At 68.1% G+C, this 53,732-nt stretch carries 61 protein-coding genes and 2 tRNA genes (2 of these 63 only partly in view); 35 read left to right on the top strand and 28 right to left on the bottom strand.

Annotated elements, in window-relative coordinates; all coding sequences use genetic code 11:
• Positions 1-186: the start of a 50S ribosomal protein L16 gene (locus U3A55_RS12750; RefSeq protein WP_330991879.1), read on the bottom strand. 351 nt of this gene lie to the left of the window's left edge; only the first 186 of its 537 coding nucleotides appear in the window; it begins with the start codon at positions 184-186; the stop codon falls past the left edge of the window.
• A 119-nt stretch (positions 187-305) separates the two neighbouring features.
• Between U3A55_RS12750 and U3A55_RS12745 the strand changes: the two genes are divergently transcribed.
• The 4 genes from U3A55_RS12745 (at position 306) to U3A55_RS12730 (ending at position 5,538) form a co-directional block, all read left to right on the top strand.
• Positions 306-1,538: a carboxylate--amine ligase gene (locus U3A55_RS12745; protein ID WP_330991878.1), complete on the top strand. Its 1,233-nt coding sequence runs from the start codon at positions 306-308 to the stop codon at positions 1,536-1,538.
• 491 nt (positions 1,539-2,029) lie between these two features.
• Positions 2,030-3,382 (top strand): LLM class flavin-dependent oxidoreductase, encoded by a 1,353-nt coding sequence (locus tag U3A55_RS12740; RefSeq protein ID WP_330991877.1) that lies wholly within the window; start codon positions 2,030-2,032, stop codon positions 3,380-3,382.
• 36 nt (positions 3,383-3,418) lie between these two features.
• Positions 3,419-4,996 (top strand): helicase HerA domain-containing protein, encoded by a 1,578-nt coding sequence (locus U3A55_RS12735; protein ID WP_330991876.1) that lies wholly within the window; start codon positions 3,419-3,421, stop codon positions 4,994-4,996.
• Positions 4,996-5,538, top strand: coding sequence for a phosphoribosyltransferase family protein (locus U3A55_RS12730; RefSeq protein ID WP_330991875.1), 543 nt, complete (start codon positions 4,996-4,998; stop codon positions 5,536-5,538). The genes U3A55_RS12735 and U3A55_RS12730 overlap by 1 nt, the downstream gene beginning before the upstream one ends.
• Positions 5,539-5,593: 55 nt before the next feature.
• Here the strand turns inward: U3A55_RS12730 and U3A55_RS12725 are convergent, their stop codons facing one another.
• The 3 genes from U3A55_RS12725 to U3A55_RS12715 form a co-directional block, all read right to left on the bottom strand.
• Positions 5,594-5,791, bottom strand: a complete 198-nt coding sequence (locus U3A55_RS12725; protein ID WP_330991874.1) for a cold-shock protein — start codon at positions 5,789-5,791, stop codon at positions 5,594-5,596.
• A gap of 61 nt (positions 5,792-5,852) precedes the next feature.
• Complete coding sequence (locus tag U3A55_RS12720; protein WP_442978306.1) at positions 5,853-7,304, bottom strand: MATE family efflux transporter; 1,452 nt, start codon at positions 7,302-7,304, stop codon at positions 5,853-5,855.
• A gap of 43 nt (positions 7,305-7,347) precedes the next feature.
• Entirely contained in the window at positions 7,348-8,136 is a 789-nt protein-coding gene (locus U3A55_RS12715; RefSeq protein WP_330991872.1) for an enoyl-CoA hydratase/isomerase family protein, read from the bottom strand.
• 75 nt (positions 8,137-8,211) lie between these two features.
• Here U3A55_RS12715 and U3A55_RS12710 point away from each other — a divergent pair, with 75 nt between their 5' ends.
• Positions 8,212-8,922 carry an alpha/beta hydrolase gene (locus U3A55_RS12710; RefSeq protein WP_330991871.1) on the top strand — a complete coding sequence of 237 codons (711 nt, stop codon included), beginning with the start codon at positions 8,212-8,214 and terminating at the stop codon, positions 8,920-8,922.
• Between the two features lie 108 nt (positions 8,923-9,030).
• On the opposite strand, the gene U3A55_RS12705 is transcribed toward U3A55_RS12710, so the two are convergent.
• Together U3A55_RS12705 and U3A55_RS12700 are read right to left on the bottom strand one after the other, a co-directional pair.
• A tRNA-Phe gene (locus U3A55_RS12705) sits at positions 9,031-9,104 on the bottom strand.
• Between the two features lie 185 nt (positions 9,105-9,289).
• Positions 9,290-9,362, bottom strand: a tRNA-Val gene (locus U3A55_RS12700).
• 60 nt (positions 9,363-9,422) lie between these two features.
• Between U3A55_RS12700 and U3A55_RS12695 the strand changes: the two genes are divergently transcribed.
• From U3A55_RS12695 to U3A55_RS12685, 3 genes are read left to right on the top strand one after another with little or no spacing between them, the layout of a single operon-like run.
• A complete protein-coding gene (locus U3A55_RS12695; RefSeq protein ID WP_330991870.1) occupies positions 9,423-9,872 on the top strand; it encodes a DUF192 domain-containing protein in 450 nt (149 codons plus the stop codon).
• Between the two features lie 36 nt (positions 9,873-9,908).
• Positions 9,909-11,828 carry an ABC transporter ATP-binding protein gene (locus U3A55_RS12690; protein ID WP_330991869.1) on the top strand — a complete coding sequence of 640 codons (1,920 nt, stop codon included), beginning with the start codon at positions 9,909-9,911 and terminating at the stop codon, positions 11,826-11,828.
• A gap of 41 nt (positions 11,829-11,869) precedes the next feature.
• Positions 11,870-12,835, top strand: coding sequence for an LLM class flavin-dependent oxidoreductase (locus U3A55_RS12685; protein WP_330991868.1), 966 nt, complete (start codon positions 11,870-11,872; stop codon positions 12,833-12,835).
• Here the strand turns inward: U3A55_RS12685 and U3A55_RS12680 are convergent.
• The 6 genes from U3A55_RS12680 to U3A55_RS12655 all read right to left on the bottom strand — a co-directional run bounded on the left by U3A55_RS12680 (position 12,832) and on the right by U3A55_RS12655 (position 16,834).
• Positions 12,832-13,008, bottom strand: a complete 177-nt coding sequence (locus U3A55_RS12680) for an HVO_0416 family zinc finger protein (RefSeq protein WP_168219929.1) — start codon at positions 13,006-13,008, stop codon at positions 12,832-12,834. The genes U3A55_RS12685 and U3A55_RS12680 overlap by 4 nt on opposite strands.
• 86 nt (positions 13,009-13,094) lie before the next feature.
• On the bottom strand, positions 13,095-13,691 hold the full coding sequence (locus U3A55_RS12675; RefSeq protein WP_330991867.1) for a hypothetical protein: 597 nt from the start codon (positions 13,689-13,691) through the stop codon (positions 13,095-13,097).
• Between the two features lie 72 nt (positions 13,692-13,763).
• Positions 13,764-15,275 (bottom strand): carboxypeptidase M32, encoded by a 1,512-nt coding sequence (locus U3A55_RS12670; RefSeq protein WP_330991866.1) that lies wholly within the window; start codon positions 15,273-15,275, stop codon positions 13,764-13,766.
• A gap of 26 nt (positions 15,276-15,301) precedes the next feature.
• Positions 15,302-16,393, bottom strand: coding sequence for a M20 family metallopeptidase (locus tag U3A55_RS12665; RefSeq protein ID WP_330991865.1), 1,092 nt, complete (start codon positions 16,391-16,393; stop codon positions 15,302-15,304).
• A gap of 55 nt (positions 16,394-16,448) precedes the next feature.
• Positions 16,449-16,706, bottom strand: coding sequence for a hypothetical protein (locus U3A55_RS12660; protein WP_330991864.1), 258 nt, complete (start codon positions 16,704-16,706; stop codon positions 16,449-16,451).
• Entirely contained in the window at positions 16,655-16,834 is a 180-nt protein-coding gene (locus tag U3A55_RS12655) for a hypothetical protein (protein ID WP_330991863.1), read from the bottom strand. The genes U3A55_RS12660 and U3A55_RS12655 overlap by 52 nt, the downstream gene beginning before the upstream one ends.
• A gap of 94 nt (positions 16,835-16,928) precedes the next feature.
• Here U3A55_RS12655 and U3A55_RS12650 point away from each other — a divergent pair, with 94 nt between their 5' ends.
• From U3A55_RS12650 to U3A55_RS12640, 3 genes are all read left to right on the top strand, one after another.
• Positions 16,929-18,797 carry a PINc/VapC family ATPase gene (locus U3A55_RS12650; RefSeq protein ID WP_330991862.1) on the top strand — a complete coding sequence of 623 codons (1,869 nt, stop codon included), beginning with the start codon at positions 16,929-16,931 and terminating at the stop codon, positions 18,795-18,797.
• Between the two features lie 77 nt (positions 18,798-18,874).
• Entirely contained in the window at positions 18,875-19,909 is a 1,035-nt protein-coding gene (locus U3A55_RS12645; RefSeq protein WP_330991861.1) for an ABC transporter ATP-binding protein, read from the top strand.
• Positions 19,906-20,655: an SAM hydrolase/SAM-dependent halogenase family protein gene (locus U3A55_RS12640; protein WP_330991860.1), complete on the top strand. Its 750-nt coding sequence runs from the start codon at positions 19,906-19,908 to the stop codon at positions 20,653-20,655. Before U3A55_RS12645 ends, U3A55_RS12640 begins: the two co-directional genes overlap by 4 nt.
• On the opposite strand, the gene U3A55_RS12635 is transcribed toward U3A55_RS12640, so the two are convergent.
• The gene (locus tag U3A55_RS12635) at positions 20,652-20,921 is read right to left on the bottom strand and encodes an ArsR family transcriptional regulator (protein ID WP_330991859.1); all 270 of its coding nucleotides are present in this window, start codon (positions 20,919-20,921) and stop codon (positions 20,652-20,654) included. The two genes, U3A55_RS12640 and U3A55_RS12635, sit on opposite strands and share 4 nt — an antisense overlap.
• Positions 20,922-21,052: 131 nt before the next feature.
• Here U3A55_RS12635 and U3A55_RS12630 point away from each other — a divergent pair, with 131 nt between their 5' ends.
• The 4 genes from U3A55_RS12630 to hflX all read left to right on the top strand — a co-directional run bounded on the left by U3A55_RS12630 (position 21,053) and on the right by hflX (position 25,735).
• Complete coding sequence (locus U3A55_RS12630) at positions 21,053-21,355, top strand: EMC6-like membrane protein (RefSeq protein ID WP_330991858.1); 303 nt, start codon at positions 21,053-21,055, stop codon at positions 21,353-21,355.
• A 1-nt stretch (position 21,356) separates the two neighbouring features.
• Positions 21,357-23,186 (top strand): ribosome biogenesis/translation initiation ATPase RLI, encoded by a 1,830-nt coding sequence (locus tag U3A55_RS12625; protein ID WP_330991857.1) that lies wholly within the window; start codon positions 21,357-21,359, stop codon positions 23,184-23,186.
• 40 nt (positions 23,187-23,226) lie between these two features.
• Positions 23,227-24,273 (top strand): baeRF10 domain-containing protein, encoded by a 1,047-nt coding sequence (locus U3A55_RS12620; protein ID WP_330991856.1) that lies wholly within the window; start codon positions 23,227-23,229, stop codon positions 24,271-24,273.
• Between the two features lie 142 nt (positions 24,274-24,415).
• Entirely contained in the window at positions 24,416-25,735 is a 1,320-nt protein-coding gene (hflX, locus tag U3A55_RS12615; RefSeq protein WP_330991855.1) for a GTPase HflX, read from the top strand.
• A 227-nt stretch (positions 25,736-25,962) separates the two neighbouring features.
• On the opposite strand, the gene U3A55_RS12610 is transcribed toward hflX, so the two are convergent.
• Positions 25,963-26,484 carry an archaemetzincin family Zn-dependent metalloprotease gene (locus tag U3A55_RS12610; RefSeq protein WP_330991854.1) on the bottom strand — a complete coding sequence of 174 codons (522 nt, stop codon included), beginning with the start codon at positions 26,482-26,484 and terminating at the stop codon, positions 25,963-25,965.
• A 39-nt stretch (positions 26,485-26,523) separates the two neighbouring features.
• Between U3A55_RS12610 and U3A55_RS12605 the strand changes: the two genes are divergently transcribed.
• From U3A55_RS12605 to npdG, 5 genes are all read left to right on the top strand, one after another.
• Positions 26,524-26,913 carry a UPF0146 family protein gene (locus U3A55_RS12605; RefSeq protein ID WP_442978305.1) on the top strand — a complete coding sequence of 130 codons (390 nt, stop codon included), beginning with the start codon at positions 26,524-26,526 and terminating at the stop codon, positions 26,911-26,913.
• 28 nt (positions 26,914-26,941) lie between these two features.
• Positions 26,942-27,808 (top strand): TIGR01548 family HAD-type hydrolase, encoded by an 867-nt coding sequence (locus U3A55_RS12600; protein WP_330991853.1) that lies wholly within the window; start codon positions 26,942-26,944, stop codon positions 27,806-27,808.
• Positions 27,809-27,914: 106 nt separating this feature from the next.
• Positions 27,915-28,361, top strand: coding sequence for an OsmC family protein (locus U3A55_RS12595; RefSeq protein ID WP_330991852.1), 447 nt, complete (start codon positions 27,915-27,917; stop codon positions 28,359-28,361).
• A gap of 42 nt (positions 28,362-28,403) precedes the next feature.
• Positions 28,404-28,676, top strand: coding sequence for a hypothetical protein (locus tag U3A55_RS12590; protein ID WP_330991851.1), 273 nt, complete (start codon positions 28,404-28,406; stop codon positions 28,674-28,676).
• Between the two features lie 32 nt (positions 28,677-28,708).
• A complete protein-coding gene (gene npdG, locus U3A55_RS12585) occupies positions 28,709-29,377 on the top strand; it encodes an NADPH-dependent F420 reductase (RefSeq protein ID WP_330991850.1) in 669 nt (222 codons plus the stop codon).
• Here the strand turns inward: npdG and thiD are convergent.
• Positions 29,374-30,690 (bottom strand): bifunctional hydroxymethylpyrimidine kinase/phosphomethylpyrimidine kinase, encoded by a 1,317-nt coding sequence (gene thiD, locus U3A55_RS12580; RefSeq protein WP_330991849.1) that lies wholly within the window; start codon positions 30,688-30,690, stop codon positions 29,374-29,376. The genes npdG and thiD overlap by 4 nt on opposite strands.
• Position 30,691: 1 nt before the next feature.
• Positions 30,692-31,615: a sulfide-dependent adenosine diphosphate thiazole synthase gene (locus tag U3A55_RS12575; protein ID WP_330991848.1), complete on the bottom strand. Its 924-nt coding sequence runs from the start codon at positions 31,613-31,615 to the stop codon at positions 30,692-30,694.
• A 122-nt stretch (positions 31,616-31,737) separates the two neighbouring features.
• Between U3A55_RS12575 and U3A55_RS12570 the strand changes: the two genes are divergently transcribed.
• A complete protein-coding gene (locus tag U3A55_RS12570; RefSeq protein ID WP_330991847.1) occupies positions 31,738-33,351 on the top strand; it encodes an MDR family MFS transporter in 1,614 nt (537 codons plus the stop codon).
• Between the two features lie 48 nt (positions 33,352-33,399).
• On the opposite strand, the gene trxA is transcribed toward U3A55_RS12570, so the two are convergent.
• Entirely contained in the window at positions 33,400-33,669 is a 270-nt protein-coding gene (gene trxA, locus U3A55_RS12565) for a thioredoxin (RefSeq protein ID WP_330991846.1), read from the bottom strand.
• A gap of 106 nt (positions 33,670-33,775) precedes the next feature.
• Here trxA and U3A55_RS12560 point away from each other — a divergent pair, with 106 nt between their 5' ends.
• The 5 genes from U3A55_RS12560 (at position 33,776) to U3A55_RS12540 (ending at position 36,497) form a co-directional block, all read left to right on the top strand.
• The gene (locus tag U3A55_RS12560; protein ID WP_330991845.1) at positions 33,776-33,937 is read left to right on the top strand and encodes a preprotein translocase subunit Sec61beta; all 162 of its coding nucleotides are present in this window, start codon (positions 33,776-33,778) and stop codon (positions 33,935-33,937) included.
• Between the two features lie 40 nt (positions 33,938-33,977).
• Positions 33,978-34,571: a pyridoxal 5'-phosphate synthase glutaminase subunit PdxT gene (gene pdxT / locus U3A55_RS12555; RefSeq protein WP_330991844.1), complete on the top strand. Its 594-nt coding sequence runs from the start codon at positions 33,978-33,980 to the stop codon at positions 34,569-34,571.
• A gap of 8 nt (positions 34,572-34,579) precedes the next feature.
• Positions 34,580-35,023 (top strand): bifunctional nuclease family protein, encoded by a 444-nt coding sequence (locus U3A55_RS12550; protein WP_330992341.1) that lies wholly within the window; start codon positions 34,580-34,582, stop codon positions 35,021-35,023.
• Positions 35,020-35,313, top strand: a complete 294-nt coding sequence (gene hisE, locus U3A55_RS12545; protein ID WP_330991843.1) for a phosphoribosyl-ATP diphosphatase — start codon at positions 35,020-35,022, stop codon at positions 35,311-35,313. The genes U3A55_RS12550 and hisE overlap by 4 nt, the downstream gene beginning before the upstream one ends.
• 224 nt (positions 35,314-35,537) lie before the next feature.
• A complete protein-coding gene (locus U3A55_RS12540) occupies positions 35,538-36,497 on the top strand; it encodes an NOG1 family protein (protein WP_330991842.1) in 960 nt (319 codons plus the stop codon).
• A gap of 24 nt (positions 36,498-36,521) precedes the next feature.
• Here the strand turns inward: U3A55_RS12540 and U3A55_RS12535 are convergent, their stop codons facing one another.
• Positions 36,522-37,820 carry a TIGR00341 family protein gene (locus U3A55_RS12535; protein ID WP_330991841.1) on the bottom strand — a complete coding sequence of 433 codons (1,299 nt, stop codon included), beginning with the start codon at positions 37,818-37,820 and terminating at the stop codon, positions 36,522-36,524.
• Between the two features lie 39 nt (positions 37,821-37,859).
• Positions 37,860-38,546 (bottom strand): SIMPL domain-containing protein, encoded by a 687-nt coding sequence (locus U3A55_RS12530; RefSeq protein WP_330991840.1) that lies wholly within the window; start codon positions 38,544-38,546, stop codon positions 37,860-37,862.
• A 103-nt stretch (positions 38,547-38,649) separates the two neighbouring features.
• Here U3A55_RS12530 and engB point away from each other — a divergent pair, with 103 nt between their 5' ends.
• A complete protein-coding gene (engB, locus tag U3A55_RS12525; protein WP_330991839.1) occupies positions 38,650-39,267 on the top strand; it encodes a GTP-binding protein EngB in 618 nt (205 codons plus the stop codon).
• Positions 39,268-39,575: 308 nt separating this feature from the next.
• On the opposite strand, the gene ddh is transcribed toward engB, so the two are convergent.
• Together ddh and U3A55_RS12515 are read right to left on the bottom strand one after the other, a co-directional pair.
• Complete coding sequence (gene ddh, locus U3A55_RS12520) at positions 39,576-40,502, bottom strand: D-2-hydroxyacid dehydrogenase (protein WP_330991838.1); 927 nt, start codon at positions 40,500-40,502, stop codon at positions 39,576-39,578.
• A gap of 141 nt (positions 40,503-40,643) precedes the next feature.
• The gene (locus U3A55_RS12515; RefSeq protein ID WP_330991837.1) at positions 40,644-41,858 is read right to left on the bottom strand and encodes an NUDIX domain-containing protein; all 1,215 of its coding nucleotides are present in this window, start codon (positions 41,856-41,858) and stop codon (positions 40,644-40,646) included.
• Between the two features lie 90 nt (positions 41,859-41,948).
• Between U3A55_RS12515 and U3A55_RS12510 the strand changes: the two genes are divergently transcribed.
• The 7 genes from U3A55_RS12510 (at position 41,949) to U3A55_RS12480 (ending at position 48,756) form a co-directional block, all read left to right on the top strand.
• Positions 41,949-42,710: a coenzyme F420-0:L-glutamate ligase gene (locus U3A55_RS12510; RefSeq protein ID WP_330991836.1), complete on the top strand. Its 762-nt coding sequence runs from the start codon at positions 41,949-41,951 to the stop codon at positions 42,708-42,710.
• Complete coding sequence (locus tag U3A55_RS12505) at positions 42,697-43,656, top strand: 5,10-methylenetetrahydromethanopterin reductase (protein ID WP_330991835.1); 960 nt, start codon at positions 42,697-42,699, stop codon at positions 43,654-43,656. The genes U3A55_RS12510 and U3A55_RS12505 overlap by 14 nt, the downstream gene beginning before the upstream one ends.
• A 78-nt stretch (positions 43,657-43,734) precedes the next feature.
• Positions 43,735-44,718 (top strand): AAA family ATPase, encoded by a 984-nt coding sequence (locus U3A55_RS12500; protein ID WP_330991834.1) that lies wholly within the window; start codon positions 43,735-43,737, stop codon positions 44,716-44,718.
• On the top strand, positions 44,715-45,695 hold the full coding sequence (locus U3A55_RS12495; RefSeq protein WP_330991833.1) for a DUF58 domain-containing protein: 981 nt from the start codon (positions 44,715-44,717) through the stop codon (positions 45,693-45,695). Before U3A55_RS12500 ends, U3A55_RS12495 begins: the two co-directional genes overlap by 4 nt.
• The gene (locus tag U3A55_RS12490; protein WP_330991832.1) at positions 45,692-47,887 is read left to right on the top strand and encodes a transglutaminase TgpA family protein; all 2,196 of its coding nucleotides are present in this window, start codon (positions 45,692-45,694) and stop codon (positions 47,885-47,887) included. Before U3A55_RS12495 ends, U3A55_RS12490 begins: the two co-directional genes overlap by 4 nt.
• Entirely contained in the window at positions 47,887-48,180 is a 294-nt protein-coding gene (gene yciH / locus U3A55_RS12485) for a stress response translation initiation inhibitor YciH (RefSeq protein ID WP_145844410.1), read from the top strand. The genes U3A55_RS12490 and yciH overlap by 1 nt, the downstream gene beginning before the upstream one ends.
• A 210-nt stretch (positions 48,181-48,390) precedes the next feature.
• A complete protein-coding gene (locus tag U3A55_RS12480) occupies positions 48,391-48,756 on the top strand; it encodes a hypothetical protein (protein ID WP_330991831.1) in 366 nt (121 codons plus the stop codon).
• Here the strand turns inward: U3A55_RS12480 and U3A55_RS12475 are convergent.
• Positions 48,753-49,106 carry a rhodanese-like domain-containing protein gene (locus U3A55_RS12475; RefSeq protein ID WP_330991830.1) on the bottom strand — a complete coding sequence of 118 codons (354 nt, stop codon included), beginning with the start codon at positions 49,104-49,106 and terminating at the stop codon, positions 48,753-48,755. The genes U3A55_RS12480 and U3A55_RS12475 overlap by 4 nt on opposite strands.
• A gap of 38 nt (positions 49,107-49,144) precedes the next feature.
• Positions 49,145-49,681, bottom strand: coding sequence for an NUDIX hydrolase (locus tag U3A55_RS12470; protein WP_330991829.1), 537 nt, complete (start codon positions 49,679-49,681; stop codon positions 49,145-49,147).
• Positions 49,682-49,743: 62 nt separating this feature from the next.
• Between U3A55_RS12470 and U3A55_RS12465 the strand changes: the two genes are divergently transcribed.
• Positions 49,744-50,172 (top strand): metal-dependent transcriptional regulator, encoded by a 429-nt coding sequence (locus U3A55_RS12465; protein ID WP_330991828.1) that lies wholly within the window; start codon positions 49,744-49,746, stop codon positions 50,170-50,172.
• On the opposite strand, the gene U3A55_RS12460 is transcribed toward U3A55_RS12465, so the two are convergent.
• The 5 genes from U3A55_RS12460 to U3A55_RS12440 form a co-directional block, all read right to left on the bottom strand.
• Positions 50,139-50,573 (bottom strand): DUF5809 family protein, encoded by a 435-nt coding sequence (locus tag U3A55_RS12460; RefSeq protein WP_330991827.1) that lies wholly within the window; start codon positions 50,571-50,573, stop codon positions 50,139-50,141. The genes U3A55_RS12465 and U3A55_RS12460 overlap by 34 nt on opposite strands.
• Positions 50,573-50,920, bottom strand: coding sequence for a DUF5810 domain-containing protein (locus U3A55_RS12455; protein ID WP_330991826.1), 348 nt, complete (start codon positions 50,918-50,920; stop codon positions 50,573-50,575). Before U3A55_RS12455 ends, U3A55_RS12460 begins: the two co-directional genes overlap by 1 nt.
• A 28-nt stretch (positions 50,921-50,948) precedes the next feature.
• Complete coding sequence (gene rimI, locus U3A55_RS12450; RefSeq protein ID WP_330991825.1) at positions 50,949-51,431, bottom strand: ribosomal protein S18-alanine N-acetyltransferase; 483 nt, start codon at positions 51,429-51,431, stop codon at positions 50,949-50,951.
• A 42-nt stretch (positions 51,432-51,473) separates the two neighbouring features.
• A complete protein-coding gene (locus tag U3A55_RS12445; RefSeq protein ID WP_330991824.1) occupies positions 51,474-51,674 on the bottom strand; it encodes a hypothetical protein in 201 nt (66 codons plus the stop codon).
• Positions 51,675-51,752: 78 nt separating this feature from the next.
• Positions 51,753-53,732, bottom strand: the 3' portion of a protein-coding gene (locus U3A55_RS12440; protein WP_330991823.1) for an aconitate hydratase. The gene runs 9 nt beyond the window's last position; only the last 1,980 of its 1,989 coding nucleotides appear in the window; its start codon lies off the right edge, out of view; it ends in the stop codon at positions 51,753-51,755.

Here is a 53,732-nt window from a genome sequence, read left to right as displayed (position 1 = left end):
GTGCCGAATCTGGCACTCCTCCTCGGTTTCGAGGGTAATCTGAATGGGGTAGTCCTCCGGCTCCGACTGGAGGTCTCCCATCTTGAACTGTGCGATCTTCGAACCCGGAATGCCCGTGACGTAGTCGCGACGCGTGTACGAGGGCTTATCGATGGTCCGGTACATGGAAGCCGGATTGTCAGCCATGGTTACTACAGACGGTTTCGGTCAGCGCGCCCATAAACCCATCCTTTTGCGGCGGCCGAAGTACCGGCCAGGATTCCCCGTATCGGTTCGTTTTACCCCGCGGCGCGGGAGACTGAGGTATGGCCGACTTCCGCACGCACGACGAACTCGTGGACGCGGTGGCGGACGCCGACTTCGACCGGCCGCCCGCCATCGTCGCGAACGCACACATCACCGGGCTCGGCGTGTCTCGCGCGCTCGCCGCCAACGGCGTGCCCGTCATCGCCGTCGACCGCGTCGGGGACGGCGCCGCGCCCACGTCGGACGCCGTGGATTTCGCGGGCCGCGTCACCTATCCACTGGACGACCTCGACGGGTTCCGCGAGGACGTGGAAGCCATCGCCGACGCCGCGGGCACCGAGCTCGTGGCGTTCGGCTGCATGGACGAATGGGTGCACGCGTTCGCGGACGCGGACCCCGACGGCGTCCGCCTGCCGTTCGCGGCGGAGCGGGTGGACGCCGTGCTCGATAAGAGTTCGCTCTACCGCATCGCGGACGACCTCGGTGTCCCCTACCCGGAAACCCGGTGGTTGGACGAGACGAGCGTCGAGAACGCCATCGACGACCTCGGCCTCCCGCTCGTGGTGAAGCCCGCGCTCAAGCGGGAGTTCGAGGAGGTCGTCGGGACGAACGTCGTGGAGGTCGCGACGGAGGAGGAGTTCCGGGACGTGGTCGACCTCGCTGCCGAGGAAGGAATCGAGGTGCTCGCGCAGGAGAAGGTCGAGAAGGCGACGGGCGAGGACGCGAGCCTCGCGTCCTACGTTCCCCCGTCCGGAACGGATGACGCGCTCGGTATCGTCGGGAACGCCCAGGTGAGAAAACCGCTCGGGTACGGTACCTCGTGCGTCGTTCAGCGCACGGAAAACGACGCGCTCCGCGAGCGCGCGCTCGGCGTGCTCGACGAAACCGACTACTACGGCATCAGCGAGAGCGAGTTCGTCTACGACGAGAACAGAGAGGAGTACGTCCTGCTCGACATCAACACCCGACCGTGGAAGTGGATCGGCCTCCCCGTGCAGGCCGGCGCGAACCTCCCGATGGCAGCGTACGCGGACGCCACCGACACCGAGTACACGCCCGACGACATCCACGACGCCACCTGGGTGTTCCTCCCGGACTATCTCGAACTCCTCGCCACCGACCAGTCCTTCGTGGACGTCCTTCAGCCGAGCGACTGGACGAGTTTCCTCTCCGGTGACTTCACCGACCGAGACGACCTCACCGCGGGCGTCTACCGCCCGAACGACCCCGACCCAGCCTACCAGATACTCCGCAACACCCTCGGTATGCAGGACTACTACTGCGCCTGCTAACGCACTTTTTCCTCCTCGGGTTCGCGCTCTGCGCGAACCGCTCGGAGCAAAACCCTGTTCTGCGAAGCGAAGCTTCGCGGAAGTCGCAATACGCGAAGCGTCTTGCTCACCACGAAAAACGCCGGTCGCCACCGGCGACCGGAGGTCACGCGACGGACTGTGCGGCCTGAGCGTGACTTAGTCAGACGGGTCGTCTGACGCGACATCGCGCCGCGCGCGGCGCGAATGCGTCTCCATTGCCACAACCGTGCCGCCACAGCGACCGCTCCACCGGCTCGCGCAAACGTTCAAATACGATGGCGCGGCCAGCGGCGGGTATGTCCTGACGAGTCGCCGCGCGGGGTCTGGTTCGGAGGCGGTGACGAGCCTCGTGCGTCCGCGAAGTCATCCGAAAGCCATTCTTGCCGGTGTTGGTGACGGCCGCGGGGAGACACCACGTAAACTCGCCGGTGTCCGTCGCTATTAGGCGGTCGCGGCCGTTGCGATACCTAATGAGCGACGACCACCTGCATCTGAACCTCTTCACGATGAACTCCGTGGAGCACGTGACGGTCGGGTCCTGGCGGTACCCCGGCGACCAGTCACATCGCTACACGGACCGCGAGTACTGGACGGAAGTCGCGCGAACGGCCGAACGCGGCGGGTTCGACGCCGTGTTCTTCGCGGACGTGCGCGGCGTCTACGACGTGTACGACGACAGCCAGACACCCGCCATCGAGAAGGCGGTGCAGACGCCCTCGAACGACCCCGCGTACGTCGTGCCCGCGATGGCCGAGGTAACCGACGACCTCGGGTTTGCGGTGACGAAGTCCACGTCGTACAACCACCCGTACCAGCTCGCCCGCGAGCTATCGACGCTGGACCACGTGACGGACGGCCGCATCGCGTTCAACATCGTCACCTCCTACCTGGAGAGCGCCGCGGCGAACCTCGGACTCGAGGAGCGTATCGAGCACGACGAGCGCTACGACCGCGCAGACGAGTTCATGGAGGTCTGCTATCGGCTCTGGGAGGACTCCTGGGAGGACGACGCAGTCGTGCGGGACCGCGACTCCGGGACGTTCACCGACCCGGGGAAGGTGCACGACATCGACTTCGACGGCGAGTACTTCCAGATTCCGGGTCCGCACGGCTGCGAGCCGAGCCCGCAGCGCACGCCCGTCCTCTATCAGGCCGGGTCGTCCGATAGGGGCCGGGAGTTCGCGGCGCAGAACGCCGAGGCCGTGTTCGTCAGTCAGCCGAACGAGCAGGCGGTCACGGACTACATGGAGGACGTGCGCGAGCGCGCGGCGTCGTACGGCCGCGACCCCGATACGCTGGAGTTCTTCACGGGAATCGTCCCCATCGTCGGCGAGACGGAGGAACTCGCGAAAGCGAAGCACGAGAGTTACGTCGACGCGATCGACGTTGAGGGCGTGCTCACGCTACTCTCCGGGTTCGTGGACATGGACCTCTCCGAACTCGACCCCGACCAGAAGCTCGAACACATCGAAACCGAGGCCATTCAGGGTGTCGTGAACGCGTTCACGACGAACGACGACCGCGAGTGGACGGTGCGGGAGGTCGCGGAGTTCGCGGGCCTCGGCACCACGTCGCCAACCGTGGTCGGGACGCCCGAGCAGGTCGCGGACGAGTTCGAGCGCTGGCACGACGAGGTCGGCGTGAACGGCTTCAACGTGAAGGAGGTCGTGCGTCCGGACACCCTCCAGGCCTTCGTTGACCTCGTCGTTCCCGAGCTCCGCGAGCGCGACCTGCTGCCGGAGGACTCGTCGTCGGGGACGCTGCGCGAGCGGACGTTCGGTCGGCGGCGCCTCCCGGAGAGCCATCCGGCGCGACAGGAGTAACGTTCATTCCGTCGGGCGCTCATTCTCCGACAACTGATGGAGCCAGCGAGCACCGACGAGGAGCACATTCACGTCGGGGAGACGGCGGACGGCGCTGCCGTGGAACTGCCGACCGTCGACATCCTCACGGGACGCGCGTTCCTCACGGGGAAGTCCGGGAGCGGGAAGTCGAACACGGCGAGCGTCGTCATCGAGGAACTCCTCGACGCGGGCTTCCCCGTCCTCATCGTGGACTGTGAGGGCGAGTACTACGGGTTGAAGGAGGAGTTCGAGTTGCTTCACGCGGGCGCTGACGAGGAGTGCGACATCCAGGTCGGCCCGGAGCACGCGGAGAAGCTCGCGAGCCTCGCGCTCGAACAAAACGTTCCCGTCATCCTCGACGTGTCGGGGTTCCTGGACGAGGACGCGTCGGACGAACTGGTGCGGGAGACGGCGCGGCAGTTGTTCGTGAAGGAGAAGAAGCTGAAGAAGCCGTTTTTGCTCGTCGTGGAGGAAGTCCACGAGTACATCCCGGAGGGCGCGGGGATGGGCGAAACGGGCCGGATGCTCATCAAGGTCGGGAAGCGCGGGCGCAAGCACGGCCTGGGCGTGATGGGTATCAGTCAGCGGCCGGCGGACGTGAAGAAGGACTTCATCACGCAGGCGAACTGGTTGGTCTGGCACCGGCTCACGTGGGAGAACGACACGAAGGTCGTGGGGCGAATCGTCGGTTCGGAGTACGGCGAACAGGTGTCGGAGTTGGACGCGGGAGAGGCGTTCGTGCAGGCGGACTGGACGGACGACGCGGTTTCGCGCATCCAGTTCAAGCGCAAGCGGACGTTCGACGCGGGCGCGACCCCGGGCCTCGACGACTTCGAGCGCCCCGAACTGAAGTCGGTGAGCGAGGGGTTGATGGACGACCTCGCGTCGATTTCGGAGCGCGAGGAGCGCGAGGCGGACCGCATCGCGGAGCTGGAGGAGGAACTCGCGGCGAAGCGCGAGCGCATTAACGAACTGGAGGAGGAACTCCGGTCGGCGCGGAACGTCTCGATGGCGGCGCGCCAGATGGCGAACGTATTGACGGCGGAGGGCGTGCAGACGACGCTCCCCACGGACGCGGACGAGGACGTGGAGGCCTTGCGCGCGAAGGTCGAGCGGTTGGAGGACGCGCTGAACGAGGAGGAACCCGAGTCCTACGACATCGAGGAGATTCAGGAGAAGTTCAAGGAACGCGGCGAGGAACTCGCCGACGAGAAAGCGGTCGAGACGCCATCCGGGGACGGCGAGGCGGACGACGGCGGGCGCTCTGAGCGCGTGGACGCGCTGTTGGAGTCGCCGTCGGTTCGGGTGCGCGTGGAGGCGGCGATTCGGGAGTCACAGTGCAACGAGGAGCGCGCGCGACGACTGCTGGACGAACTCGACGGCGAGCGGACCGCGCACGACCTCTGTGAGGCGGCATCCCTGCCCATTGGGGACGCCCAAAGCCTGCTGGACGCGCTGCGGAGTCGGCGGCTGGTGACGCGGAACGCGGACCGCGAGTACGCGTTCGACGGTGAAGAGCTCCGGCGGCTGGCGCGCGGCGACGACCCGCGCGGCGCCGTCTCGGAGTTGAGCGACCAGTGGCGCTTCGAGTAATGGAGTGGAGCGAGTACGTCGAGCGCATCGAGAGCGCGGAGTACCGGTACAACGTCCCCGGCCTGTTCGCGGACCCGGAGGCGTTCTCGGCGTTCGTGGACGACCTGCTCGAACCGTACGACGCCACGGAGGTGGACCGCGTGGCGGCTATCGACGCGCTCGGGTTCGTGCCGGGCGCGGCGCTCGCGCGTGAGCTCGACACGGGTCTCGTTACGGTGCGGAAGACGGGAAAACTCCCCATCGCGGACGAGCACCGGCGTTCGGAGTCGCTCGTGGACTACACTGGCGTGGAGAAGACGCTCGAGCTCGACACGCGGATGGTGCCCGACGGCTGCCGCGTCCTGCTCGTGGACGACTGGATGGAGACGGCGTCCCAGATGACGGCGGCGCTCGACCTGCTCGAAGCCGCGGGCGCGGACGTGACGGGAATCGCCGTCCTGGGTGCAGAAGAGAACGAAACGCCGCTCGCGCTGGAGGAGGAGTACGGCGTGCACTCGGTGCGGCCGTGGCACTCGCTCGGCGAACCGAAGCGAGAGCAGTAGCTACGCGGCGTGAATACGTGGAAAATCTGTTTTGCTACCGTTACCGGGTTACGCGTTATTCGAGGCGCGTGAGGTTCTTCGCGCGGGGACCCTTGGGGGCGTCCTCGATCTCGAATTCAACCTCAGTGCCTTCCTCGAGGTCCGGGCCGCCAACGTCCTCCATGTGGAAGAAAACGTCCTCGTCCGCATCCTCAGTCTCGATGAAACCGTAACCGCCAGTGTCGTTGAAGAAATCAACCGTACCAGTTGCCATTACAGATATACAGAGTACCTCCCCACTGATAACCCTTACGCGATATATGCTGTCATAGAAGTTAGTCGTTGGCGGGGGTGCCGGGGCGGAACTCGCGGCTGCGTTCCTTCCAGACGCCGGTGGAGAACCACCAGTAGTTGATTGCGGCGGGGACGAACGTCTCGGCGACAAGAGAGAGGTAGAGGCCGATGAGGCCGAGGTCGGTGTACGCGCCGAGCGCAGCGAGCGGGAGCGCGAACCCGAACATCCCGACGAGCTGGCTGTAGAAGGGGACGCGGGTGTCGCCGGCGGCGTCGAGCGGGCCGGCGGCCGCGCCCTTCACGGCCTGCGCGAGCACCGCGATACAGCAGACGTAGACGAACGCGGTGGTTGTGGGGACGGTGCCGGGCGTGGCGTCGGGGCCGATGAACAGGTCGGCGATGGGCTGAGCGAAGGCGGCGACGATGGCGGATGCGACGAGGTACGTGCCGATGGAGAACAGGACGACGTCCTTCGCGACGGCTTCCGCGCCGGCCTCGTCACCCCGCCCCAGGTTCTGGCCGACGAGGCTGCTGGACGCGAGGCCGAACCCCCAGCCGGGCGTGTTCATGAGGGCGTAGATGCGGCGGGCGACGGTGTAGGCGGCGAGGACGGTGGTGCCGAAGCTGGCGACGACGGCGAGCATCGGGATGCGGGCGACGGTCCAGACGCCGTTCCGACCGACGACAGGGGTGCCGATGCGGACGATGTCGGTGACGGTCTCGCGGTCGACGTAGCGGCCGCGGAGCGACACGGGGACGGGGAGCGGGTCGCAGAACGGGAGGCGGCCGCGGATGAGGCCGACGGCGAACGCGGTGGTGCCGATGACGTTCGCGAGCACGGTGCCGAGCGCGGCGCCGGTGACGCCCATGCCGAGGCCGAAGATGAAGAGGGCGTTCAGGCCGATGTTGGACGCGGCGCCGCCGCCGCGCACTATCATCGGCGTGTAGGCGTCGTCGGCGCCGATGTAGATGCGGCTGCCGACGAGGTTCAGGCCGGCGAACGGCACGCCGAACGCGAGGATGCGGAGGTAGTCCGCGCCGTACTGGACGGTCGCGGGGTCGCCCGCGAGGAGGCCGATGAGCTGGGTCGGGAAGAAGAACAGGACGGCGGCGAGCGGGAGCGTGAGCGCGAGGACGACGAGCACGCTGGAGCGGATGGCCTGCCCGAACTGGTCGTAGTCCTCGGCGCCGTGGCCCTGGGAGACGAGCGCGATGGTGCCGGCGGCCATCCCGCCGCCGATGGAGAAGGCGAGCCCCCAGAACGGGGAGGCGAGGCCGACTCCGCCGATGGCGGCTTCCCCGAGGACGACGCCGACCATCGCCACGTCGGCGGCGTTCTTCGACATCCGCGCGAGCCCCGTGACAATGCGGGGCCACGAGAGGTCGGTTGTCGAGCGGACGTGCTGGCGGTCGACGAGGCCGATCCGCGAGAGGAGGAGGCCGACGCCGAGGATGACCAGCCGGACGGGGTTCGGAAAACGCACTACACCCAACTATTTCGGTTCGAAACAATAGGGGTTTCCATCCCGACTCGGGTCAACGCCCGGAGAACTCGGGGTCGCGGCCCTCCAACTGCGCCGCGAAGCCCTCGCGGCGGTCCTCCGTCCCGTACACGTCCATCGCGAGCGCGTGCTCGTAGTCCAGTCCCTCCTCGAGCGGCACGTCGAACGTGTGGGAGAACGCCCGGAGCGCGTTCTCGACGCCGCGCGGGGCTTTCTCCGTGAGCGAGTCCGCGAGTTCGCGCGCCCGGTCGTCCACCTCGTCCGTCGGCGCGACCTCGGTGACGAGGTTGATGCGGTCGGCCTCCGCGGGGTCGACGAACTCGCCCGTCAACACCAGTTCCTTCGCCTTCGCGAGCCCGACGAGGCGCGGGAGGCGCTGCGTCGACCCCTGATGCGGGAAGATACCGAGGTCGACCTCGATAACGCCGTACTTCGCGTCCTCCCCGAGCACGCGGAAGTCGCAGGGGAGCGTGAGTTCGAACCCGCCCGCGATACCAGCGCGCTTCACCGCGGCGACCGTCGGCGTCGTCATCGCGTCGATGGTGTCGAGGAGTTCCCGGAAGTCCCGGTGGAGCGCGTCGTGCTCGCGCACGTCGTTCTCCGACATCATCTCCAGGTCGAACCCCGCGCAGAACACGCTTCCCTCCCCGCGGAGCGTCGCCGCGCGCACCCCCTCGGCGTTCTCGACCGCCCGAACCGCCTCCGTGAGGTCTCGGACCGCCGCTCCGGTGAGCGCGTTTCGTTTCTCCGGACGCGTGATGACGACGTCCGCGCGACTGTCCTCGACATCGATTCGCACGTGCTCGCTCTCGACAGACGGCATACCGTGGCGTGCACGACAGCCCGTGATAAAGGTACGCACGGCAAACGCTTTGGGCGCGCATAACGGAGTCACGGTATGCGACGCGTCGACTACGGCGACGGCGACGATCGCCTCGTCTTCGTCCTCGGCTGGGGAAACCGCCCTGAGCACGACGGCGTCCAGTGGCTCGTTGACCGCCTCACTGACGCCGGCTATCGCGTGAGCGCGTTCGAACTCCCGCGCACCATCACGGACTTCGACCGCGAGTACCTCGCGCCCGTCCAGTCGTTCGTCGACGACCTCGACGACTACCGCCTCCTCAGCCACAGCACGGGCGGCCTCGTCGCCCGGCACCTCGACACCGACAACTCTCTCCAGACCCGCACCTACCTCAGTCCCTGGTGGGGATTCCACGACGACCTCCGGAACCCGCTCGTCTCCCTGGCCACCCGCCTCCCCGTCTCGACGCCCATTCTGCCCGCCGAGGCGACCCGCGAAGAACTCGGAACCCTCGCGAGCGACGCCTGGGTCGCCGACGCCCCCGACTACGCCGCACCCACCTTCCTCCGCGAAGCCAAACGCGCCCAAAACAGCCTCCCGCCATTCGACACCCGGGACGCCGTCTTCTACAACCCCGACGACCCCATCGTCAGCGGCCCCACAATCGAAGACCACGCCCCCGAATCGAACCGCATCGCCTTCACCGACGGCCACGAACTCTTCAACTCCAGCACGCGAGACGACCACATCGACGCCGTGCTCGCCGCCGTCGAGGACGGCGCAAACGCCCTCCCACGAAGCGCCTGATAACGTCGGGGCGCGAGTGAAACCATAGTCAAATCCACTCGGACACTACGCCGAGAAACCGCCGGAACGCGCCGCTGTCCGGTGAATGCGTTTCGAGTAGAACTGGAATGCCGCCTCCCCGATTTGAACGGGGGACAGCTCGATCTTCAGTCGAGTGCTCTCCCAGTCTGAGCTAAGGCGGCGTGCATTCGTGTGGATGGGGAGTGCGTGAAAAAGGGTTTCGGATTGCCACGGGACGGCGACCTCTCACAAGAGTGTGTCGCAGAATGGGTCCGGGCGGATTCGAACCGCGAGGACTTCGTTTCGCTCGTCCTCTGGGCCGCGAATCCACTGCCCCATCCGCGCCTCCACGTTGTTCGTCGCAGAATGGGTCCGGGCGGATTCGAACCACCGACCTCTTCCTTGTAAGGGAAGCGTCATAACCACTAGACCACGGACCCGCAGCGAAAATTGGCCGGTGCGCGGGGAAAACGTTTGCCTTTCGCCGTACTACGCGTGGTATGGTGCGTCGCTCAACCGTCGTCGCGGTGGTTCTCGTGGCGGCGCTCGCGGGGGTCGGCGCGTGGTGGGTCGCGGACGACGGGGTGTCGCGTGCGAGCGTGACGGTGGAGACGGCGAACGGCACCGCGGTGCTGGAGATGGTGGTGGCGGACACGGCGCGGGAGCGCTCCGATGGACTGAGCGGCACCACAGAACTGCCCGCGGACGGGATGGTCTTTCGATACTCGTCGGTGGGTGAGCGGGCGTACGTGATGCGGGGGATGAACTACCCCATCGACATCGTGTTCGTCGCGAACGGCGAGGTGACGGCAATCCACCACGCGGTCGTGGAGGACCCGCCGCTCACCCGGTATCGCGGGCGCGCGGACTGCGTGCTGGAACTCCCCTACAACTGGACCGTCGAACGTAGCGTCACCGCCGGGAGCGCCGTGGCATGTTTCGGTTCGTAGGAAACTCTTTTGTCAGGGTGTCACTTTCTACCAGTAATGAGTGCCTTCGACGGCGACGACGACGACCCGTTCGAGGACGTCCGCGCGGACTCCTCGAACGCGATGCGTCGCCTCTTCGATACGTACGGCAGGGAGAACCGATTCGCGTTCCTCGTGGGGGTGGTGGCGAGCATCTTCGCCCGCGTGCTCGACTTGGTGCCCGCGCTGATGCTCGGGTACGCTATCGACTCCATCCTCTACAACTCCTACCCGTTCCTCGGATTCCTCCCCACCGGACTGCAGCCGACAACCCAAGTGAACCAGCTCATCGTGGCGTCCGCCATCATCGCGTTCGCGTTCTTCGGCGGCGCGGGCTTCCACTGGTTCCGGAACTGGGGATTCAACTCGTTCAGTCAGAACATCCAGCACGCGGTCCGAACCGACACGTACGACAAGATGCAGCGGCTGAACATGGACTTCTTCGCCACGAAGCAGACGGGCGAAATGATGTCCATCCTCTCGAACGACGTGAACCGACTGGAGCGGTTCCTGAACGACGGAATGAACTCGGCGTTCCGGCTCTCAGTGATGGTTGTCGCGGTGGGTTTCGTTCTCGTCTACCTGAACTGGAAGCTCGCCATCATCACGATGCTGCCGGTTCCCATCATCGCGTGGTTCACGTACCGGTTCGTGAAGAAGATTCAGCCGGAGTACGCCGACGTGCGGTCCTCGGTCGGCCAGATGAACTCCCGGCTGGAGAACAACCTCGGCGGCATCCAGGTCATCAAAACCAGTAATACCGAAGACTACGAGGGTGAGCGTGTTGAGGACGTTTCGGAGGGCTACTTCGACGCGAACTGGGGGGCTATCACCATCCGTATCAAGTTCTTCCCGGCGCTCCGCGTCATCGCGGGTATCGGGTTCGTCCTCACCTTCCTCGTCGGCGGGTACTGGGCGGCGGTCGGCGCGCCGTTCGGACTCGCGGGCACGCTCACCATCGGGCAGTTCGTCGTGTTCATTCAGCTCAGCCAGCAGTTCATCTGGCCGATGGCGCAGTTCGGACAGATTATCAATATGTACCAGCGGGCGCGGGCGTCCAGCGAGCGTATCTTCGGCCTGATGGACGAACCGTCGCGCATCGAGGAAGACCCGAACGCGGACGAACTCGACGTGACCGATGGCGAAGTCGTCTACGAGGACGTGACGTTCGGCTACGACGACGAACCCATCATCGAGGACGTCTCCTTCGACGTGGACGGCGGCGACACGCTCGCGCTCGTCGGACCGACGGGCGCCGGGAAGTCCACCGTGCTCAAACTCCTGCTGCGGATGTACGACCCCGACGACGGCCGCATCGAAATCGACGGCCAGAACATCCGGAACGTCACCCTCCCCTCGATTCGACAATCCATCGGGTACGTCAGTCAGGACACCTTCCTGTTCTACGGGACGGTGGAGGAGAACATCCGGTACGGGTCGTTCGACGCGAGCCAGGAGGCGGTCGTGGAGGCGGCGAAGGCCGCGGAAGCCCACGAGTTCATCACGAACCTCCCGGACGGCTACGAGACGAAGGTCGGGGAGCGCGGCGTGAAACTGTCGGGCGGCCAGCGCCAGCGCATCGACATCGCGCGCGCCATCCTCAAGGACCCCGACATCATGATTCTGGACGAGGCGACGAGCGACGTGGACACGGAGACGGAGATGCTCATCCAGCGCAGCCTGGACGAGCTTACGGAGAACCGCACGACGTTCAGCATCGCGCACCGCCTCTCCACCATCAAGGACGCAGACCAGATCGTCGTGCTCGAGGACGGGAAAATCGTGGAGCGCGGCACGCACGAGGACCTCCTGGCGGAGGACGGCCTGTACGCGAACCTCTGGGGCGTGCAGGCGGGCGAAATCGACGAACTCCCGGACGAGTTCATCGAGCGCGCCGCCGAACGCACCAGCCAGGTGGACGTAGAAGAGGACGACTAGACGGCCACTAACTGTTTTCCGTCGGCGTCTCTGGAACCAGTATGGACATCGGTTTGTTCGCCGCGCACGAGCAGTACGCGCCGAGCAGACTCCTCGACCACGCTGAACTCGCGGACGACGCGGGGTTCGACTCGGTGTGGACGAGCGACCACTTCCATCCCTGGTGGCATACGGACGCGCACTGCGGGGCGGCGTGGCCGTGGCTCGGGTCGGCGCTCGAACGCACCGACAGCGTGCGGATGGGGACGGGCGTCACGCCGCCGGTCGGCCGCTACCACCCGGGGTTGCTCACGCAGTTCGCAGCGACGCTCGGGTCGATGTATCCGGGACGCGTCCACCTGACGCTCGCAACCGGGGAGGCGATGAACGAGCGCCCGCTCGACTACGAGTGGCCGGATTACCCGGAGCGCCGCGCGCGCCTCGTGGACGCCTGCCGCATCTACCGGAAGCTGATGACCGGCGAGTTCGTGGACTACGACGGCCACTACTGGAATCTGGACGGCGCGAAACTCTACACGCGGCCCGCAGAAGACGTGCCGCTGTACGTCGCGGGAAACGGCGTGCACTCCGCGGAGGTCGCGGGCCGGTACGCGGACGGATTCCTCACGCTCGCGCCCGTCGAGACGTACGAGAACGAACTCGTGCCGGCGCTCGAAGCCGGCGCCGAGGAGGCGGACCGCAACCCCGACGAGATACGGCGAATTCGACAGGCCAGCGTCTCCTACGCCGAGGAGTACGCGGACGCGCTGGACGCCGTGGAGTTCTGGACGGGGTCGATGGCGGTCGGGTTCGACGAGGACGTGTACGACCCCCGCGAGGTAGAAGCACGCGGCCGCGACATCCCGCGCGAGGACTGGGACGGCTGGGGGCTCGTCACCGACAGCGTCGCCGATGTCGGTGAGCTACTTGACCGCCACGCGGACGCGGGGTTCGACGAAGTGGAACTCCTGTCGACCAGCCCGAGGCAGGAGGCGTTCGTCGCGGCGATGGCGGACGAGGTGCTCTAGGGCGCCCAGCCGCAGACCGCGCAGGTGGTGGCGTCGTCGTCGTGGAGTCCGCCGCAGTCGGGACACTGCTTCTTGTTATAGCTTCGGTCCCACGTCGCGGGCGACGTGTCGTGACCGCGTGCTTCGAGGAACTCGTCGAGGACGCCGTCGGTGGACTCCTGTGCGCTCGACATTACATGCCATGGTATGACACACCATGACTTAAGCGTGTCGGGCGGACAGACGGCGAACGCCGAACCGAGAAATGAGCCGGTGCGGGCTAGATGCTGTCGAGGACGCCGCCGATAGCCCCGAAGACGAGCGGGTAGACGAGGCCGGCGAGCAGGACGGCGGAGGAGAGTTTCGGCGCGAGGGACGCGGTCGTGCCGAACGCGGAGACGCTGTACTCGAAGACGAACACGCCGACGACGGCGAGCACGAGGTAGCCGCCGGCGACGCCCGCGCCGACGCCCGCGGCTTCCACGCCGCTGAGGGTCGCGCGAACGCGGCGCGCGGCGAGCACGCCCGCGAGCACGAGGACGAGCGCGGGCACGACGTAGTAGACGAGTTTCGGGACCGTGCTGGTGAGCGCGGAGATAGCGTCGGTGAGACCGCCGGCCGACGCGCTCTCCAGGTAGCTCCCGGACGCGCTCTCACCGCCGACGCTGACGGCAACGTCCACGTTGTGGGCGTTGTAGAACACCCAGCCGGCGACCTTCCAGCCGGGAATGTCGCCGCTGGACTCGACGCCGTCTACGAGCATGAACACGTAGACGAGGACGTAGTTCAGGACGTACGCGGCCGCGCCGATAGCGGCGCTGACGGGGAGGGCTGACGGAACCGGGCTACCGGAACCGGACTGGCGTTTGGTTGCCATATGTGAATGCGGGACGCCCGCCCACATAAAATCTCGCACCCGGCCGGCCGTGAAAAAGGTGGTTCGCGAGGGTTAGAGGTCGTAGAGGTCGCGGAACTTGGACTCGGCGTAGTCGAGGAAGTAGTCGGCCGTGTAGGGTTCGCCGGTCGCTTCCTCGACGAGGTCGGGCGTCGTGTAGCGCTTCCCGTGCCGGTGGACGTTCTCGCCGAGCCAGTCGTGGAGGTCGTCGAAGTCGCCGGCGGCTACCTTCGCGTCGAGGTCGTCGATGTCCTCGTCGGCGCTCGCGTAGAGCTGGGCGGCGAGCACGCTGCCGAGCGAGTACGTGGGGAAGTACCCGAAGTTGCCGTGACTCCAGTGGATGTCCTGCAGGCAGCCTTCGGCGTCCGTGTCGGGCGTGACGCCGAGGTACTCCTCCATCTTCTCGTTCCAGACGTCGGGAACGTCTTCGACGTCGAGGTCGCCGCTGATGAGGTCGCGTTCGATTTCGAACCGGAGGATGATGTGCATGTGGTAGGTGAGTTCGTCCGCCTCCACGCGAATCAGGTTCTCCGGATAAATCTGGTTCGCGGCCTCGTACACGTCCTCGACGCTCGCGTCGTCGATACCGTCGAAGTGCTCTTTGAGGTCGTCGAGGACGAGGTCGTAGAACGCGCGACTGCGGCCGATGTGGTTCTCCCAGAGCCGGCTCTGGGACTCGTGGACGGTGAGGTCGCGGGACTCGCCGAGCGGCGTACCATAGGCCTCCTGGGGGACGCCGAGGTTGTACTGGGCGTGCCCGTACTCGTGGACGGTGCTCATCAGCGCGCCGAGCGGGTCGGACTCGTCGAAACGCGTCGTAATGCGGGTGTCGAACTGATTGCCCGATGTAAATGGGTGACTGGAGGTGTCGAGGCGGCCGCGCTCGAAGTCGTAGTCCACTTTCTCCAGTACGTCCCGGCTGAGCGCCTCCTGGGCGTCCTCGGGATACGTGCCGTCGAACGGCTGGGCGAGGTCGGCGTCCGCGTCGTTCAGTTCGTCGATGAGCGGGACGAGTTCGTCGCGCAGCCGCGTGAGCACGCGCTCGGCCGTGTCGAGGTCGAGGTAGGGTTCGTAGTCCGCGAACAGGACCTCGTACGGGTCCGCGTCGGGGTCGATGTGTTCGGCGTACTCCCGTTTGAGTTCCACGAGGTCTTCGAGGTAGGGCGCGAACGCAGAGAAGTCGTCCTCCGCCTTCGCGTCCTCCCACACCTGCAGCGCCTCGCTCGACGTCTCCGAGATCTCCTCGACGAGTTCGACCGGCACGGCGTTCGCGCGCTCGTACTGGCGTCGAATCTCGCGCACGACCGCGTCCTGTTCGCCGGTGAGGTCGGCGTCGTCGAGTTCGTCCAGCCACTCACCCACGTCGTCGTCCGTCAGGAGTTCGTGGTGGATGGCCGACAGCGCCGAGAGCTGCTTCGAGCGCGCGGGCGCGCCGCCCTCCGGCATCATCACCTGCTGGTCCCAGGAGAGCACGCCGGACGCGCCCCCGACGTACGTGAGTCGTTCGTACTGGTCGAGCAGTTCCTCGTACGCCGCAGGCGCATCGGTCTCCTCTGCAGTTGCCATGGGAAGCAATCACTCGCGCGGACGTATCAATCCTCCCGAACCGGCCAGGCGTTCGCCAGCCCGAGGTAGGTCTCGTAACAGACATCGAGAGTGCCGAGGGAGACGCTCTCCGTTTTCGTGTGGGCTTCGCCGGGTTCGCTCGCGCCGCAGACGACGCACGCGGTTCCTTCGTCGGCGAGCCAGCCGGCGTCGGTCGCGTGGGGTTTCGAGACGTGCGCGGGAGTGCCGGATTGGGCGGCGTCGGCAGCGTCGAGAACGGCGTCCGCGAACGCTTCGCTCGTGCACTTCATCGGCGGAAGGTCCTGGTCGACGCTCCAGGAGACGCCGGGGATGCTGGTGACGCGGTCGAGGTCGGCGCGCTCACCGGGGACCGTGCGCTCGTCCACCGTCACCTCGCAGGAGTCCGGGATGACGTTCCACGCACTCCCGCCGTCGATTCCGGTGACGGCGACGCTCCCCTGGACGCGTTCGCCGAGCACGTCGACCGCGGGGAAGTCGAGTTCGCGGACCACGTCGACGGCGTCGCTCGCGCGGTAGATGGCGTTCGACCCCGAGTCGGGTTCGCTCGCGTGCGCGGCGACGCCCTGCGCGTAGATGGTGCTGCCGCGGCGGCCCTTGTGCGCGACGACCACGTCGGTGACGCCGTCGGTGGTGTAGCTCGTGGAGCCCTCGGCGACGACGGCGTAGTCGGGGGCGTCGCGGCGTTCGAGGTAGTGCCGGACGCCGATGCCGCCCTGTTCCTCGCCGACGAACGAGCAGAACAAGAGCTCGCAGTCCGGGTCGGCGTCGCGGAAGGCGACCATCGCCGCGGCGACCGCGCCCTTCATGTCCGCCGCGCCCCGGCCGTACAGCCGGCCGTCCTCCTCGTACACGACGTACTCGCCGTCCTCGACCTGAGAGTCCGCCGGCGGCACCACGTCGTGATGGCCAACGAGCGCCACCGACTCACCGGAGCCTTTTCTCGCGATAACATTTCCGCCGCTGGGCGCGTCGTCGCGAGTGATGTCGGCGTCGGTGTGCTCGCGGAGCCAGTCCTCGATTTCGTCGCCCGCGGCGGCCTCGTCCTCGTGGCTCGGCACCTCAACGAGCCGTCGCGCGAGCGCGTGAACCTCGTTCATATCGCGGGACACGGGCCGCGTTCGGAAAAAGGGAGGCGGCGGGGGCGACGGAGCGCTACACCGGGTCGAGCGATTCCACGACCGAGAACACGTCGCCGCCGCGGTCCGGCGAGAGGCTGAAACAGACGCCGTACTCGTCGCTGAGGACGACGCGGGCGACGAGGGCGTCCTCGAACGTGAGGACCGAACCGTGGAGAACGCCGAGCCGGCGGATGTCCTCGTGCCAGTCCTGAATGAGCGCCTCGAACACGAAGTCGTCCGTCACGGCCTCCAGGACGGTTTCGAGGCTGTCGTCGTCGTAGCCGGCTTCCACGTCGTCGCGGACGTACCGGACTCCCAGTCCTCGGCGGGGAAGTGGTGGACGACGACCGCGCGGAGGTCGTCGTCGAACGCCTCGCGGACGCGGTCGACGGCTCGCTCGCACTCCGCCGGCACGTTCATGATGTGTGATGACACACCGCTGAGCGCGAAAAAGCTGTTGCCCGCTCGGGCGGCGACGAACACCCTTATCAGCGGGCCGCAGGTATGTGGGGGTATGAAATTAGTGCCGGACACGAGCGTCGTCATCGACGGCCGCGTGAGCGCGGGCGTCGCGTCCGGCGAGTACGCTGACGCGACGGTTATCGTCCCCGAAGCGGTCGTGGGCGAAATCGAGGCGCAGGCCAACAGCGGCCGGAGCACCGGCTGGGACGGCCTTTCGGAGCTTCAGCGGCTCGCGGACCTCGCGGACGACGGCGACATCGACCTGCAGTACGTGGGCGACCGGGCGACGGAGGAGGACATCAAGCGCGCCGCCGCGGGCGCTATCGACGCCATCATCCGCGACGTGGCGGTGGAGTACGACGCGACGTTCGTCACGAGCGACATCGTGCAGTCGGAGGTCGCGAAGGCGAAGGGCCTCGACGTGCAGTACCTCGAACCGCTCGACGAGGAAGCGGGCGCGCTCGAAATCGAGCAGTACTTCGACGAGACGACAATGAGCGTCCACCTGAAGGAGGGCGTGGTGCCGATGGCGAAACGCGGCGACGTGGGCGACATCACGTACCAGGAGATCGGCTCCACGAAGCTGGACGTTGACACCCTGAAGGAGTACGCGAACGAAATCGTGGACACCGCGAAGCGCACCGACGAGGGGTTCGTGGAGCTCTCCGAGGAGGGGATGACCATCGCTCAGATTCGGGATATGCGTATCGCGATGGCGCGCCCACCGTTCAGCGACGGGTTCGAAATCACGGCAGTGCGTCCCATCGTGAAGACGACGATGGAGGAGTACGAGTTCGCGGACGAACTCAAGGACCGGATGCTGGAGCGCGACCGCGGCATCCTCATCGCCGGGTCACCGGGCGCGGGGAAGTCGACGTTCGGGCAGGCGGTCGCCGAGTTCCTGGACGACAACGGCTACGTCGTGAAGACGATGGAGAAGCCGCGCGACCTCCAGGTCGGCGACGAAATCACGCAGTACACGGAGCTCGGCGGGTCGATGGAGACCACCGCGGACTCGCTGCTGATGGTGCGGCCGGACTACACCATCTACGACGAGGTCCGGAAGACGGATGACTTCGAGGTGTTCGCGGATATGCGGCTCGCGGGCGTCGGGATGGTCGGCGTCGTGCACGCGACGCGCCCCATCGACGCGCTCCAGCGGCTCGTCGGCCGCGTGGAGCTCGGGATGATTCCGCAGATTGTCGACACGGTCGTGTTCATCGAGGCGGGCGACGTGGACACCGTCTACGACGTGAGTACGGAAGTGAAGGTGCCGGAGGGGCTGATGGAAGAAGACCTCGCGCGGCCCGTGATTCAGGTGTCGGACTTCGAGACCGGGCGGCCGGCGTACGAGATTTACACGTTCAACCGCCAGGTCGTCACGGTTCCGCTCGACGAAACCGGCGGTAGTTCGGAGTCCGGCGTCGGGAACCTCGCGAAGCAGGAGATAAAGCGCGAGATTCAGTCCGCGACCCGCGGGCCGGTGGAGGTCGAACTCCGCGGGCAGAACACCGCGGTCGTGTACGTTTCGGACGACGAAATCAGTCACGTCATCGGGAAGGGCGGCGGCCGCATCAGCGACATCGAGGAGCGCCTCGGTATCAGCATCGACGTGCGGACGCTGGACGAACTCCCGGAGACCCCGACGGCGTCCGGTGCTGGCAGCGCGGACGGGTCGGGCGCCGCGGAGCCGGAGGGCGAGGTCGTGACGCCGGACATCACGTCGCGCCACATCAACATTCCCGTGGAGAGCGCGTCTCCGGGCGATACGGTGGAGGTGCAGGCGGACGGCGACTACCTGTTCACTGCGACGGTCGGTCGCGGCGGCGACATTCAGGTGTCGCGCGGGAGCGCTATCGCGGAGGAACTCGAGCGCGCTATCGACCGGCAGGAGCGCATCACGGTCGTCGCAAACGAATAGATTCGACGGTGATAACACCCGGTGGTCCGAAGGATGTCGTATGACCATCGGTCGCGGCGGAACGGGGGTGACGGGTCGTGGTTGATGTGAGCCTGGACAGCGTGACGAAGGAGTTCGGCGCGACGACGGCGCTGGACGGCGTGTCCATCGATATCCGCGACGGCGAGTTCTTCACGCTCGTCGGCCCGTCCGGCTGCGGGAAAACCACGACCCTCCGCGCAGTCGCGGGGTTCGATGACCCCACGGCGGGCGCCGTGCGGTTCGACGGCGAGGACATTACTGGGGTTCCCGTGGACGAGCGCGACGTGGGTATCGTCTTCCAGAACTACGCGCTCTTCCCCCACATGACGGTCGGGGAGAACATCGCGTACGGCCTGCGGTTCCGGGACGCCCCCGGCGGCGCGAGCAGGGACGAGCGCGTCGAGGAACTGCTCGACCTCGTGGACCTCACGGGGTTCGAGGACCGCGACCCGAGCGAGCTATCGGGCGGCCAGCAACAGCGGGTCGCGCTCGCACGCGCGCTCGCCCCGGGTCCGAGCCTCCTCCTGCTGGACGAGCCGATGAGCGCGCTCGACGCCCGATTGCGGGAGACGCTGCGCCGGCACGTCAAGCGCATCCAGCGCGACCTCGACATTACTACCATCTACGTCACCCACGACCAGGAGGAGGCGTTGAGCATCTCCGACCGCCTCGCGGTGATGAACGACGGCCGGGTCGAGCAGGCCGGCACGCCCCAGGAGGTGTACCGGACGCCGGCAACCAGGTTCGTCGCGGAGTTCGTCGGGGACAACAACGTGTTCGACGGCACCGTCACCGGCCGCGAGGACGGCGTCGCGACGGTCGACGTAGACGGCGAGACGCTCCGCCTGGCGGACGCCGGGGGTGTGTCGGTCGGCGACCGCGTGACGTTCTGCGTGCGGCCCGAGCGCCTCACCCGGAACGCAAACGAGAACCGCCTCGACATCGCCGTCGACACCGCGGAGTTCCTCGGCGAGACGACCCGAGTGTACGGAACCTGGAACGACCGACAGATTGTCGTGCGCCTCGACGACGTGCCCGAGACGGAGACGCTCCCCCTCGGGTTCGCGCCCGGGGACGCCACACAACTATGATAACGCTCACCTCCGACTTCGGCAGTCCGTATCCGGCAGCGATGAAGGGCGTCGCCCTCCAGCGCACCGACGCCCGGTTGGTCGATATCGCGCACGACCTTCCGCGGCAGGACGTTCGCGCGGCCGCGTTCTGGCTGCGCGAGGTCGTTCCGTACTACCCGCCCGCGGTCCACCTCGTCGTCGTGGACCCCGGCGTCGGCACCGAGCGCGCCGCCATCGTCGTGCGCGTCGGCGACCACGCGTTCGTCGCGCCGGACAACGGCGTCGTCCGCCCCGCCGCCCGCGCGCTCGACGGCGACATCGAGGCGTTCGAAATCGACGATAGCGATGCGGCGAGTTCGACGTTCCACGGCCGCGACGTGTTCGCGCCCGCGGCGGGCGACGTACACGAAGCGGGCGTCGAGAACATCGAGGACATCGACGGTGTCACGCCCGTCGACGACTGCGTCGACCTCGCGCTGCCCGACGCCACCATCGAGGACGACACCGCACACGGCGAGGTGCTGGTCGTGGACGACTTCGGGAACGCCATCACGAACATCCCGGGCGAGTTCGTCGCGGACGCGGCGACCGTGCTCGTGAACGGCGAGCGCGCGCCCGTGGAACCGTCGTACGCGCACGTCGCTGTCAGGGAGCGACTAGTGACGGTGGCGAGCCACGAAAACGTCGAACTCGCCGTGAATCAGGGCCGGGGCGTGGACGCGTTCGGCGTGCGGCCCGGCGACAGCGTCGACGTGGAGCGCTAAGTCGCAGTCTCCGCGCCCGTCTCCGCCTCCTCGTCCGTCGTGGTGGTGAGGGAGTAGAGACTCTGGCGGGCGTCGGCGAAGTAGATGTCCTCGTCGACGACCTCGCGGTTCTCGAGGCGTTCGAGCGCGTACCGGACGGTACGCGCGGACAGCATCGACTCCTCGACGATTCCCTTCTGCGTTTTCGGACCGTCGTACTCGAGGACCTTGTAGACGAGTTTCGCGCTCGGCGGGAGGTCTTCGAGGACGTCCTCTGCTGCATCCATCGTTACGAATCGAAACATCCGAATAACCATAAATCTGCGGGAACTCCTCTCGTGGGGTGGTGTGGCAGGGCGCGCGGAGCGGTCGTACGACAAGCGAACTGCTTTTGAGCGTCCCCCGCCCAACTCCGGGTATGTCGACCGAGACAGCGCCCCGAATGGACCCCCACCGCCGCGGCGTGGCCGTGACCACGGTCGCCTGCCTCACCGGCGTGGCGGCGGGCGTCCTGTCGAGCGCGCTCGCGACCGGTGCGACGGACACCACCGGCCTCGGGCTCGCCATCGTCGCGATGCTCATCAACGTCGGGGTGCTCCGCGTGCTCGGCGTGAACGTCAGCGAGTTCGGCGCGAAAGACCACCTCTACACCGCCTTCATGACGTTCGCGCTCTGGTTCATCACGTGGGGCATCCTCCTCACTGAATCGGTGAGCCTGTAGGATGGCCCAGGACAGCATCGCGGTCGTGGACCTCGACAGGTGCTCCCCCGACCGCTGTAACTACGAGTGCTCGAACTACTGTCCGCCGAACCGGACGGGCAAGGAGTGCATCACGCTCCGCGGCGAGGACACCGAAACCGGAACGCCCGACCAGGTCCAGATTTCAGAGGAGATCTGTCTCGGCGAAACCTGTGGTATCTGCGTCGAGAAGTGTCCGTTCGACGCCATCGAAATCATCAACCTTCCCCAGGAGCTGGAGGACCGCGCGACCCACCGGTACGGCGACAACGCGTTCGCGCTCTACGGCCTCCCCATCCCCGAGAAAGGGAAGGTGACGGGGCTGCTCGGCCCGAACGGCATCGGTAAATCGACGGCCGTGAAGGCGCTCGCTGGCGAAATCACGCCGAACCTCGGACGCGTGGAGGACGAGCCCGGCTGGGACGAAGTCATCGAACACTACCGCGGCACCGAACTCCAGGACTACCTGAAGGGCGTGCGCGACGGCGACATCAACGTCGCGCGCAAACCCCAGTACGTCGACCAGATTCCGGAGACGTTCGACGGGAACACGCGCGAACTCCTCGAACGCGCGGACGAACGCGGCGTGCTCGACGAGCTCGCGGACCGCCTCTCCATCACGCCCGTGCTCGACCAGGAAATCGACTCGCTCTCCGGCGGCGAACTCCAACGGGTCGCGCTCGCCGCGACGCTCGCGCGGGACGCGGACTTCTACTTCGTCGACGAACTCACGCCCTACCTCGACATCGGCCAGCGCGTCACCGCCGCACGCCTCGTCCGTGAACTCGCGGAGGAGGAGGACAAGGCCGTGCTCGTCGTCGAACACGACCTCGCCGTCCTCGACCTGCTCGCGGACAGCCTCCACGTCGCGTACGGTGAACCCTCGGTGTACGGCGTCGTCACCGACCCGAAGTCCGTGCGGAACGGCATCAACGAGTACCTCCGCGGGTACCTCGACAACGAGAACATGCGGATTCGCCCGGAAGCCATCGAGTTCGAGGAACACGCCCCGCGGCCGGTGACGGAAGCCGAGACGCTTGTCGACTACCCGTCGATGACGAAGTCCTACGGCGAGGGCGAGTTCAGCCTCGACGTGGAGGGCGGGGAGATTCGGAAGAACGAGGTGCTCGGCGTGGTCGGCCCGAACGGCATCGGGAAGTCCACGTTCGCGAAACTGCTCGCGGGTCGCACCGAACCCACGACCGTGAAGGGCGAGGACACCGACCTCGATTTGGACCTCGATATCGCGTACAAACCCCAGTACGTCGAGGTCGACCAGCACATGCGGGTGGACGCCTTCCTCTCCTCGATTACGGACGAGTTCGGGACGAGCTACTGGAACACCGAAATCGCACAGCCGCTCCAGCTCGACCGAATCATGGAGCAGAACCTCGCCGACCTCTCCGGCGGCGAACGCCAGCGCGTCGCCATCGCCGCGACCCTCAGTCGGGACGCCGACCTCTACCTGCTCGACGAGCCGAGCGCACATCTCGACGTCGAACAGCGCGTGCTCGCGACGCGCGCCATCCGCCGATACGCGGAGAACCACGAGTCCACGGTCATGGTCATCGACCACGACATCTACATGATCGACCTCGTCTCCGACCGCCTGATGGTGTTCGACGGCGAACCCGCGCACCACGGCCGCGCCAGCCCCGCACAGGAGATGCGCGCCGGCATGAACGAGTTCCTCGCGAACCTCGACATCACGTTCCGTCGCGACGAGAACCTGGGGCGACCGCGCATCAACAAGCCCGGGAGCCAGCTCGACAAGCAGCAGAAGCGCGACGGCGAGTACTACTACACGCAGTAGCGGCCCCGCTCCTTTTCCGGAGTCCGCCGATACCCGACGTATGGAGCAGCGGCTGGACCGCGGGGAGCGAATCGCGGCCGTGCGGGACGCGAGCGCGGACGGCGACCGACTGGTGTCGGTGGCGGTGCCGCCCGGGGAGCGCGGCGCGTACCTCGAACGCGTGGAGGAAGCGCGCGCGGCGGCCGAGTACCTCGACGGCGCGGCGAGCGAACCGCTCCGGGAGGCGCTCGACCGCGCGGTTCACGTCCTGCACGAGTCCGAGGGCGGCGACAGCGGCCTGCTCGTCTACACGGGCGTGCTCGACGGCGACCTCCGCGAGTTCGTGTTCACGGAGCCGCCCGGACGCGTCGCTGAGGGCGTGTTCGAGCACGGGAACGCGTTCGTCACGGACCCACTCGACTCCCGGACAGCGGAGACGCCGACCGTCGGGCTGGTCGTGGTGGAGCGCGGCGGCGCGGCCATCGGCCGGATGGACGACGGCGTCGACGTACTGGAGACCCTCGACAGCGAGGTGCCGGGGAAGACGCGGGCGGGCGGACAGTCCGCGGACCGGTTCCGGCGGCGGCGCGAAGAGCGCAAGCGCGAGTTCTTCGAGAGCATCGCGGACGCCACCGAACGGGCGTTCGACGACCCGGACGCCGTCGTGCTCGGCGGAACGCACGTCACGGTGGAGGCGTTCCGGGACGGCGACTACCTTCCGACCCGACTCGAAGACCGGGTCGCGGGAACGTACGCGGTGGAGCACGCCGGGAAGCGCGGTCTCGAACAGCTCGCGTCGAAGGCCCGAGGCGACGTGACGGACGCGCACGCGGACGCCCGAAACGCCATCAGCGCGTTCTTCGACCGACTGCCGGACGGCGAAGTCGTATACGGCGCCGAGTCGGTGGACGACGCGCTCACGTACGGCGCGGTCGCCCGCCTGCTCGTCTCGGAGACCGTCGACGCCGAAGAGCGCGAGGAGTACGCGGAGCGCGCCGACGACGAGGGCGGCGAGTGCATCGTCGTCCCCACCGACATCGAGGGCGGCCAGCGGTTCGCGGACGCGTTCGGCGGGCTGGCCGCGCTCCTCCGCTTCCCCGTCGAGTAGGCCCAAGATTCTTGTATCCCGCCCGAATCCGTCAAATCGACATGGAGACCCTTTCTCAGTAGCCGGGGCCGCCGCCCGGTAGCGACTGGGTCGGCCGGCTCACGACGCGTTCGTTCGTCGAGCAACCGACACCCAGAATACAATGTCACGAGAAGACACAGCGATAGTAGCGAAACGCGTAGACGACTCTCCGGCGGACACCGGAGAAATCAGGGCGCTCGCCCGGTCGGCGGGCTACACCGTCGCTGGCGAGGTCGTCCAGCGACGCGACCCGCATCCCGGCCACGAGTTCGGCGCGGGCGCAATTGCGGAGATGCGACGCGAAGTCCGGGCGGCCGACGCGGACGCCGTCGTGGTGGACAACGACCTCGACGCGAACCGGGCGTTCGCGCTCGCCGACCGCCTCCCCGGCGATACCGGCGTCCGCGACCGGAAGCGCCTCGTCATCGACATCTTCGGCGAGCGCGCGGAAACCCGGCGCGCCCAGCTGGAGGTGCGGCTGGCCGAGTTGGAGTACGAACTCCCGCGGGCGGAGGAGCGCGCGAAGCGCGGCGAGGACGTGGGCCGCCAGGGCTTCAAGAGCGCCGGCGAGTCTCCGGCCTCCCAGGTTCGCGCGGCGTACAAGCGCGAAATCAAGCAAGTCGAGGACGCGCTCGCGGAGGTCGAGACCGCGGACGCGACCCGGCGTGCAGACCGGCACGCGGCGGGGTTCGACCTCGTCGCGCTCGCCGGGTACACGAACGCGGGGAAGTCCACGCTCCTCCGGCGGCTCGCGGACGACCACGCGGTCGGGGAGAACGACCGCCGGCATGCCGACCTCGCGGGCGTCGCGGAGTCCCACGACGGCTTGTTCACGACGCTGAACACGACGACACGGCGGGCGACCGTCGGCGACCATCGGTTGCTGGTGACGGACACCGTCGGGTTCGTCTCCGGGCTACCGCACTGGCTCGTGGACTCCTTCGAGTCGACGCTCGCGTCCGCATACCGGGCGGACGCGGTGCTGTTGGTCGCGGACGCTACCGACCCCGCGGAGCGCCTCCGGGAGAAGGTGGCGACGAGCCGGGACGTGCTCGCCGACAACCGGGACGCGGACGACGGCGTCGTCCCAGTCCTGAACAAGGTCGACGCGGCGGATCGGCTCGACGAGAAGCGGCGGGTCGTCCGAGAGATTGTCGGCGACCCCGTGTGCGTGAGCGCGCTCGACGGCGACGGACTGGAGCGGCTCGGAGACCGTTTGGCCGCGGTGCTTCCGGAGCGCGAGACGGCGCGGTTCTCGCTCCCGCAGTCGGACGACGCGATGTCGTTCGTCTCCTGGCTCTACGACCACGCGAACGCGGTCGAGGTCGCGCACGGCGAGACGGTGGAAGTCGAGGTTTCGGGACGACCCGAGGTCGTGGCGCTCGCTCGCGGCCGCGCGAGCGACGTAGGGGCTGACACGGCGGCGCGTCGGGATTCGTAGCGGGCGCGCCGCCGGGTTTCGCGCTCCACGCCACGGCTCGTCTCAGAGCACACCACCCGCTGGCCGCTCATTCGTATTTGAAGGTTCGTGCGGTCGCGAGAAGGGGTCGAGCATTCGCGCCGCGGAGCGGCGCGATTCACCGGTCGCCTCTGGCGATCGGGAGTTTTTCCCTCCAGGTTTTTACTGTGGGGAGTCGCCGCAGGCGACCCTCGCAGTAAAAAGGTGGGTTAGAAGACCGAGCGCTGGCAGCTTCCGCAGAGGGTCTGTTCTTTGCGGTCGACTTCTTGGACGGTGGGGGAGACGCTCATGGCGCAGCGGTTGTTGTCGCAGTGTTCGAGGCCGAGGGTGTGGCCGAGTTCGTGCACGACTTCTTTGCGGACGCGGTCGGAGAACACTTGCGTGGAGGAGCGTTCGGAGAAACCGCCGTCGCTTGAGGTTTGGAGGCGATAGGTGGAGACGACGCAGCCGCGGCCGTCGAGGTAGGCGAGGCCGAAGACGTAGTTGCGGCGGCGGTAGTAGAGGTCGTTCGGGGTGAGGGCGATTGCTTTCTCGCCGGTTCCGGCGCGGGTGGCGATGTCGATGAAGTCGCTGGCGCGGTACTGGCCGCGAGAGCTGTCGTAGGCGCCGTCGGGGAGGGGTTGTTCCGTGGCGAGGGTGACATCGCAGTCGTAGATGGAGCGGAGTCCCGTCGAGGCCTCGCGCTTGACGCTCGCGGAGACGTCCCCGATGGGGACGATGTCGACACGCATGGGAACGCCTATGCCGTGCTCTGGCATAAATATCTCGACGTGAGCGATTTCGCGGGTGAACTGGCGGATGAAATCGCGGGCGCGGAGCGGGTGGTGGAGGTCGGCGTGGGGCGGCGGCCGGATGTGGCGGAACGGCTCGCGGCGCGCGGGGTGTCGGTAGTGGCGACGGACATCGTGACCCGGGAGACGCCGCCGGGGGTCGAGTTCGTGGTGGACGACGTGACGACTCCCGACCGGTCGGTGTACGAGGGCGCAGATGTCGTGTTCGCGCGAAATCTACCGCCGGAACTCCAGCGGCCCGTCGCGGACGTGGCAGTGGCCGTGGGGGCGGCGTGCTATTTCACGACGCTCGGCGGCGACCCGGCGGTGGTGCCGGTGGAGCGCCGGACGCTCGGGCGGGAGACGCTGTTCGTCGTCTCCCGGAACTGATTTTTCGCGTGCGGGGCGAGTTGGTGGTATGAACGTGGATACGGTCGTCCTGGACGTGGACGGCGTGCTGGTGGACGTGGCGGACTCCTATCGGCGAGCCATCGTGGAGTCCATCGAGGCGGTGTACGGGGAGACGATTCCGAAGGCGGGGGTTCAGTCCTTCAAGAACGCGGGCGGGTTCAACAACGACTGGACGCTGACGGACGCGGCGGCGCTGTTCGTGCTCGCGACGCGCGAGGGGCTCTCGATGGACCTCGAGGGGTTCACGGCCGAAGTCGGGAAGCGCGGCGGCGGGCTGTCGGCGGCGGAGGCGGTCGTGTCGGCGGCCCTCCCCGCTGAGGCGGAAGCGCGCGTGCGCGAGGACTGGGCGCCGGAACGCCTGCGTGAGACGTTCCAGGCGCTCTATCTGGGAAGCGAATTGTATCGGGAAATCGAGGACGGGGAGCCCGAGCGGGAGACGCGCGGGTTCATCAACGACGAACCGGTCATCGTCGAGTCGGAGACGATAGCGCGGCTGACGGACGCGTACGACGTGTGCGTGCTGACGGGGCGACCGGAGGCGGAGGCCGAAATCGCGCTGGAACGCGTGGGGCTGGACGTACCCGCGGAGCGCCGGTTCACGATGGACGACTGGGAGGAGGGAAAACCGCACCCGCGCGCCCTGGTGGCGCTCGCGGAGCGCTGCGATAGTTCGGGCGTCGTGTTCGTCGGTGACACGCTGGACGACATCGAGACGGCGGTGAACGCCGCGGAGGCGGACCCCGAGCGCGACTACCACGGCGTCGGCGTGCTCACTGGCGGCCTGACGGGCGAGGAGGGACGGCGGAAGTACGAGGATGCGGGCGCGACGGCCGTGCTGGATTCCGTGAACGACCTCCCGGGCTTCCTCGAGTAGGGGTCGGGGACGACCGGTCGTCGCGAAACTCGCCACCACCTCGTTTCGCCGGTAATTCCGGACGGTGGCGGCGTTTCTTTGCCGTTTGCGGGCGTGGTGTGTAGTGATGAGTTCGGAAACCCAGCTGGCGGAGTTCTCGGTGAGCGCGGAGTCGAACGACGCGGCGCAGACGACCGTCTCGACCCGCGGACACGAGTTCGTCGTGGACGAACCGACCGCGAACGGCGGACAGGACGAGGGGCCGACGCCCGTCGAGTACCTGCTCGGGGCGTGGGCGGGCTGCCTGAACGTCACGGGACACGCGGTCGCCGACGACCACGACATCACCCTCGAGTCGCTCGAAATCGACCTCGCGGGCGGCCTCGACCCGCGGAAGCTCCAGGGTCGCGCGGACGACGTGCGCGCCGGCTTCCAGCACATCGAGGTCGAACTCGACGTGGAGGCCGACGCGACCGAGGAGGAACTGGACGCGTGGCTCGCCGCCGTGGAGGAGCGCTGTCCCGTCGCCGACAACCTCACGAGCGAGACGCCGACGACGCTCGGGTTCGCCTGAACGGCCGTCGTTTATTTTTGGGCGGCGTCACACCCGCCGAGTATGGAGTACATCGCGACGGTACTGGCGAAGCAAGGTGCGGGTCCGGTGACGGTCGAGGTGGACGACGAGTGGACTCACGAGATACAACTGGAGTACGCGGACGTGGAGGAAGACGGGTTCTTCGCGGAAGGCCGGGACCGCGAAGGAGACGACGTGGCGTTCGAGTTCCGGACGCCGAAGACGGAGAACGAACCGATCACACTCTACCGGAAGCACGCCCGCGACGACGAGTGGGAGGAAGTCGGTCGCGTGACGGACGTGGCGGAAGACTAGATACTTATTCGCGGCCCCGGTGACGTACCCGTATGCGAATCGCGTTACTCGGCGGCACGGGCGACATCGGCGAGGGACTCGCGCTCCGATGGGGGTACGACACCGACCACGACATCGTCATCGGGTCGCGGGACCCGGCGCGCGCCCGTGAGAAAGCCAAGGAGTACGAGACCGAGCTCGACAGCCGGGGTATCGACCGGAAGGTGACCGGGTTCGAGAACGGGATGGCCGCCGACCGCGCGGACGTGGTGGTCGCCGCAGTGCCCGCCTACCACCTCAGCGATACCGTCGAGGCTGTCCGCGACCGCCTCGACGAGGACACGGTTCTGGTGTCGCCGGCCGTGGGGATGCAGCGCGACGAGGACGGCTTCCACTACAATCGTCCGGGCGCGGGGAGCGTCACGGCGCTCGCGGCGGAGGCCGCGCCGGACGACGTGCCCGTTGTCGGGGCGTTCCACAACCTCGCGGCGGACCGCCTCGCGAACCTCGACGTGGAACTCGACCTCGACACGCTCGTCGTGGGCGACGACGATGACGCGAAGGGACTCGTCGCCGAACTCGGCCAGGACATCGACGGGCTGCGCGTACTGGATGCCGGTCCGCTCGGCGTCGCGGCGGAAGTCGAGACGGTGACGCCGCTCGTCATCAACATCGCGATGAACAACAAGGGAATGCACGACGTCGGCGTGACGTTCGACTAGCGCGGTCGCTCGCCGGCGTCGGCCGTGAGCGCGAGGAGGTTGTTTTCGAGGGCGTCTATCGAGTCCGCGAGGAGGCGAATCATCGGTTCTTTGCCGTGCGCGCCGTCGTCTGCGATAGCCGTCGGTGCGCGCTCACGAGTCCGCATCGCGCGGTCGGCGGTCCAGTCCATCGTGCCGGCCGCGTCCGCGGGTTCGTTCGTTCGGTCGACGAACACGACGTCGTCGAGGGCGTCGAGCGCGGCGTCGGTGCGGCGGACGTTCGCGGCCGCGGAGACGGTCGGGTCGTGCTGGCGGACGCCGCAGAGGAGGCGGGCGACGTGGCTGGACGCGCCGCGGCGGACGCCAGCGGGCGCGCGAACGCCGCCGACGGTTCGTGTGAGTCGGCCGTCGGTCGCGACGACTTCGGTGGGTCTCGTCGCGCCGTGGGGCGCGGCGGCGAGCGTCGTTCCGACCTCGGGAATCAGGTCAGCGGGGGCGGCGCGTTCGACGGCGCGGACGGCGTCGGTCAGGGCGTCCGCGGTTCGCGCGGTGTCGGCGTCGGTGTGGAGGGGGGCGAGGTGGTTCACCGGGCCGGCGCCCGCGCCCAGGTCGAGGCCGCGTTCGATGGTGCGCACGACGTAGTCGGTCGCGGCTTCGACGGCGTCCGGGAGCGGGGTGCCGGTGGCGAGTTCGGCGGCGAGCGCCGCCGAGAGCGTACAGCCGCTCCCGTGGGTGGCGGCGGTGTCGATTCGGTCGTGTTCGAACGTCGTCGCGTCGTCCGCGACGAGGACGTCCACGGGGTCGGCGTCGAGGTGGCCGCCCGTGACCAGTACGGCGTCCGCGCCGAGGTCGCGGAGGCGGTCGCCCGCGCGCCGCATATCGTCGGCGTCCTCGACGGTCGTGTCCGCGAGGAGTTCCGCCTCGGGGACGTTCGGCGTGAGGAGCGTTGCGCGCGGGAGGAGGGCGTCGCGGACGGCGCGGACGCCGGCGTCGTCGAGGAGGCGGTCGCCGGACTGCGCGACGACAACGGGGTCCACGACGAGCGGAATCGTCGGCAGGGCGTCGGCGACGGTTCGAACGGTGTCGGCAGAGGCGAGCATTCCGGTCTTCGCCGCGGCGACCGGGAGGTCGTCGCAGACGGCGGAAATCTGGGCCTCGACGGTCTCCGGCGGGACGTGGTGAATGTCGCTGACGCCCGTGGTGTTCTGTGCGGTGAGCGCCGTGACGGCGGACGCGCCGAACGCGCCGCGGGCCTCGATGGCTTTGAGGTCGGCCTGCACGCCGGCACCGCCGCCGCTGTCCGACCCCGCGACGGTGAGCGCGACGGGACGCATCTCAGTCGTCCGCGACGGCGGTTGGTTCGACGCCGAGTTCGACGGGTGGCGCGTCGCGGTCGAGTTCGTCGAGCGCGACCTCCGCGGCGCGCTTCCCGGAGAGGAGCATCGCGCCGAACGTCGGCCCCATCCGCGTGAGCCCGTGGTACGTCGCGGTCGAGAGCCCCGCGGTCAGGAGGCCGTCGTGCACGAGTCCGGTCTTCTCGACGACTTTGTCCTCGGAGTCGGAGACCCACATCGAGTCGTGGCCGGGGGAGTCGTGGCCGGGCGCGCCGTACTCGCCGTCGCCGCTCGTGTCCATCCCGGTCGTCTGCGTGGTGTCGATGCCGGGCGCGTCGAGCACGCCGCGTTCGTGGAGTTTGGAGACGACGACCGCCTCGTGGCCGGTCGCGTCGACGACGAGGTCGGACTCGATGGCGACGGGGTCGACGCACGTCAGCTCGCGGGGGAGCGAGTGGACGGGCGTCCAGTTGAGAACCGCGCCCGCGACCCGGTGGTCGTCGCGGACGACGATGTCCGTGAACTCGGTCATGTTCTGGATGCGTGCGCCGGCGTCGCAGGCGGCTTCGATGAGCGCGCTGCTGCAGTGGGGGGCGGACGCGACGTAGAGCCCTTCGGACTCCTCGGACTCCTGGTAGGGGACGCCGAGTTCGTCGAGGACGGCCTGCGCGGGGTCGCGGACGGTGAGTTTGTTCATGAGGAAGCCGCCGAGCCAGAACCCCCCGCCGAGGTAGTTGTTCTTCTCGACGACGGTGACGTCGACGTCTCGCTCCGCGAGTTCTTTCGCCGCGGTGAGGCCGGCGGGGCCGCCGCCGACGATGATGACGTCGCTCTCCGTGCCGTCCATGAATTCACCGTGCCACGACTGCGCGATGGCGCGGGTGACCTGTGCTTCGCCGGTGTCCGCGAATCCGTCGAACTGCATACAACCTAGTTATACCATGGGGTAATTAAACGTTGTGCGGCCGAGATCGTGTCGAAACGCTTAATCCTGACTGACTGGTTAGTTAGTATCGTGTCTCAGGAACTATCACGGAGGTGGCGGGCGTGAGCGGCGCCACCGGAAGCGGCCTCGGCCGCGAGCGGCTCGTCATCCTCGGCGGCCTCATGCTCGGCATGCTCCTCGGCAGTATCGATCAGTCCATCGTTTCCACCGCGCTCCCGACCATCGTCGGCGAACTCGGCGGCACGGGAAGCCTCTCCTGGATCGTCACCGCGTACATGATCACCGTCGCCGTCACCACCCCGCTGTACGGGAAGCTCTCTGACATTTATGGGCGGTCCGTCATCTACGAGTTCTCGATCGCCGTTTTCCTCGTCGGCAGCGCGCTCAGCGGTCTCTCCGGCGACATCCCCGTCCTGAACGAGTACCTCAACGGGATGACGCAGATCACCATCTTCCGCGCGCTCCAGGGCATCGGCGCCGGCGGCCTCATCGCCATGGCCACCACCATCCTCGGCGACATCTTCAGCCCGCGCGAACGCGGCAAATACATGAGTTACATGATGCTGATTTTCGGCGCGTCCACCGTCGGCGGCCCGGTTCTCGGCGGCTGGCTCACCGACCAGTTCACGTGGCGGTACATCTTCTACATCAACATCCCCATCGGTCTCGCCGCCATCGCGGTCATCCACCGGTACCTCGACCTCCCCGTCCCGAACGAAACACACACCATCGACTATCTCGGAGCGGCCCTCCTCACGGTCGCCGTCGGCGCCCTCATGCTCGTCACGTCGTGGGGCGGCACGCGATACGCCTGGGAGTCCACGCAAATCCTCGGTCTCGCCGCGGTCACGATCATCGGGACCGCGCTCTTCGTCTATCAGGAGCTCCGGGTCGACGAACCGATATTCCCCATCCGACTCCTTCGGAAGCGGACCATCGCGGGCGTCGACCTCCTGAGCTTCTGCGTCGGCATCGGCATGCTCGGCGGAACCACCTACCTCCCCGTCTTCCTCCAGACCGTCCTGGGGCAGTCCGCCACCAACTCCGGTCTCCTCCTCCTCCCGCTCGTCGGCGGCCTGATGATCACGAACTTCGTCACCGGCCAGCTCATGACCCGGCTCGGGCGGTACAAGATGTTCACGGTGCTCGGAGCCGCAATCACGACCGTCGGCTACTACCTTCTCAGCACGATGGGAGTGACCACGACCCAGACCGAGTCCAGCGTCTTCATGTTCATCGCGGGACTCGGCCTCGGGTTCGTCATGCCCACGCTCACGGTCGCCGTGCAGAACGTCGTCGAGCGCAGGAACCTCGGCGTCGCGACCACGTCCGTCACGTTCAGCCGGAGCCTCGGAAGCGGAATCGGCGTCGCCGTCTTCGGTGCAATCCTCTCAAATCAGCTCACGGACCGTATCGCGAGCTCGTACGCCGCGGGCGAACTCCATCAGTCCACGGTTCAGATCCTCTCAAGCGCTGGATCGAACCTCAGCCCGAAAGTCCTCGAGAAGATAGCGGAAGCGGCGGGAGGCGACATCCCGATCGTGAAGGGCGTGCTCGCGAGCAGCCTCGACGTCCTGTTCCTCTCCGGTGCGGCCATCGTCGGATTCGGGTTCCTCGTCGCGCTCGTCCTCCCGAACATCGACCTCGGCGAGGAAGCCCACGTCGACGTGGAAAGCGAGGCGATGACGGACGGCGGCCGTCCGCTCGACGACTGAACCGGCGGCTACGAACCCACGTATCGAATCAGGAAAAGAACCGCCGTGCTACGCGCCCGCTTCCTCGAAGGCGGCTTCGAGCTTCTCCGCCTGCGTCACGCCGACGAACCGCTCGACGATTCCGTCGTCGTTCTCCACGACGATGGTCGGGATGGAGCGGACCTGGTACTCGTTCGCCACGTCCTGGGCGTCGTCCACGTCGATTTTCTCGAACTGCACGCGCTCGCCCCACTCCTCTTCGAGTTCTTCGAGGATCGGGTCCTGCGTCTTGCACGGGCCACACCAGTCGGCGTAGAAGTCCTTGAGGGTGACAGTCATCGGTCTACCTGAACTTGCCGTTCCGCTCGCATAAGGGTTACTCAGAACACGTCGCTTGCCGCCACCCATGGAAAGGTTTACGCGGTCCGAGCGACGAACGTGGGGTATGAGCAGTGGTCAGAACTCGGGCGGTCTGATGTCGAGCGCGGGACTCGTCCGGTACTTCGACTCCGAGAGTTCGAATGCCGTCCGCGTCGGCCCGAAGTCGGTCGTCGCGTCCGGCGTCGTGTTCGGCATCGCCGTCCTCATTCTCAGCATGATGGTCTGAGTTCCGAGGCGCATAAACCACTTCCCCGCGAACCCCCGGTATGACGCTGAAAGCCGGTGTCGTCGCCGTCCAGGGCGACGTCAGCGAACACGGCGACGCGATTCGGCGAGCGGCCGCGAACCACGGCCGGGACGCCGAGGTCGTCGAAATCAGGAAGTCCGGAATCGTCCCGGAGTGCGACGTGCTCTTGCTTCCCGGCGGGGAGTCCACCGCCATCTCGCGACTCCTCTCCCGGCAGGGTATCGACGACGAAATCAAGCGCCACGTCGAGGCCGGGAAGCCCGTTCTCGCGACGTGCGCCGGTCTCATCGTGGCGTCCCGTGACGCGCGCGACGACCGCGTGGAGACGCTCGACCTCGTGGACGCGACCGTGGACCGGAACGCGTTCGGCCGCCAGAAGGACAGTTTCGAGGCGCCGCTCGACGTGGAGGGCCTCGACGAGCCGTTCCCGGCGGTGTTCATTCGCGCACCCCTCATCGCGGAGGTCGGGCCTGACGTGGAGGTGCTCGCGTCCTGGGACGAGACGCCCGTGGCGATTCGGGCCGGTCCGGTCGTCGGCACGTCCTTCCACCCCGAGTTGACGAGCGACAGCCGAATCCACGACCTCGCGTTCTTCGCGGAGGCGGAAGCGTGAGCGACCTGTTGGACGGGTCGGTGGAGGCGGTGAAGGTCGCGGGAAGCCCGGACGGCCCCGTGCCCGTGCTCGTCCTCGGTGTCGAGGGACGGGAGGACGTGCTCCCGGTGTTCATCGCGTTCGAGGAAGCGGAGTCCATCGCGCGCGGCCTGGACGCGGAGGACTTCGGCCGTCCGCTCACCCACGATTTGACGCTCGACCTCGTGGAGGAGCTCGGCGGGCGCGTCACGAAGGCCGTCATTCGCGGCGTCGAACAGGGGACGTTCGTCGCTGACCTCCACGTGGACACGCCGCGCGCGAATACGGTCGTGGACTGCCGGCCGAGCGACGCCGTCGCGCTCGTCGCCCGCACGGACGCGCCCATCAAGGTGGCGCGCGAGGTGTTCGAGGACGCTCGCGAACCGCTCGCGAACTACGCGGACTTCGAGGACATCCGGGAGGTGGCGCGATGAGGTCCGACGACCTCCTCCGCGACCTCTACGCCGTCATCGAGGACCGCAAGGAGACGCTGCCCGAGGACTCCTACACCGCCAGCCTGTTCACGCACGAGAAGGGCGAGAACGCCGCGCTCGAAAAGCTCGGCGAGGAAGCCACGGAGTTCGTGCTCGCCGCGAAGGACGGCGACGAGGACGAACTCGCGCACGAGGGCGCGGACATCGTCTACCACATGCTCGTCGTCCTCGCGCAGAACGACGTAGACGTGGAAGAGTTGTTGGACGAGCTTCGCGAGCGGCGCGGATAATGTGCATCGCCGAACGACGTGAGGCGTTCCCGCGCACGGAGTGCGCGCTTTTTTGGTCCAGATTTTTGCCGTGAGTGGTGTGCGAGCGTAGCGAGCGCACCCGAGCGGTAAAAAGGTGGGAGTGACGAACTCCGAGAGCGGCGCGGGTAACATCGGCGCGCGGAGCGCGGCGTTCACGCGCCGAAAAAGACTTTCTTTTAAGTGTCGAGTGAGTAGGTGAGGGTATGATTTTCGAGGATCTTCCGACGACCCCGAAGTCGGAGGAACTCATCGACAAGGCGTTCTCGCGCGCGGCGCGGTCGGGGCGAGCGAAGCACGGTCGGGAGGCCCAGGAGTCGATGCTGCAGACGGCGTCGAACATCCTCTCGGACAACCTGGAGAACGTGGTGACGGCGTGGCCGGACTTCGACGAGGTCGACCCGTTCTATCGCGAGCTCGCGGACGCGGTGGCTGACGTGGACGAGATTCGGTCGAGTCTCTCCGAGGTCGGGTGGGCGTCCCGGAAGACGAAGGAGCTCGGCCGCGAGTACCAGGGGAAACTCCCGGGTGATGTGGAGGGCGCGCGGAAACTCCGGAAGCAAGGGTTCGCGCGGATGGGGTCGGTGATGCGCGAAATCGAGGACGACCTCCAGTACCTCAACGACGTGCGCAACGACCTCGCGAAGCTCCCGGACATCCGGCCGGACGAGCCGACCATCGTGGTCGCGGGCTACCCGAACGTGGGGAAGTCGTCGTTCGTGAACACGGTGACGAACGCGCGCAACGAGACCGCCGAATACCCGTTCACGACGACGGGCATCCGCGTGGGACACGTGGAGCGCGACCACATCCGCTATCAGCTCGTTGACACTCCCGGGCTGCTCGACCGGCCGCGAGAGGAGCGCAACGACATCGAGAACCAGGCGGTGTCGGCGGTCGCGCACGCGGCGGACGCCGTGCTGTTCTTCCTGGACGCGAGCGAGACGTGCGGCTACGAACTCGACGACCAGTACGCGCTCCTCGCGGGCTTGCGTGAGGAGTTCACGGACGCGCCGTTCGTGGTGGCGTGCAACAAGAGCGACCTGTCGACGGACGCCGAGGCGGACCACTATCTGAGCGTCGAGACGGGCGAGAACGTCGGCGCGGTGCTCGACGCGGCGGTCGAGGCGGTGGACTACGACGCGGACCTGCCGTTCGAGAAGTAGGCCGCTCTCGCTGGACTGTTTCTGTTAGCCGCTCGCGCTGTCGATTTCGATGAACCGAACCTGCACCGCCACGTCGGTGCCGAGCGCGGCGTCGATTCTGTCGTCGAGCACGTCCGCGAGTCCCGGGTAGGTGCCGCCGGGCGGCGCGCCGACGGTGATGATAACGCGCGTCGGGGACTGCGTGAACACGACGCCCTCGCTGAACTCCACGTCGGCGTCGAGGAAGGTGAGGTCGGCGTACTCGGGCGCGGTGAGCGCGGTCTCGGCCTCCGCGGAGACGGTCTGTTCGGTGTTCGCGTGCTGGTAGGACGCGAGGGTGACGCCGCCGAGGAAGACGGAGAGCACGGCGATTGCGGCGACGAGCGCGCCGACGCGTTTGAACGTCGCGGCGCGAGCGTCCGACTGGCGGAACCAGTCCTCGGGTCGGTATCCCGAGAGCCAGAGCACGCCGAGCGCGGCGAGGTTGATGGAGAGCACGTTCACGAGCACGAGCACGCCCGACCCGAGCGCCATCGACGGGAGGCCGTACGCGATGCCGACGCCGACGGTGGCCGCGGGCGGGATGAGCGCGACGGCGATCATGACGCCGACGAGCGCGGACGAGACGCCGGTGGTGAGACTGATGGCGCCCGCGACGCCGGCGCCGAGCGCGACGGCGAGCGAGAGGAAGTCGGGCGCGAGGCGCTCGCGGACCTGGCCGATGGTGGAGGGGTCGAGGCCGGGCGGGATGAGGTTGAGGGTGCGGACGCCGAGCGCGAACACGGCGGCGGCGGCGACGGCGAGGCCGAGGCCGAGCGCCTGCATACGGACGCCGCGTCGGAAGAGGTCGGCGTCGTCCACGACGGTGCCGACGCTCGCGGCCATCGCGGGCCCGATGAGCGGCGCGATGACCATCGACCCGACGACGGTCGCCGGAGAGTCGAGGAGGAGACCTGCGGTGGCGATGACGGCGCTCACGACGGTCATGATGGCGTACGTCGGGACCGCGGACGCGAGGTCGCTCGCCTTCGCCTTCAGTTCCTCGCGCGCGATGCGGTCCTCGCTCCCCTCCTCCTCGTACTCGGCTTCGAGTTGGTCGAAGTGCCGGGAGATGACGGTTTCGGCGCTCAAAACGACCGTGTAGGCGTCATCGCCGAGACCGACCTCGCGGAGGGTGGCGAGCACGGGTTCGACGGCGTTCGTCGGGAGAGGGAAGTAGACGACGGCGGTGTACTCGCGGCCGCTCACTTCCTCCGTGACGACGTAGTCGACGCCCTCTTCGTCGAGCGCGCCGAGCACCGCGTCCCGCTTTCCGGCGGGAATCGTCACCTGAATGAGTCGCACGACGCCACCGAGGGCGCGCGGGGAGAAATGGTTTCGGGGTTACGCGGCGGTGAAGGACACGGACACCGAGGCCGTGACGGCGACCGAGTCCTCGCGGATTTCGGTGCTCGCGGTCGAGACACCGCCACTGTAGACGTAGCCCACGTCGGACGTGGAGACGGTCTGGACGCCGGTGACGCTGAGGTTCGCGGCGGCGGCGAGCGCGTCCGCGTCACCGCGCGCGTCCGCGACGGCCGCTGCGAGCGCCTGCCGGTGGAGGTCCTCGCGGGTGTCCTCGCTGAGCGTGAACTGGACGCCGTCCACGCGGTTCGCGCCGTTCGACAGCGCCACGTCCACGAGGAATCCGGCGTTCTCCACGTCACCCGAGGTCACGCGGAACGCGTGGACGCCGCGGTAGGTCTCGCCCGTCTCGCGGTCGCGGACGGAGAGGTCGTAGCGCGACGTGACGATGTCCTCGCTCGCGACGCCCTGCGCTTTAAGCGAACTCGTCAGGTCCGCGGCCGCGGCGTCGAGCTGGTCGCGCACGTCGCTCGCGGAATCACCGGACGCTTCCACGGCGACGTGGAGGACGACCTGGTCGGGCGTCGCGTAGATGGTGTCGGACCCGGAGACATCGATGGTCTTCGCGGACTCGTCGTCGCCGGTCGCGGCCTGCGCGCCGCCGAGGCAGCCGGCGGTCGCGACGAGCACCACAAGTCCGAGTACGGAGAGCAGTTTCTTCGTCATGCAGCCATCGAGAGGACGGCGCGCGGTATCAACCTCGCTATGACTCAAATCGGCGCTTGTGTCACGACGGCAGGCTTACCCGCCGGGACGAACTACGACCCCCATGTTCGAAACGCGGCCCGACCGCGCGGACGAGGTCGCCCTCATCGGGCGGTCGAACGTCGGGAAGTCGACCATCATGCGCGAACTCACGGGCCACACGTTCACCACGGGCGGGAAACCGGGCGTGACCCGGGAACCGAACCACTACGATTGGGCGAGCGACGACTTCGTCATCACCGACCTCCCCGGGTTCGGGTACATGCAGGGCGTCCCCGAGGAGCGCCAGGAGTCCATCAAGACCGACATCGTCCACTACCTCGAGGAGTACGCCGACAACATCCTCGTCGGCGTCATCGTGCTCGACGGGAAGAGCGCCGTCGACATCATCGACCGCCACACCACCGACGAAACCATCCCGCACACAGTCGAAATGTACCACCTCCTCCGCGAACTCGGCGTCGACACCGTCATCGCCGTGAACAAGATGGACAAAGTCGACGACCGCGACCAGCGCCTCGACGACATCGCCGACCGCTTCGGCCTCCTCCCGCCCTGGAAACAATGGAAAGACACCATCGCCCCCATCACCGCCAAGAAGGGCAACATCGGCGCGCTGGAGGACGCAATCAACAGCCACCTCGAAGACCACAAACGCCACGACCTCAAGAAGTTCTTCTAGCCCACCGTTTTCTTCGCCGGGTTCGCCTTCGGCGAACCACTCCTCGAAAAACCTGGACCAAAAACTCTCGCTCGCTCCGCGAGCGAGTGGATTAGCGCGAGCGAGCGGTCTGGAAGACCCGGGAGTGAGCACGAATACGGTACCGCACCGCTCCCGTGCCGTAATCGCACTGCTCTCGTACCGCGACCAGGTGAACGTTCAAGTATGAGAGCGCGGCCAGCAGTCGGTATGTTCTGAGAGCTGGCGCACGGGAGCGGATTCGGTGAGCGGCGGCGAGTCCCGTGCGTGTCGTGTGTCGCCCGAACGCCCTAGACGACGCGATTGACGAACTCCTCGTCCGCGTTCGCGTGGAGGACGTTCTGTCGGACGAGGTCGGCGATGTGCTCGTAGTAGTCGCGCTCGGCGGCGGCGACGTGCGGCGTGACGAGCACGTCCTCGTAGTCCCAGAGCGGCGATTCGGAGTCGAGTGGTTCGTCCTCGAACACGTCGAGCGCCGCGCCCGCGAGTTCCCCGGCGTCGAGCGCGTCCACGAGCGCGCCCTCCTGAACGACTTCGCCGCGCGCGACGTTCACGAGGTAGGCGTCGTCGCGCATCGCGGCGAACTCGTCGGGGCCGAACAGGCCCTCGGTTTCGTCGGTGAGCGGACACGCGAGCGCGACGAACCGCGCGTCCGCAATGGCGTCGTGAAGGTCCTGCGGACCGTACACTTCGCGGGTGTGCGGCGTCTTCACCGGCGTTCGCCGCACGCCAGTGACGCGCATCCCGACGCCGTCCGCGCGCCGCGCGATACCCTGGCCGAGCGCGCCCAGTCCGACGACGGTGAGGCGTTCGTCGAACAGCGTGAACGGCTCATCCCACGCGGGGCGATCCCACTCTTTCTCGTGCTGGGCGTCCCGGAACGTGTGAAGACGGCGCGCGAGCGCGAGCATCTGGCCGACCGCGTACTCGCCGACGGACGCGCCGTGAATACCCGAGCTGTTCGTGAAAACGACGCCCGCGTCCGCGAACGCGTCGAGCGGAAACCGGTCGTAGCCGGCCTGAATCGAGTGCACCCACTCGACGCTCTCGAGGAACGCGTCGCGGTGGAGGAACGTCACGGCCGCGTCCACGCTGTCGAGGCCGTCGTCGTCAACGATGGACACGTCGGGGTCGACGGATTCGAGCGCGTCCCGGAGACGCTCCGGCGGGAAGACGATGGAGACGGACTCGTGGATGCCGAGATGGTCGACGGTCATGCCTGCGGCTTCTTCGTGAACGCGATTGAACGTTGTGGAACGGGCGACTCGGGAAGAAGGCCTCGTCACAAGGGGCTCGGTGGGGGTAACACCTCGTCACTGTCGCCCACTCGTGGTTCGTCGTCCCCGAGTATAGGCGTTTCACTCCCGGTCCGCGAGCCGTCGGTGGCGCTCGGCGACGCGCTCGATGTCGTCTCCGTCGAGCACGCCGTCCTCTGTGACGACGGCGTCGACGAGGTCGCTCGGCACGGTCTCGAACAGCGGCGCGGCCACGTCGAGGTCGGCGTCGCCGTCGTAGACGAGCGCGTGGTCGCTCTCCTCCGTGGGCTCGACCCGCTCGGGGGCTACCTTGTCGCGGGCGCAGACGGCATCGAGGGGCACGTCGGCGCGGTCGGCGGCGAGCGCGAGCGGGTACGTGCCGGTCTTGTTCACGAGGCCGCCATCGGGCTGGATTGCGTCGGCGCCGACGAGTACGCGGTCGGCGTCCGCGAGGAGGGCGGGCGCGGCGGCGTCGGTAGTGAGCGTCACGTCGCAGTCGTCGGCGAGTGATTCGGCGACCGGGACGCCGTCGCGTTCGGGCCGGGACTCGGCGACGAGGACGCGCTCTGGGTCGCCGGATTCGAGCGCGCGCTGAACGGTTCCGGAGCGCGAGAGCGTGACAACAGTTTCGTCCGTGATGCGGTCCGCGGCGCGGGCGGCCGCGTCCTCGTCCGCCACGGCCGCGTCGTCGAGGACTTCCTGCACGGTGTCGGCGAAATCGGCGGAGTCGTCAGCGGCGGCCATCGCGCGGTTCACGCGGTTCGCGACGACGACCATGTCCCTGGCGTCCCGGAAGTCGCGGGCGAGCGTAACGAGGTCGTCGCGGCTGTCGGCGTCGATGGCGGCGTCGCGGAGGACTTCGAGCGCGCGGAGCGAGAGCCACGCGGAGCCGTGTTCGCGGTCTTCGCGGACTGTTTCGGCGGTCGGGGCGACGCGCCGGTAGGACGTCCAGAGGTCCGGCACGGTCTCGCGGCGGCGTATCTCGACGGGGTTCACCCACTCCCAGTCGGTCGTCTCCTCGTTCGGCGTCACGTCGCGGCGCTCGCAGTCGAAGAGCGAGGGGTGGACCGTCCAGCGGGTGCCGCGATCGGCGTCGTCGACGGTGAAGGGGTCGCCGCGGCGGACGAGCGTGCAGGCGTCGCGGAGGCCGGTCTCCTCCTCGATTTCGACCCAGGCCTGCTCGTCGGGGTCGCCCTCGGCGTGCCCGGCGGCCATCCCCCACCGGCCGGTGTAGGAGCCGACGGCGTCGCTGCGCTTGAGCAAGAGGACGCGGCCGCGGTGGCGGAGGACGCACGTGACGACGTGCACTTCGTCCATATCGATGCCTGGGGGCGCGGGACACATAGTCGGTGAGGCCGAGATGTCCGGTACCGCCGTCTCTTTCACGCGACGGCGAGCACTGGGGGTATGGAAGCGTTCGCAGTGCCCGGCCTCCCCGAAATCGAGGCGGGCGACGACCTCGCGGCGCTCGTCGCGGACCGCGTGAGTCTCCGCGAGGACGACGTGGTGTGCGTGGCGAGCACGGTGGTGTCGAAGGCGGAGGGGCGGACGGCGTCCCTCTCGGACTATCCGGCGGGGCCGCGGGCGCGCGAAATCGCGTCCCGGCTGGCGTCGGTGACGGGCGAGGAGAAGGACCCCCGGTTCGCGCAGGCGGTGCTGGAGGAGTCGACGGACCTCCTGATGGAGGCGCCGTTCCTCCTCACCGAGACGGGGTTCGGGCACGTCGGCGTGAACGCGGGTATCGACCGGTCGAACACGGGCGGCGACGACCTCCTCTTGCTGCCGAAACGACCCACCGAGAGCGCGGAGCGCATCCGCGATGGATTGCCCGTCGACTGCCCGGTGTTGGTGACGGACACGTCGGGGCGGCCGTTCCGGCACGGCCAGCGCGGCGTCACCCTCAGCTGGGCGGGGATGCCGGCGTCCCGGGACTGGCGGGGCGAGGAGGACCGAGACGGTCACGAACTCGAGGTGACGGTGGAGAGCGTGGTGGACGAACTCGCGGCGACGGCGAACCTCGTTTCCGGCGAGGGCGACGGTGGGACGCCCGTGGTGGTGGTGCGGGGGTTCGAGTTCGGCGACCACGACGGCTCGCAGGAGCTCTATCGGGAGGTATCGGGGGATTTCGTGCGGCAGGCGCTCCGGGGGTGGTCGTATGAAGGGCGTTGAGCTCACACCAGAGACTCCCGTGCGTGAGGTCGCGGAGTTGGCGTCGCTGGCGGAGGACGAGGGGTTCGACACGGTGTTCGCGTCCTCGCACTACAACAACCGCGACCCGTTCCAGGCGCTCGCGCTCGCGGCGAAGGCGACGGACTCCGTTCGGCTGGGGCCGGGCGTGGCGAACCCGTACGAGACGCATCCGGTGACGCTAGCGTCGAAGGCGGCGACGCTGGACGAACTAAGCGATGGCCGCGCGGTGTTCGGCGTCGGCGCGGGCGACGCGTCGACCCTGCGGAACCTCGGCGTGGAGCGCGACCGACCCTTGCGCCGCGTGCTGGAGTCATTCAAGGTTGCCCAGCAGTTGTGGCGGGGCGAGCGCGTCGACCACGACGGGACGTTCGTCGCGCGGGACGCGGGCCTGAACTACGAGGCGGGCCGGATTCCGGTGTACGTGGGCGCGCAGGGCCCGCACATGCTGCGGATGGCGGCGAAGCACGCGGACGGCGCGCTCGTGAACGCGAGCCATCCGGACGACTTCGCGTGGGCGCGCGACCGACTCGACGAGGGCCTCAACGAGCGGCCGGCCGAGCGCGGGGCGTTCGAGGCGGTGGCGTTCGCGTCGGTGAGCGTCGCGGCGGACGGCGAGGCGGCACGGGCGGCGGCGCGGCCGCCGGTCGCGTTCATCGCCGCGGGGGCCGCGCCGCCCGTCCTCGACCGGCACGGCGTGGACCGCGAGCGCGCGCAGCGGGTGGGCGAGCACATCGAGGCCGGCGAGTTCGACGAAGCGTTCGACACGGTATCGGAGACGATGCTGGACGCGTTCTGCGTCGCGGGTGCGCCCGACGAGGTCGGCGCGCGGCTGGACGAAATCCGGGAATACGTTGACGGCGTGGTCGCGGGGTCGCCGCTCGGACCGGACAGGACGGCGGCCATCGAACTGCTCGCAAACGCGTAGCGGCGGGCATCGGCGTGACCAACAGACATAGGTTCCGCGCGCCCCTCCGTGGGGACAATAGGCACGCTCCTTGCTCACATGACTGACTCCCTCGAACCCCCGTACGCGACGACGGACGCAGCAGCGCTGTCAGCCGCGGACGCGAGCGATCTCGCGCGTTCGCTGGTCGAGAACGTCGAGACCGTCATCGTCGGCAATCGGAGCGCCATCGAGCACATCGTCACCGCCGTGCTCGCCGGCGGTCATCTCCTGTTGGAGGACGTGCCGGGCGTCGGGAAGACGATGCTCGCGCGCGCCGTCGCGCGGTCCGTGGACGGCGAGTTCTCCCGCGTCCAGTTCACGCCCGACCTCCTCCCCGCGGACGTGACCGGGTCGCACGTGTTCAACGAGAAGACCCGCGAGTTCGAGTTCCAGCCCGGCCCCATCTTCGGGAACGTCGTGCTCGGCGACGAAATCAATCGCGCGCCCCCGAAGACACAGGCCGCCCTCCTGGAGGCGATGGAGGAGGCCCAGGTGACGGTCGACGGGACGACACACCCGCTCCCGGACCCGTTCACGGTCATCGCGACGCAGAACGCGGTCGAGCGAGACCGAACGTACGAACTCCCGGTGGCGGAGGTGGACCGGTTCACGAAGAAACTCCACCTCGGCTACCCGAACCCCGAGGAGGAGGTGGCGGTCATCGAGCGCGCGGTCGGCGACCACCCCATCGACACCGTGGAGGCGGTGGCGTCCGTCGACGACCTGCGGCGGGCGCGCGCGACGGCGGCGGCCGTGACGGTGGCGGAGCCGGTGCGACAGTACGTGACGCGGCTCTCGGGGTACACGCGCGAGCACGCGAGCCTCGGCGTCAGCCCCCGCGGGTCCATCGCGCTCGTGCGGGCGGCGCAGGGTCGCGCGACGCTCGACGGCCGGGAGTACGTGACGCCGGACGACGTGAAGGCGGAGGCGCCGTCGGTGCTCGCGCACCGCATCCGGGCGGACCCGGGCGGCGCGGTCGGCGGCGAGGCGGGGGAGCGAATCGTCGAACAGGCGCTGTCGCGCGTGGACCCGGAGGCATGAGCACGCGTCCGACTCGCCGGGGGTGGGCCGTGCTCGCGGTCGCGCTCGCGGGGTTCGCGCTCGGCTGGCTGTTCGGCGGGCGGAGCCTGAACGTCGTCGTGATGCCCGCCGCGGTAGCGTTCGTGTTGACGGGACTGTACGTCGCGCGCTACGACCGGCCGACGGTCACGCGCACCGCGCCCGAGCACGGCCATCAGGGCGAGACGCGGACGGTCGACATCGCGGTCGACGCCCGCCACGAGTACCCCGTGACGGTTCAGGAGTCGCTCGCCGCGGGCCTCGCGGGCGATGGACTGCTAGAGGCGGTCGCGGACGGCCGCGAGCTATCGTTTGAGGTCGAACTGGCGTCGCGCGGCGAGCACGGCGTCGGCCCGACCGAACTGGTGGCGACCGACCCGTTCGGCCTCTGGACGCGGACCTTCCGGTACGCGCAGGTCGACCGCGTGACGGTGTTCCCGCGCGTCCACGACCTCACGGACACCGCGGGCCTCCTCACGGGCTACATCGGCGTGACGGACGAGCGCGGACAGTTCGAGGGGCTCAGGGAGTACCAGCGCGGCGACCCGCTGCGGGACGTGAACTGGCGGGCGAGCGCGAAACGGCCGGGCGACCTCGTGGTGACGACGTTCGCGGGCGAGGGCGCGATGAACCGCGTCGTCGTCGCGGCGGACGCGGGCGGCGGGCGCGCGGACGCGGTCGCGGAGGCGGCGGCGAGCGTCGTCGCACACCTCCTCGACGCCGGTATCTCCGTCGGCGTCGTGACGCCCACGGGGTCGGTGTCGCCCGCGACCGGGGACGCCCACCGGCGCGTCGCCTTCGCGCACCTCGCGCGCTTGGACGACGGCCGGCTCCCCGGCGGTGCCGGAGACGACGCCGACATCCTGATTCGGTCGACCGCACAGCGCGTGGAAATCAGCGCCGGTGACCGTGCGCGTCGGTACCGGGACGTGGTTGGCGCGCGGAGGGCGGACGCGTGACCGACCGGTTCCCGGTGCGGCCGTGGCGGCTCGCCGCGCTCGCGTCCGTCGCGATGGTGACGGCGTCGTTCCTCTCGGTCCTCTACCACATTGTCGACGTGGTGGGCGGCGTCTCCGTGTTCGGACCGCTCGTCGTCGCGTCCGTCGCGCTCGCGGTGTTCTTCCGCGCACTCCCGGAGCGACTCGCGGGCGCGCTCGCCGCCGTGCTGCTCGCAGGCGGGCTCTCGGTGTACGTCGTCGTGATGCCCGATGTGTACGCGGCCGCGCTCTCCGTCGACCGCGTGCTCTCGGACACGGTCGCGCTCCTCACCGGCTTCTCGGTGCTGCGGATGGCGGAGGCGGGCGCGTGGGCGCTCGCCGTCACGCCCGGCCCGGTGTTCCTGACGTGGTACTTCGCGCTCCGCGAGAAGTACGCCGCGAGCGCGGCCGTCGGCGGGCTGACGCTCGGATTCTTCGTGCTCACGGGCGACAGCGGCACCGTCGGCACGATGGTCGGCGTGCTCGGCGCGTTTGGCGCGCTGGGGTTCGGGACGCTCGACGTGCACCACGCCCGCCGCCGGCAGGTTGAGGTCGTCGGCGCGGTGCTCGCGATCGCGGTGCTCGCGTCCGCAACGGTGAGCGCCGTTCCGAGCACGGGCAGTCCGCTCGTCCCGCAGTCGGCGACCGCGCCCGAGGGCTCGCTCGCCGTCGCCGGCGACCGCGTCGGCGTCGGCGGAAGCATCACGCTCTCGCCGAAGGTCCAGTTCGTCGTCGAGTCGGCGCAGGCGGACTACTGGCGGGCGGGCGTGTACGACCGATTCACCGGCCAGGGATGGGTGCGCGCGACCGGCCCGGACGAGGGCGGGGCGCTCGACGCGCCACCCGGTCGGACGGAACGCGTCACCCAGGAGGTGACGGCGCGCCAGCCGCTCGGCGTGATGCCCGCCGCCGCCACGCCCGTTCGTGTGTCGGGCGCTGACCACACCGTGAGCGCGTTCGGGAACCCGCGGCCGGACGGCGCGCTCGACAACGGCGACTCCTACACGGTCGAGAGCGCGGTTCTCGCGCCGACGACGGCCGAACTCCGGCAGGCCGGGACGGACTATCCGACGGACGTACGCGACCGCTACCTCCAGGTGCCGGAGAGCACGAGCGACGCGGTGCGGTCGTTGACCGCGAACGTCACCGCGGGCGCGGGGACGCCGTACGCGACGGCGCGCGCGGTCGAGTCGTGGCTGGAGGCGAACAAGGAGTACTCTCTCTCCGTCCCCGCGCCGGACGGCAACCTCGTGAACCAGTTCATCCTCGAACAGAACGCGGGCTACTGCGTGTACTACGCGTCCGCGATGACCGTGATGCTGCGCACGCAGGGTATCCCGGCGCGGTACGCCGTCGGGTACACGTCCGGGCAGCGCGTCAGCGAGGACACCTGGGTCGTTCGCGGCGTCGACTCGCACGCGTGGGTCGAGGCCTACTTCCCCGACGTGGGTTGGGTGCGCTTCGACCCGACGCCCGGGAATCCGCGCGAGACGCAGGAGACCGAGACCGTCGCCGACGCCCGCGAGGAGGGCGTTGACGGCGTCGACACCGCGGGCAGTGAGGACGGAACGTACACCACGACTACCACGACGACGAGTCCGAGCGAGAACACCACGTCCGCGAACACGTCGACGCAGGTTCCCGGAATCGACCCTGATCGCGGCATCCGCACAGTATCGGACCCCGGCGGCGGGAACGTCACCGACCCCGCGGCCGGCGGCGGCGGTGGTGACGGCAGCGGCGGCGTGATTCCGGATATCCCGCCCGGGACCGCGGCCGTCTGGACGGTGCTCGTCGGTGGACTGCTCGCCGCCGCCCACCGCTCCGGCGTCACCGGGCGCGCGTACCGGTTCGTCTGGCTGCGAACCACGCCCTCCGGCACTCCCGAAGAGCGCGTAATCGGGGCGTTCGACCGCGCGCTCTACGTCGTCGAGCGAACCAACCGCCCGCGGAAACGCGGCGAGACTGTAGAGGAGTACCTCGACGCCGTGCGCGCCGACCGCCGCGCCCGCGAGCTCGCCACGCTCCGCGAACGCGCGACCTACGGCGGCGAGGTCACGGCGGACGACGCGGACCGCGCGACGACGCTCGCCGCCGCCATCGTCGCCGAAACCAACTACCAGCCCCGACCGTCGACACTGTTTAATAGGACCATTTCCTATTTCAAATCGTAATGTCGGAAGTCTGCTCGACGTGTGGATTGCCCCAGGAACTATGCGTCTGTGAGGACGTCGCTAAAGAGTCCCAACAGGTGTCAATCCGCATCGACGAGCGCCGCTACGGAAAAGAAGTCACCGTCATCGAAGGACTCGACCCGAAAGACGTCGACCTCGATAGCCTCTCATCGGACCTCAAATCCAAATTCGCGTGCGGGGGCACGGTCGAGGACGGTGAAATCGAACTTCAGGGCAATCACTCCGGTCGCGTCGAGGACTTCCTCCGCGATAAGGGCTTCAACGTCGCCTAACACCCCCACTTTTTGCTATGCGCGGCCTTCGGCCGCGCTTGCAAAACCTGAACTAAAAGCACGCCTCCCTCCAGCCGCGGCGTCGCCGCGTTAGTCGGTCGTCGGCCTCGCACTTCGTGCGAGTGAACCGTTTCGCTCACGACAAGCACGCGGTAGAGACAACTCACGTCGAGCGACCAATACTTATTCCGGCGGTGCGTGTTCGTCCGTATGGGCTCGCTCTGGCGACTGCTCTCCGCGTGGTTCGCGTTCTCGCTCTCCGTTGGCGCTGGCACACAGGCGGTTGTGAGGGCGGCGCTCGGACGTGGCTCAGTGAGCAATCCCGTACTCGCAGGGTCTGTCGTCACGCTGGCTACGGCCGTCGTGTTCTGTCGCCGATATCCGGTGGTGGACGTGAACGCCGTCTGGTGGTTCAGTGGGCTAACGTTCGTGTTGTTCGTCGCAGGAAACGCCGTCGCACCGAACGGGTTCTACGCCGATAGCGGCGAGCAATCGCTCGCGGTCATCGTCGTTCTGTGGTGCGCGGCCGCCGCTCTCGCGTACGGGCTGACAAAGCGGCGTCGACAGGAGGACTAGAACGGGCTTTGCGGGCCTTCGTCGGCGTCGGGTTCGTCGGTGTTGGAGTCGAGGGGGCCGTTCCAGGCGTCGAGGCCGCCGGCGAGGCTCTCGACGGGCGTGTCCTCGCCGATTCCTTCGTAGGACTTGATGAGGTTCGCGGCCTGCACGCTGGATTTGCCGTGCGGGCAGACGGTGACGACGTGTTCCGCGTCGCCGAGCGCCTCGACGCGCTGGGGGAGTTGGTTGAAGGGAATGTTCTCGCTACCGGGGATGTGGCCGTGGTCGAACGCGAGGCTGTTCCGGATGTCCACGACCCGTACGTCGTCGAGCCGAGACTGGAGTTCGTCGGGCTCGATTTCGCCGTCCATACTCGCTGAGTGGGTCGTGGGTCGGTTAAGCATCGCGGTCAGGGAAGATAGTCGTCGGCGCTCGCGAGGAGGAGGCCTTCGAGGGTCGCGTCGTTCGCGGGCTGTTCGGTGCGAGCGCGGGCGAGCGCGTCCTCGCGGGGGACGCGTTCGACTTCGATGAACTCGTTGCTGTCGAGTTCGCGGCCCTCCGCGGACTCGCTGAGTCCCTCGGCGACGACGATGCCGCGGTTGTGCCGGAGAACGCCGGTGGCGACCGCGAACTCCTGGAGCAGCGTGACCGAGTCGGCGTCGTAGCCGGTTTCCTCGCGGAGTTCGCGGCGCGCGGCGGCCTCGTAGGACTCGTCTTCGACGATGCCGGCGACGAGTTCGAGGCAGTGCGCGTCGATGACGGGCCGGTACTGCGACACCATCACCACGTCGTCGCCGTCCAGCGCGACCACGACGACGGCGTCGGGGAGCGACGCCCAGTAGTAGTTCTTCTCGCTGCCGTCGGGCTGTTCGTAGCGGTCGTAGCCGCCCGTGTACCACGGCGTCTCGTACTCCGTCGCCGACGTGCGGAGCGTCCAGTCGTCCATACCGGGTGTTCGTGTCGCGGACCATGAACACACTTATTCGGGCAGCGCCGCGACCGTCCTGTATGAGCACACCCGCGGTGTCCGAGAGCGAGGGCCGGTACGTGAGCGCCATCCTCCTCGCGAGCGAGACCGCGGGCCGTCCCGCGAAAACGGGGGAGCTCGCGGACGAGCTCGGCGTGAGTCCCGCGAGTGTCACCGAACGCGTCAACACGCTCGCGGACCGCGGGCTCGTCTCCTACGAGCGCTACGAGGGCGCGACCCTCACGGAGGAGGGCGAAGCGGTGGCGCGCGAACTCCTCTGGAAGCGCTGTCTCGCGGAGAACCTCGTCAACGAGGACGCGGACGTGGAGGCGTTCGGGCACGCGCTCTCCGGGGAGGTGGCGGCGGCGCTCAAGTCGTTCATCGACCATCCGTGTTCGGGCGAGTGTGACGCGCCCGACGCGGAGTACAGCGAGTGTCAGTCCGCGGTCCGCGAGAGCGCGTCCCGGTAGAACCGGCCGTGGACGATGCGGCGGAGGGTGCCGCGGGCGGCCGCGGGTTCGTTCTGGTAGGACGCCGTCACGACCGTGTCCGCGAACGGGACGACGTGCCACGCGACCATCTCGACCTCCTCGCTCCCGTTCTCGACGACCTCGTACGCCGCGTCCTCGTTTTCGAGCCAGTCCTCGAACTCCTCGCAGCTCCCGGAGAAGACTTGGAGGAGGTTCGCGAACAACGCGTCCCGCGCGGTCTCCACGACCTCGCCGGTGACGCGTTCGCCGTACTCCTCCTTGCTGAACTCCATCGCCTTCGCCACCTCGCGGGTGACGTTCTGCGCGGCCGGACCCACGTCCTCGTACGCCGCCCGGACCGCCGCCTCGGTCTCGGGCGCGAGGAAGCCGTGCGTCTCCATCACTCGTCCTCCCCGTCCTGCATCTCGCGCGTGAGCTCCATCGCCTCCTCCACGATTGCCTGCTCGTCGCCGCCCAGGTCGTCGCGGCCGTACCCGCCCTCCTGCGCGAAGTGCTGTTCGGCGTGCGCGTGGTCGCCCTCCTCGAACTCCACGTCGGATTCGGGCGCGTACTCGACGACGACCGCGCCGAGTTCCTGTTGACTCATCTCGTTCCAGTCCGGCGCGTATTCGTTCAGCCAGTCCTCGTGGTCGGATTCGTCCAGCATCGCGGCGAACGCGACGTGGTTCGCGAGGTGGTCGGCCTCTGCCTGCGGCACGCCACAGACGGGACACTCGTAGCCACTCATGTGCGGAGAGAAGAGCGCGAGACACTAACTACTCGTGGTTCGCGAGCCGCGCGACCATCACGAACGCGTCCTCGCCGTCCGCGTAGTACCTGTCGAGCGTGCGGTAGTACTCGAAGCCGGTCTCGCGGTAGAGACCGATCGCGGGGTCGTTCGACCGGCGGACTTCGAGTTTCGCGGAGCGCACGCCCTGCGCGCGGAGGACGGCGAGCCCGCGGTCGACGAGTGCGCGCCCGAGTCCCTGGCCGCGGTCGTCGGGGTGGACGGCGAGGTCTTTAATGTGGCCGAGCGGCCGGCCGTGGTTCGGAATCGTATCGGCGACCACGAATCCCGCGAGCGACGGGTCGTCGGGGCGTTCCGCCACCAGAAACCCGGGTTCGCCGAGGTAGCGTTCGAACGCGGAGAACGGCCACGGCTGCTCGAACGCCTGCTTCTCGATGCGGAACACGTCCAGCAGGTCGCCCTGACTCGCCTGCCGGACACCCGCGTGCTGGAACGGTTCACCCGACGCCATACACGAAGAGATTGACGTGGCGCGGGTAAATGGCCTGCGGCCCTAGTCGCGGGCGACGTACGCGTAGAGCGCGGCGACGAACACGCCGCCGACCACGGTCGCGAGCGTCCACTTGGTTCCGGACTCGGGCGCGTGCTCGTCCGAATCGACGTTCACCCAGACCACGGACAGCAGCCAGACGGCGAACACGACGTAGACGACGCGCGCGTGCGGAACCAGCGACGCCGCGGGCAGAACCTCCATACGGAGAGGAGGGGCGACGCGCACGTATAGGTGGCGCTGTCGCTACGCGACGCGAAAAAGATAGAGAGAATACGTGGGTTAGTCGTCCGCGGGCGAGGCCGCGCCGCTGTCGTCGCCGTACTGCTGCTTCGTGAGGGAGAGCTTCCCACCGGCGGCGAGGATGCGGCGTTCGCGCTCGGACGCGTCGAGGTGGCCGGTCGCTTCCCAGGTGTCGTTCACGCGGACCGTGAACTCCTCCTGGCCGGACCGAACGGCTTCCTCGACGTCGTCGACGATTTCGATGTTGTCGCCCTGTTCGATCTTCGCGTAGGCGTCCTCGTCGATGGTGAGCGGGAGGAGGCCGAAGTTGAACAGGTTCGCCTTGTGGATGCGGGCGAAGGACTGCGCGAGCACGCCCTCGATACCGAGGTACATCGGGCAGAGTGCCGCGTGTTCGCGCGAGCTCCCCTGGCCGTAGTTCTCGCCGGCGACGAGGAAGCCGCCGTCGGACTGCTTTGCGCGCTCGGCGAACGTGTCGTCGACGCGCGAGAGCGTGAACTCGGAGAGTTTCGGGACGTTCGAGCGGAACTTCAGGATGTCGGACGTCGCCGGGATGATGTGGTCGGTGGTGATGTTGTCCTCCATCTTGAGGAGGGCTTCACCTTCGAGGTGGGCGTCGAGCGGGTCCTTCAGGGGGACGTCGCCGATGTTCGGGCCCTTGATGAGGTCGTCGTCGACGGCCTCGTCGGGCGCGATGATGTCGGGGTCGTCCTGGCCCATGCCGGGGCTGTACGTCGAACCCATCTCCATGCCGGGGGCTTCGAGGTCGCCGAGTTCGTCGGCGAGGTCGCGCGGGTCGACGATTTCGCCCTTGATGGCCGCGGCCGCGGCGACCTCGGGACTGCAGAGGTAGACGGAGTCGTCCTCGATGCCGGAGCGACCCTCGAAGTTCCGGTTGAACGTCCGGAGGCTCACGGAGTCGCTCGCGGGCACGTGACCGATGCCGATACAGGCACCGCACGTCGCCTCGCTGAAGTTAACGCCGGCCGCCATCATCTCGGCGGTCCAGCCTTCGCGGGCGAGCATCTCGCTGGCCTGCTTCGAACCGGGTGCGACGATCATCTCGGTCCGCTTCGCGACCTCGCGGCCCTCCACCATCTTCGCGGACGGGAGGATGTCCTCGTACGCGCCGTTGGTGCAGGAGCCGACCATGACCTGTTCGACGTCCTCGCCCGCGACCTCGCGGACGGGCACGACGTTGTCGGGCATGGAGGGTTTCGCGATGAGGGGTTCGAGGTCGGAGAGGTCGATGGTGACCGTGTCGGCGTACTCCGCGTCCTCGTCCGGGGAGAGTTCGACGAACTCGTCCTCCCGACCGATGCGGGAGAGCCAGTCCTTCGTCTTCTCGTCCGTGCCGAAGATGCTGGAGGTCGCGCCGAGCTCCGTCCCGAGGTTCGTGATGGTGGTGCGCTCGGGGATGGTGAGGGATTCCGCGCCCTCGCCCGTGTACTCGAAGATCTTGCCGACGCCGCCCTTGACGGAGAGGCGGCGCAGCATTTCGAGCGCGATGTCCTTCGCGGTCGCCCACTCGGGGAGCTCGCCCTCGAGCTGGACGTTCACGACTTCCGGGACCTCGACGTAGTACGGGCCGCCACCCATGGCGACGGCGATGTCGAGGCCACCCGCGCCGATGGCGAGTTCGCCGAGTCCGCCGGGGGTCGGCGTGTGGCTGTCGGACCCGAGGAGGGTCTTGCCGGGTGCGGCGAAGTTCTCCTTGTGGACCTGGTGGCAGATGCCGTTCCCGGGCCGGGAGAAGTACGCGCCGTACGTGCCGGCGGCGCTGCGGAGGAAGCGGTGGTCGTCCGTGTTCTTGAAGTCGAACTGGTACGTTTGGTGGTCACAGTACTGCGCGGCGAGTTCCGTCTGGACTTCGTCGAGTTCGAGCGCTTCGAACTGGAGCCAGACCATCGTCCCCGTCGTGTCCTGCGTGAGGACCTGGTCGATCTCGAGGCCGACTTCTTCGCCGGTCTCGAGTTCCCCCTCGACGAGGTGGTCGTCGAGGATTTTTTCGGTAATCGT

This window comes from Salarchaeum sp. III (genome assembly GCF_036418315.1).
Taxonomy (GTDB): Archaea; Halobacteriota; Halobacteria; order Halobacteriales; family Halobacteriaceae; genus Salarchaeum.
Note: the sequence above shows the minus strand (reverse complement) of the source record. Positions and strands in the feature narration are given on the sequence as shown.

Bases quoted from the DNA above. Each gene is read 5' to 3' on its own strand.
- U3A55_RS12680 (WP_168219929.1), bottom strand. From the start codon at position 13,008: ATGTCGAGCGCACAGGAGTCCACCGACGGCGTCCTCGACGAGTTCCTC.
- U3A55_RS12675 (WP_330991867.1), bottom strand. From the start codon at position 13,691: ATGGCAACCAAACGCCAGTCCGGTTCCGGTAGCCCGGTTCCGTCAGCC.
- U3A55_RS12600 (WP_330991853.1), top strand. From the start codon at position 26,942: ATGAACGTGGATACGGTCGTCCTGGACGTGGACGGCGTGCTGGTGGAC.
- U3A55_RS12480 (WP_330991831.1), top strand. From the start codon at position 48,391: ATGGGCTCGCTCTGGCGACTGCTCTCCGCGTGGTTCGCGTTCTCGCTC.
- U3A55_RS12560 (WP_330991845.1), top strand. From the start codon at position 33,776: ATGAGCAGTGGTCAGAACTCGGGCGGTCTGATGTCGAGCGCGGGACTC.
- hflX (WP_330991855.1), top strand. From the start codon at position 24,416: ATGTCACGAGAAGACACAGCGATAGTAGCGAAACGCGTAGACGACTCT.
- trxA (WP_330991846.1), bottom strand. From the start codon at position 33,669: ATGACTGTCACCCTCAAGGACTTCTACGCCGACTGGTGTGGCCCGTGC.
- ddh (WP_330991838.1), bottom strand. From the start codon at position 40,502: ATGACCGTCGACCATCTCGGCATCCACGAGTCCGTCTCCATCGTCTTC.
- U3A55_RS12715 (WP_330991872.1), bottom strand. From the start codon at position 8,136: ATGCCGTCTGTCGAGAGCGAGCACGTGCGAATCGATGTCGAGGACAGT.
- yciH (WP_145844410.1), top strand. From the start codon at position 47,887: ATGTCGGAAGTCTGCTCGACGTGTGGATTGCCCCAGGAACTATGCGTC.
- U3A55_RS12470 (WP_330991829.1), bottom strand. From the start codon at position 49,681: ATGGACGACTGGACGCTCCGCACGTCGGCGACGGAGTACGAGACGCCG.
- U3A55_RS12475 (WP_330991830.1), bottom strand. From the start codon at position 49,106: ATGGACGGCGAAATCGAGCCCGACGAACTCCAGTCTCGGCTCGACGAC.
- U3A55_RS12630 (WP_330991858.1), top strand. From the start codon at position 21,053: ATGTCGACCGAGACAGCGCCCCGAATGGACCCCCACCGCCGCGGCGTG.
- U3A55_RS12445 (WP_330991824.1), bottom strand. From the start codon at position 51,674: ATGGAGGTTCTGCCCGCGGCGTCGCTGGTTCCGCACGCGCGCGTCGTC.
- npdG (WP_330991850.1), top strand. From the start codon at position 28,709: ATGCGAATCGCGTTACTCGGCGGCACGGGCGACATCGGCGAGGGACTC.
- U3A55_RS12590 (WP_330991851.1), top strand. From the start codon at position 28,404: ATGGAGTACATCGCGACGGTACTGGCGAAGCAAGGTGCGGGTCCGGTG.
- U3A55_RS12455 (WP_330991826.1), bottom strand. From the start codon at position 50,920: ATGAGTGGCTACGAGTGTCCCGTCTGTGGCGTGCCGCAGGCAGAGGCC.
- U3A55_RS12730 (WP_330991875.1), top strand. From the start codon at position 4,996: ATGGAGTGGAGCGAGTACGTCGAGCGCATCGAGAGCGCGGAGTACCGG.
- U3A55_RS12575 (WP_330991848.1), bottom strand. From the start codon at position 31,615: ATGCAGTTCGACGGATTCGCGGACACCGGCGAAGCACAGGTCACCCGC.
- hisE (WP_330991843.1), top strand. From the start codon at position 35,020: ATGAGGTCCGACGACCTCCTCCGCGACCTCTACGCCGTCATCGAGGAC.
- U3A55_RS12690 (WP_330991869.1), top strand. From the start codon at position 9,909: ATGAGTGCCTTCGACGGCGACGACGACGACCCGTTCGAGGACGTCCGC.
- U3A55_RS12695 (WP_330991870.1), top strand. From the start codon at position 9,423: ATGGTGCGTCGCTCAACCGTCGTCGCGGTGGTTCTCGTGGCGGCGCTC.
- U3A55_RS12540 (WP_330991842.1), top strand. From the start codon at position 35,538: ATGATTTTCGAGGATCTTCCGACGACCCCGAAGTCGGAGGAACTCATC.
- U3A55_RS12505 (WP_330991835.1), top strand. From the start codon at position 42,697: ATGAAGGGCGTTGAGCTCACACCAGAGACTCCCGTGCGTGAGGTCGCG.
- U3A55_RS12510 (WP_330991836.1), top strand. From the start codon at position 41,949: ATGGAAGCGTTCGCAGTGCCCGGCCTCCCCGAAATCGAGGCGGGCGAC.
- pdxT (WP_330991844.1), top strand. From the start codon at position 33,978: ATGACGCTGAAAGCCGGTGTCGTCGCCGTCCAGGGCGACGTCAGCGAA.
- U3A55_RS12650 (WP_330991862.1), top strand. From the start codon at position 16,929: ATGAAATTAGTGCCGGACACGAGCGTCGTCATCGACGGCCGCGTGAGC.
- engB (WP_330991839.1), top strand. From the start codon at position 38,650: ATGTTCGAAACGCGGCCCGACCGCGCGGACGAGGTCGCCCTCATCGGG.
- U3A55_RS12595 (WP_330991852.1), top strand. From the start codon at position 27,915: ATGAGTTCGGAAACCCAGCTGGCGGAGTTCTCGGTGAGCGCGGAGTCG.
- thiD (WP_330991849.1), bottom strand. From the start codon at position 30,690: ATGCGTCCCGTCGCGCTCACCGTCGCGGGGTCGGACAGCGGCGGCGGT.
- U3A55_RS12745 (WP_330991878.1), top strand. From the start codon at position 306: ATGGCCGACTTCCGCACGCACGACGAACTCGTGGACGCGGTGGCGGAC.
- U3A55_RS12610 (WP_330991854.1), bottom strand. From the start codon at position 26,484: ATGCGTGTCGACATCGTCCCCATCGGGGACGTCTCCGCGAGCGTCAAG.
- U3A55_RS12640 (WP_330991860.1), top strand. From the start codon at position 19,906: ATGATAACGCTCACCTCCGACTTCGGCAGTCCGTATCCGGCAGCGATG.
- U3A55_RS12670 (WP_330991866.1), bottom strand. From the start codon at position 15,275: ATGGCAACTGCAGAGGAGACCGATGCGCCTGCGGCGTACGAGGAACTG.
- rimI (WP_330991825.1), bottom strand. From the start codon at position 51,431: ATGGCGTCGGGTGAACCGTTCCAGCACGCGGGTGTCCGGCAGGCGAGT.
- U3A55_RS12620 (WP_330991856.1), top strand. From the start codon at position 23,227: ATGGAGCAGCGGCTGGACCGCGGGGAGCGAATCGCGGCCGTGCGGGAC.
- U3A55_RS12625 (WP_330991857.1), top strand. From the start codon at position 21,357: ATGGCCCAGGACAGCATCGCGGTCGTGGACCTCGACAGGTGCTCCCCC.
- U3A55_RS12530 (WP_330991840.1), bottom strand. From the start codon at position 38,546: ATGACGAAGAAACTGCTCTCCGTACTCGGACTTGTGGTGCTCGTCGCG.
- U3A55_RS12515 (WP_330991837.1), bottom strand. From the start codon at position 41,858: ATGGACGAAGTGCACGTCGTCACGTGCGTCCTCCGCCACCGCGGCCGC.
- U3A55_RS12665 (WP_330991865.1), bottom strand. From the start codon at position 16,393: ATGAACGAGGTTCACGCGCTCGCGCGACGGCTCGTTGAGGTGCCGAGC.
- U3A55_RS12710 (WP_330991871.1), top strand. From the start codon at position 8,212: ATGCGACGCGTCGACTACGGCGACGGCGACGATCGCCTCGTCTTCGTC.
- U3A55_RS12725 (WP_330991874.1), bottom strand. From the start codon at position 5,791: ATGGCAACTGGTACGGTTGATTTCTTCAACGACACTGGCGGTTACGGT.
- U3A55_RS12685 (WP_330991868.1), top strand. From the start codon at position 11,870: ATGGACATCGGTTTGTTCGCCGCGCACGAGCAGTACGCGCCGAGCAGA.
- U3A55_RS12495 (WP_330991833.1), top strand. From the start codon at position 44,715: ATGAGCACGCGTCCGACTCGCCGGGGGTGGGCCGTGCTCGCGGTCGCG.
- U3A55_RS12735 (WP_330991876.1), top strand. From the start codon at position 3,419: ATGGAGCCAGCGAGCACCGACGAGGAGCACATTCACGTCGGGGAGACG.
- U3A55_RS12465 (WP_330991828.1), top strand. From the start codon at position 49,744: ATGAGCACACCCGCGGTGTCCGAGAGCGAGGGCCGGTACGTGAGCGCC.
- U3A55_RS12460 (WP_330991827.1), bottom strand. From the start codon at position 50,573: ATGGAGACGCACGGCTTCCTCGCGCCCGAGACCGAGGCGGCGGTCCGG.
- U3A55_RS12635 (WP_330991859.1), bottom strand. From the start codon at position 20,921: ATGGATGCAGCAGAGGACGTCCTCGAAGACCTCCCGCCGAGCGCGAAA.
- U3A55_RS12655 (WP_330991863.1), bottom strand. From the start codon at position 16,834: ATGAACGTGCCGGCGGAGTGCGAGCGAGCCGTCGACCGCGTCCGCGAG.
- U3A55_RS12500 (WP_330991834.1), top strand. From the start codon at position 43,735: ATGACTGACTCCCTCGAACCCCCGTACGCGACGACGGACGCAGCAGCG.
- U3A55_RS12740 (WP_330991877.1), top strand. From the start codon at position 2,030: ATGAGCGACGACCACCTGCATCTGAACCTCTTCACGATGAACTCCGTG.